Origin of the sequence: Oscillibacter sp. (genome assembly GCF_032018205.1) — a bacterium.
GTDB lineage: Bacteria > Bacillota > Clostridia > Oscillospirales > Oscillospiraceae > Oscillibacter.
In genome coordinates, this window is sequence record NZ_DALZOY010000015.1 from 1 (window position 1) to 55,976 (window position 55,976).

At 56.7% G+C, this 55,976-nt stretch carries 58 protein-coding genes, 1 tRNA gene, 1 pseudogene and 1 riboswitch (1 of these 61 running past the window's edge); of the genes and pseudogenes, 9 read left to right on the plus strand and 51 right to left on the minus strand.

The window, feature by feature from the left end; translation table 11 throughout:
• Nucleotides 1-34 precede the first annotated feature (34 nt).
• The 18 genes from grdB to larE form a co-directional block, all read right to left on the minus strand.
• A complete protein-coding gene (grdB, locus tag RTU96_RS11645; RefSeq protein ID WP_312636782.1) occupies nucleotides 35-1,339 on the minus strand; it encodes a glycine reductase complex selenoprotein B in 1,305 nt (434 codons plus the stop codon).
• A gap of 18 nt (nucleotides 1,340-1,357) precedes the next feature.
• Nucleotides 1,358-2,650 (minus strand): glycine/sarcosine/betaine reductase component B subunit, encoded by a 1,293-nt coding sequence (locus RTU96_RS11650; RefSeq protein WP_312636783.1) that lies wholly within the window; start codon nucleotides 2,648-2,650, stop codon nucleotides 1,358-1,360.
• Between the two features lie 25 nt (nucleotides 2,651-2,675).
• Entirely contained in the window at nucleotides 2,676-3,089 is a 414-nt protein-coding gene (locus RTU96_RS11655) for a GrdX family protein (RefSeq protein ID WP_312636784.1), read from the minus strand.
• Between the two features lie 53 nt (nucleotides 3,090-3,142).
• Nucleotides 3,143-3,228, minus strand: a riboswitch (glycine riboswitch).
• A 380-nt stretch (nucleotides 3,229-3,608) separates the two neighbouring features.
• Nucleotides 3,609-4,517: a selenium metabolism-associated LysR family transcriptional regulator gene (locus tag RTU96_RS11660; RefSeq protein WP_312636785.1), complete on the minus strand. Its 909-nt coding sequence runs from the start codon at nucleotides 4,515-4,517 to the stop codon at nucleotides 3,609-3,611.
• A gap of 143 nt (nucleotides 4,518-4,660) precedes the next feature.
• Nucleotides 4,661-4,757: transfer RNA gene (locus RTU96_RS11665), tRNA-Sec, on the minus strand.
• Nucleotides 4,758-4,953: 196 nt separating this feature from the next.
• On the minus strand, nucleotides 4,954-6,885 hold the full coding sequence (selB, locus tag RTU96_RS11670) for a selenocysteine-specific translation elongation factor (protein ID WP_312636786.1): 1,932 nt from the start codon (nucleotides 6,883-6,885) through the stop codon (nucleotides 4,954-4,956).
• On the minus strand, nucleotides 6,882-8,261 hold the full coding sequence (gene selA / locus RTU96_RS11675) for an L-seryl-tRNA(Sec) selenium transferase (protein ID WP_312636787.1): 1,380 nt from the start codon (nucleotides 8,259-8,261) through the stop codon (nucleotides 6,882-6,884). Before selA ends, selB begins: the two co-directional genes overlap by 4 nt.
• Before the next feature lie 75 nt (nucleotides 8,262-8,336).
• Nucleotides 8,337-9,377, minus strand: a complete 1,041-nt coding sequence (gene selD / locus RTU96_RS11680; protein ID WP_312636788.1) for a selenide, water dikinase SelD — start codon at nucleotides 9,375-9,377, stop codon at nucleotides 8,337-8,339.
• Between the two features lie 291 nt (nucleotides 9,378-9,668).
• Nucleotides 9,669-11,252: a peptide chain release factor 3 gene (locus tag RTU96_RS11685; protein WP_312636789.1), complete on the minus strand. Its 1,584-nt coding sequence runs from the start codon at nucleotides 11,250-11,252 to the stop codon at nucleotides 9,669-9,671.
• 387 nt (nucleotides 11,253-11,639) lie between these two features.
• Complete coding sequence (locus RTU96_RS11690) at nucleotides 11,640-12,413, minus strand: dipeptide/oligopeptide/nickel ABC transporter ATP-binding protein (RefSeq protein WP_312636790.1); 774 nt, start codon at nucleotides 12,411-12,413, stop codon at nucleotides 11,640-11,642.
• Entirely contained in the window at nucleotides 12,410-13,363 is a 954-nt protein-coding gene (locus RTU96_RS11695; protein ID WP_312636793.1) for an ABC transporter ATP-binding protein, read from the minus strand. Before RTU96_RS11695 ends, RTU96_RS11690 begins: the two co-directional genes overlap by 4 nt.
• A gap of 19 nt (nucleotides 13,364-13,382) precedes the next feature.
• Nucleotides 13,383-14,942 (minus strand): ABC transporter substrate-binding protein, encoded by a 1,560-nt coding sequence (locus RTU96_RS11700; protein ID WP_312636794.1) that lies wholly within the window; start codon nucleotides 14,940-14,942, stop codon nucleotides 13,383-13,385.
• The gene (locus RTU96_RS11705) at nucleotides 14,836-15,780 is read right to left on the minus strand and encodes an ABC transporter permease (RefSeq protein WP_312636795.1); all 945 of its coding nucleotides are present in this window, start codon (nucleotides 15,778-15,780) and stop codon (nucleotides 14,836-14,838) included. Before RTU96_RS11705 ends, RTU96_RS11700 begins: the two co-directional genes overlap by 107 nt.
• Nucleotide 15,781: 1 nt before the next feature.
• A complete protein-coding gene (locus RTU96_RS11710; protein WP_312636796.1) occupies nucleotides 15,782-16,750 on the minus strand; it encodes an ABC transporter permease in 969 nt (322 codons plus the stop codon).
• A 14-nt stretch (nucleotides 16,751-16,764) separates the two neighbouring features.
• Nucleotides 16,765-18,261 carry a methyltransferase domain-containing protein gene (locus RTU96_RS11715; protein ID WP_312636797.1) on the minus strand — a complete coding sequence of 499 codons (1,497 nt, stop codon included), beginning with the start codon at nucleotides 18,259-18,261 and terminating at the stop codon, nucleotides 16,765-16,767.
• Between the two features lie 150 nt (nucleotides 18,262-18,411).
• The gene (gene larC / locus RTU96_RS11720; protein WP_312636798.1) at nucleotides 18,412-19,671 is read right to left on the minus strand and encodes a nickel pincer cofactor biosynthesis protein LarC; all 1,260 of its coding nucleotides are present in this window, start codon (nucleotides 19,669-19,671) and stop codon (nucleotides 18,412-18,414) included.
• Nucleotides 19,668-20,429 carry a nickel pincer cofactor biosynthesis protein LarB gene (gene larB, locus RTU96_RS11725; protein WP_312636799.1) on the minus strand — a complete coding sequence of 254 codons (762 nt, stop codon included), beginning with the start codon at nucleotides 20,427-20,429 and terminating at the stop codon, nucleotides 19,668-19,670. Before larB ends, larC begins: the two co-directional genes overlap by 4 nt.
• A gap of 12 nt (nucleotides 20,430-20,441) precedes the next feature.
• Nucleotides 20,442-21,185 (minus strand): ATP-dependent sacrificial sulfur transferase LarE, encoded by a 744-nt coding sequence (larE, locus tag RTU96_RS11730; RefSeq protein WP_312636800.1) that lies wholly within the window; start codon nucleotides 21,183-21,185, stop codon nucleotides 20,442-20,444.
• 456 nt (nucleotides 21,186-21,641) lie between these two features.
• Between larE and RTU96_RS11735 the strand changes: the two genes are divergently transcribed.
• From RTU96_RS11735 to RTU96_RS11740, 3 genes and pseudogenes are all read left to right on the plus strand, one after another.
• Nucleotides 21,642-22,079, plus strand: a complete 438-nt coding sequence (locus tag RTU96_RS11735) for a DUF3842 family protein (RefSeq protein WP_312636801.1) — start codon at nucleotides 21,642-21,644, stop codon at nucleotides 22,077-22,079.
• A 574-nt stretch (nucleotides 22,080-22,653) separates the two neighbouring features.
• Nucleotides 22,654-22,875, plus strand: a pseudogene (locus RTU96_RS14800) (sigma 54-interacting transcriptional regulator); the annotation flags it as partial.
• Between the two features lie 42 nt (nucleotides 22,876-22,917).
• On the plus strand, nucleotides 22,918-23,709 hold the full coding sequence (locus RTU96_RS11740; protein WP_397356961.1) for an amidohydrolase family protein: 792 nt from the start codon (nucleotides 22,918-22,920) through the stop codon (nucleotides 23,707-23,709).
• Here the strand turns inward: RTU96_RS11740 and RTU96_RS11745 are convergent.
• From RTU96_RS11745 to RTU96_RS11820, 16 genes are all read right to left on the minus strand, one after another.
• A complete protein-coding gene (locus RTU96_RS11745; RefSeq protein ID WP_312636802.1) occupies nucleotides 23,669-24,832 on the minus strand; it encodes a UxaA family hydrolase in 1,164 nt (387 codons plus the stop codon). The genes RTU96_RS11740 and RTU96_RS11745 overlap by 41 nt on opposite strands.
• 15 nt (nucleotides 24,833-24,847) lie before the next feature.
• Nucleotides 24,848-25,132 (minus strand): UxaA family hydrolase, encoded by a 285-nt coding sequence (locus RTU96_RS11750; RefSeq protein WP_312636803.1) that lies wholly within the window; start codon nucleotides 25,130-25,132, stop codon nucleotides 24,848-24,850.
• Between the two features lie 96 nt (nucleotides 25,133-25,228).
• The gene (locus RTU96_RS11755; RefSeq protein WP_312636804.1) at nucleotides 25,229-26,512 is read right to left on the minus strand and encodes a lactate racemase domain-containing protein; all 1,284 of its coding nucleotides are present in this window, start codon (nucleotides 26,510-26,512) and stop codon (nucleotides 25,229-25,231) included.
• 260 nt (nucleotides 26,513-26,772) lie between these two features.
• Nucleotides 26,773-28,077: an MATE family efflux transporter gene (locus tag RTU96_RS11760; protein ID WP_312636805.1), complete on the minus strand. Its 1,305-nt coding sequence runs from the start codon at nucleotides 28,075-28,077 to the stop codon at nucleotides 26,773-26,775.
• Between the two features lie 85 nt (nucleotides 28,078-28,162).
• Nucleotides 28,163-30,091, minus strand: coding sequence for a sigma 54-interacting transcriptional regulator (locus RTU96_RS11765; protein ID WP_312636806.1), 1,929 nt, complete (start codon nucleotides 30,089-30,091; stop codon nucleotides 28,163-28,165).
• Nucleotides 30,092-30,184: 93 nt separating this feature from the next.
• Entirely contained in the window at nucleotides 30,185-31,231 is a 1,047-nt protein-coding gene (locus tag RTU96_RS11770; protein WP_312636808.1) for a tripartite tricarboxylate transporter substrate-binding protein, read from the minus strand.
• Between the two features lie 52 nt (nucleotides 31,232-31,283).
• Nucleotides 31,284-32,813: a tripartite tricarboxylate transporter permease gene (locus RTU96_RS11775; protein WP_312636810.1), complete on the minus strand. Its 1,530-nt coding sequence runs from the start codon at nucleotides 32,811-32,813 to the stop codon at nucleotides 31,284-31,286.
• A gap of 12 nt (nucleotides 32,814-32,825) precedes the next feature.
• Nucleotides 32,826-33,281: a tripartite tricarboxylate transporter TctB family protein gene (locus tag RTU96_RS11780; protein ID WP_312636812.1), complete on the minus strand. Its 456-nt coding sequence runs from the start codon at nucleotides 33,279-33,281 to the stop codon at nucleotides 32,826-32,828.
• 18 nt (nucleotides 33,282-33,299) lie between these two features.
• Nucleotides 33,300-34,307 carry a 4-hydroxythreonine-4-phosphate dehydrogenase PdxA gene (locus RTU96_RS11785; protein ID WP_312636814.1) on the minus strand — a complete coding sequence of 336 codons (1,008 nt, stop codon included), beginning with the start codon at nucleotides 34,305-34,307 and terminating at the stop codon, nucleotides 33,300-33,302.
• 706 nt (nucleotides 34,308-35,013) lie between these two features.
• Nucleotides 35,014-35,469, minus strand: coding sequence for a transcriptional regulator NrdR (gene nrdR, locus RTU96_RS11790; RefSeq protein WP_293008259.1), 456 nt, complete (start codon nucleotides 35,467-35,469; stop codon nucleotides 35,014-35,016).
• Nucleotides 35,470-35,650: 181 nt separating this feature from the next.
• A complete protein-coding gene (locus RTU96_RS11795) occupies nucleotides 35,651-36,166 on the minus strand; it encodes a hypothetical protein (protein ID WP_312636815.1) in 516 nt (171 codons plus the stop codon).
• Nucleotides 36,167-36,297: 131 nt separating this feature from the next.
• Complete coding sequence (locus tag RTU96_RS11800) at nucleotides 36,298-36,759, minus strand: hypothetical protein (protein ID WP_312636816.1); 462 nt, start codon at nucleotides 36,757-36,759, stop codon at nucleotides 36,298-36,300.
• Between the two features lie 93 nt (nucleotides 36,760-36,852).
• Nucleotides 36,853-37,224 carry a type II toxin-antitoxin system PemK/MazF family toxin gene (locus tag RTU96_RS11805; protein ID WP_293008253.1) on the minus strand — a complete coding sequence of 124 codons (372 nt, stop codon included), beginning with the start codon at nucleotides 37,222-37,224 and terminating at the stop codon, nucleotides 36,853-36,855.
• 206 nt (nucleotides 37,225-37,430) lie between these two features.
• Entirely contained in the window at nucleotides 37,431-38,603 is a 1,173-nt protein-coding gene (alr, locus tag RTU96_RS11810; protein ID WP_312636817.1) for an alanine racemase, read from the minus strand.
• Nucleotides 38,604-38,647: 44 nt separating this feature from the next.
• On the minus strand, nucleotides 38,648-39,232 hold the full coding sequence (locus RTU96_RS11815) for a hypothetical protein (RefSeq protein ID WP_312636818.1): 585 nt from the start codon (nucleotides 39,230-39,232) through the stop codon (nucleotides 38,648-38,650).
• Nucleotides 39,233-39,273: 41 nt separating this feature from the next.
• Nucleotides 39,274-40,146, minus strand: coding sequence for an NAD(P)H-hydrate dehydratase (locus RTU96_RS11820; protein WP_312636819.1), 873 nt, complete (start codon nucleotides 40,144-40,146; stop codon nucleotides 39,274-39,276).
• Nucleotides 40,147-40,382: 236 nt separating this feature from the next.
• Here RTU96_RS11820 and RTU96_RS11825 point away from each other — a divergent pair, with 236 nt between their 5' ends.
• The 4 genes from RTU96_RS11825 to RTU96_RS11840 all read left to right on the plus strand — a co-directional run bounded on the left by RTU96_RS11825 (nucleotide 40,383) and on the right by RTU96_RS11840 (nucleotide 46,331).
• Nucleotides 40,383-41,858 (plus strand): hypothetical protein, encoded by a 1,476-nt coding sequence (locus tag RTU96_RS11825; RefSeq protein ID WP_312636820.1) that lies wholly within the window; start codon nucleotides 40,383-40,385, stop codon nucleotides 41,856-41,858.
• 379 nt (nucleotides 41,859-42,237) lie between these two features.
• On the plus strand, nucleotides 42,238-43,263 hold the full coding sequence (gene pheS, locus RTU96_RS11830; RefSeq protein WP_312636821.1) for a phenylalanine--tRNA ligase subunit alpha: 1,026 nt from the start codon (nucleotides 42,238-42,240) through the stop codon (nucleotides 43,261-43,263).
• An 18-nt stretch (nucleotides 43,264-43,281) separates the two neighbouring features.
• Nucleotides 43,282-45,984 (plus strand): phenylalanine--tRNA ligase subunit beta, encoded by a 2,703-nt coding sequence (pheT, locus tag RTU96_RS11835; RefSeq protein WP_312636822.1) that lies wholly within the window; start codon nucleotides 43,282-43,284, stop codon nucleotides 45,982-45,984.
• 101 nt (nucleotides 45,985-46,085) lie between these two features.
• Nucleotides 46,086-46,331, plus strand: coding sequence for an IreB family regulatory phosphoprotein (locus RTU96_RS11840; RefSeq protein WP_294855565.1), 246 nt, complete (start codon nucleotides 46,086-46,088; stop codon nucleotides 46,329-46,331).
• A 72-nt stretch (nucleotides 46,332-46,403) separates the two neighbouring features.
• Here RTU96_RS11840 and RTU96_RS11845 read toward each other — a convergent pair whose 3' ends face one another.
• Entirely contained in the window at nucleotides 46,404-46,562 is a 159-nt protein-coding gene (locus RTU96_RS11845; RefSeq protein ID WP_294855566.1) for a hypothetical protein, read from the minus strand.
• Between the two features lie 170 nt (nucleotides 46,563-46,732).
• Here RTU96_RS11845 and RTU96_RS11850 point away from each other — a divergent pair, with 170 nt between their 5' ends.
• Nucleotides 46,733-47,374: a superoxide dismutase gene (locus RTU96_RS11850; protein WP_312636823.1), complete on the plus strand. Its 642-nt coding sequence runs from the start codon at nucleotides 46,733-46,735 to the stop codon at nucleotides 47,372-47,374.
• Nucleotides 47,375-47,483: 109 nt separating this feature from the next.
• A complete protein-coding gene (locus RTU96_RS11855; RefSeq protein WP_312636824.1) occupies nucleotides 47,484-47,774 on the plus strand; it encodes a helix-turn-helix transcriptional regulator in 291 nt (96 codons plus the stop codon).
• Between the two features lie 57 nt (nucleotides 47,775-47,831).
• On the opposite strand, the gene RTU96_RS11860 is transcribed toward RTU96_RS11855, so the two are convergent.
• The 16 genes in view from RTU96_RS11860 to RTU96_RS11935 are tightly spaced (at most 34 nt apart) and all read right to left on the minus strand, a layout consistent with a single transcriptional unit that may run on beyond the window.
• Nucleotides 47,832-48,527 carry a CHAP domain-containing protein gene (locus RTU96_RS11860; RefSeq protein ID WP_312636825.1) on the minus strand — a complete coding sequence of 232 codons (696 nt, stop codon included), beginning with the start codon at nucleotides 48,525-48,527 and terminating at the stop codon, nucleotides 47,832-47,834.
• Nucleotides 48,524-48,775, minus strand: coding sequence for a hypothetical protein (locus RTU96_RS11865; protein ID WP_312636826.1), 252 nt, complete (start codon nucleotides 48,773-48,775; stop codon nucleotides 48,524-48,526). The genes RTU96_RS11860 and RTU96_RS11865 overlap by 4 nt, the downstream gene beginning before the upstream one ends.
• Nucleotides 48,776-48,787: 12 nt before the next feature.
• Nucleotides 48,788-49,054: a hypothetical protein gene (locus RTU96_RS11870; RefSeq protein WP_294855569.1), complete on the minus strand. Its 267-nt coding sequence runs from the start codon at nucleotides 49,052-49,054 to the stop codon at nucleotides 48,788-48,790.
• Complete coding sequence (locus RTU96_RS11875) at nucleotides 49,051-49,347, minus strand: hypothetical protein (protein ID WP_312636827.1); 297 nt, start codon at nucleotides 49,345-49,347, stop codon at nucleotides 49,051-49,053. The genes RTU96_RS11870 and RTU96_RS11875 overlap by 4 nt, the downstream gene beginning before the upstream one ends.
• A 1-nt stretch (nucleotide 49,348) precedes the next feature.
• Nucleotides 49,349-49,915: a hypothetical protein gene (locus tag RTU96_RS11880; protein WP_312636828.1), complete on the minus strand. Its 567-nt coding sequence runs from the start codon at nucleotides 49,913-49,915 to the stop codon at nucleotides 49,349-49,351.
• A gap of 1 nt (nucleotide 49,916) precedes the next feature.
• Nucleotides 49,917-50,975 (minus strand): baseplate J/gp47 family protein, encoded by a 1,059-nt coding sequence (locus RTU96_RS11885; protein ID WP_312636829.1) that lies wholly within the window; start codon nucleotides 50,973-50,975, stop codon nucleotides 49,917-49,919.
• 11 nt (nucleotides 50,976-50,986) lie between these two features.
• Nucleotides 50,987-51,325, minus strand: coding sequence for a hypothetical protein (locus tag RTU96_RS11890; RefSeq protein ID WP_312636830.1), 339 nt, complete (start codon nucleotides 51,323-51,325; stop codon nucleotides 50,987-50,989).
• Nucleotides 51,322-51,744 (minus strand): hypothetical protein, encoded by a 423-nt coding sequence (locus RTU96_RS11895; RefSeq protein ID WP_312636831.1) that lies wholly within the window; start codon nucleotides 51,742-51,744, stop codon nucleotides 51,322-51,324. The genes RTU96_RS11890 and RTU96_RS11895 overlap by 4 nt, the downstream gene beginning before the upstream one ends.
• Before the next feature lie 25 nt (nucleotides 51,745-51,769).
• On the minus strand, nucleotides 51,770-52,678 hold the full coding sequence (locus tag RTU96_RS11900) for a hypothetical protein (RefSeq protein ID WP_312636832.1): 909 nt from the start codon (nucleotides 52,676-52,678) through the stop codon (nucleotides 51,770-51,772).
• Between the two features lie 29 nt (nucleotides 52,679-52,707).
• Nucleotides 52,708-53,283 carry a LysM peptidoglycan-binding domain-containing protein gene (locus RTU96_RS11905; RefSeq protein WP_312636833.1) on the minus strand — a complete coding sequence of 192 codons (576 nt, stop codon included), beginning with the start codon at nucleotides 53,281-53,283 and terminating at the stop codon, nucleotides 52,708-52,710.
• Nucleotides 53,284-53,303: 20 nt separating this feature from the next.
• The gene (locus tag RTU96_RS11910) at nucleotides 53,304-53,924 is read right to left on the minus strand and encodes a hypothetical protein (RefSeq protein WP_312636834.1); all 621 of its coding nucleotides are present in this window, start codon (nucleotides 53,922-53,924) and stop codon (nucleotides 53,304-53,306) included.
• Nucleotides 53,921-54,235: a hypothetical protein gene (locus RTU96_RS11915; protein ID WP_312636835.1), complete on the minus strand. Its 315-nt coding sequence runs from the start codon at nucleotides 54,233-54,235 to the stop codon at nucleotides 53,921-53,923. The genes RTU96_RS11910 and RTU96_RS11915 overlap by 4 nt, the downstream gene beginning before the upstream one ends.
• Complete coding sequence (locus RTU96_RS11920; RefSeq protein WP_294855579.1) at nucleotides 54,232-54,621, minus strand: hypothetical protein; 390 nt, start codon at nucleotides 54,619-54,621, stop codon at nucleotides 54,232-54,234. The genes RTU96_RS11915 and RTU96_RS11920 overlap by 4 nt, the downstream gene beginning before the upstream one ends.
• 34 nt (nucleotides 54,622-54,655) lie before the next feature.
• Nucleotides 54,656-55,339: a phage tail sheath C-terminal domain-containing protein gene (locus RTU96_RS11925; RefSeq protein ID WP_312636866.1), complete on the minus strand. Its 684-nt coding sequence runs from the start codon at nucleotides 55,337-55,339 to the stop codon at nucleotides 54,656-54,658.
• Nucleotides 55,236-55,709, minus strand: a complete 474-nt coding sequence (locus RTU96_RS11930; RefSeq protein WP_312636836.1) for a hypothetical protein — start codon at nucleotides 55,707-55,709, stop codon at nucleotides 55,236-55,238. Before RTU96_RS11930 ends, RTU96_RS11925 begins: the two co-directional genes overlap by 104 nt.
• Nucleotides 55,706-55,976, minus strand: the 3' portion of a protein-coding gene (locus tag RTU96_RS11935; RefSeq protein WP_312636837.1) for a hypothetical protein. It continues 218 nt past the right edge of the window; the window shows 271 of its 489 coding nt (coding positions 219-489); its start codon lies beyond the right edge, outside the window; it ends in the stop codon at nucleotides 55,706-55,708. Before RTU96_RS11935 ends, RTU96_RS11930 begins: the two co-directional genes overlap by 4 nt.

Below are 55,976 nucleotides of genomic sequence, written 5' to 3' on the forward strand. Positions count from 1 at the left end.
CTTTGCCGCCGCCGGAGGCGATGTTCAACTTTTGTTAGACCTCGAAAATGGTCTGGTCCTCAACCTCGGTGGTCAGGGCTTCCAGAGCGCGGGCCACCAGCTTTTTGCGCAGAGCGTATTCTTCCTCGTGGGCCAGCGCGGGGTTTCCAAGGGGATGGGGAATCGCAATGGTGGGAACGATTCTGTTTGCGCCCACCGTCATGGAGATCGGCGTGACCGTGCACATATGCACAACGGGAATACCCGCCCGCTCAATCTCTTTTACCATCGTTGCACCGCAACGCGTGCAGGTACCTCATGTGCTGGTCATAATGACCGCGCTTACATTGGCCTGAAGAAGCTTCTGCGCGTATTCGGCGGCAAATTTTTTGGACGAGGCCACGGCGGTACCGTTGCCCACGGTGGTGTAGAAGAAATCATGCAGCTTGCCGATTCTTCCCTCCCGCTCAAACTCCCGCAGCACATCCACGGGCAGCACGCGGTTGGGGTCCTGATTGGCGTAGACGGGGTCGTAGCCGCCGTGGGCGGTTTCGTATGTCTCTTCCGTCAGTTTCTCCACGCCCTGAATGTTATATTCCCCGTAATGTGAGGCGTTGGAGGACTCGATATGATCCGGATTCCCCTTGGGAACGATGCCGCCGGAGGTGCACAGCGCAACGATTGCGTGGCTCAAATCCTTCACGGCCTTGTTGGGGGCCACACGGTCAAAGGACGGCATGGGATACTCGGTGGTAAAGGGCTTCCCCGAAAGCTTTGCCACCAGCATATCCACGGCCCGCTTGGAGCCGCGCTCCTTGTCAAAGAAGTTGCGGCGGATGCCGTTGGGCAGATACCCATCCTCGCAGGAAGCGCCGATTTCCTCGCCGCGCATCAGCTTCATAGCAAGTGCAGCCATGGCGGGCGCGGCCTTGCGCATACCGGCGGCACTGTTGGTGGTTGCGACGATCAAAACCTTGGTGCGCAGGTCGGCGCCGGGGTTTTCCTCGTACATGCCGGTGAGAACGGGAATCCCCAGCTCGTCCTGAACGGCCTGACAGATGTTGGCGCAGGCATAGCCGTACCGTCCGGCGTTGAAGGCGGGACCGGCGATAAACAAGTCCGGCTTTGCCGCCTTGACCCATTCCAGCACCTGTGCCTTGGCGTCCTTCTCATGTTCGGCAAAATAGGAGTCGCCGCAGACGATGGTCTGCACCACCTCCGCCTCGCCCTTCCATGCCTGATTGAAGGCAAGGCCGGGGCCTACATGGCCTTCCCGCAGCTCGGGCGGCACATGGGCCATTTCCTCGCCGCCGATGTTGGCAAAGAACTGGTTGATATAGTGTACGACGCGATAACTCATGCTTTTCTCCTCCTCTCCTTATCTGGCGCTCAGGCGGTTAAAGCCCATTTCGTTGGTAGCGCCGGTAATGACCTGAAGCTCCGCCTCGATGGACCCGTCCGGCCGCAGGGACCCGACGTGCCCGCCCGCGATTTTGTCCACGTAATCCAGCATCCCGATGACCTTGTCAAGCTTGGGAAGGATCACCACCTGATTGGCGTTTCCGCCGGTGACCACCGCGTCGGCCAAGGCGTCTGCGTCCGCAAGGGACTGGGACTTGCCGTCCTGTCCGGCGTATTCGTCGGTAATCAAAACGGTGCGGATGCCCTTTTGCTCGGTCTTTTTGCAGTTCATAATCAGGTCGGTATCAGGATTGCCGAAGCCTTCCTCGGAGACGACCACGCCGTCCAGATCCAGCAGACGGGTAAGCTTCGAGGCCCAGTCGGAAGAGCGCTGCTTATCAGCCAGATACACGTTTTCATTGGTGATGATGTTGCACACGTAGTTAATGGTCTTACCGTGCTGCTCGAACAGATCCGCCACCACGGGGTTGTTCTGGTGGTGATAGGTGGTGTTCTTGTCGCAGGCGGACACGCAGTTGCCGGAAATGATGGCCCCGTCCATGGTTTCGGTGGGGTTCAGCAGGGTGGAGATAATCTTCTTCGCATCCACGCCGTAAACATAGGTGTCGTGGAGCAGGCCCTGACTCTGGAGCATGTGGACATAGCCCACACGGGGAAGGTCGGGGAGCTTTTCCATGCCCTCCTTCACGCCGTAGGTCTCAAACTCCTGCGTCTCGTCGGGGGTCACGTCGCGGCCAAGCTCGCCCACAAAGGTGGCGGCCCGCAGGCCCGCCATGCGGACGGCGTGCTCGTACTCGTGCTGATGGACGCTCTCCATTGGCTCGCACACCAGCACAAGATTCAAAAGCTTTGAGAACGGGGTATAGTCCGCGCCGGGGCCGGTCATGTCAATAATGCCCTCCTGAAAGCCCACGATCTTGCCCGCGGTGACAATGGCCATGCCCTTCAGCACATGGGTTTTTCCTGAGCCAACGGTATCCACCTTGGCGATGACGCCGGGAAATTCGCCGCCGGGGCCCTCCACCTTCACGCGGGGCTCGATCACGTCCTTCACCGGGGTAATGCGCACGCTCTCGCCGGGTCTTGCGATGTCAAATCTCGCCGACTTGATGCAGGCTTTCACGTCGTCGTCTTTGAAGATAAAATCCATGACTTCATCGGCATTGACGGAAAGCGTCCCGTTTTCTACCTTGCATTCCTTTGAAAATTGAATGTCCCGAATCTGGATAAAGCCCAATTCCAATTTCAAAGTGAGCACCTCCTTCTTTTCATTTTTATTTGCCTGCGTTACTAAGTCCTGCCGCAGCGTCAAAGCCCAGAGCGCCGGAGAGCAGGGTATAGTCGATCAGTTGGAAATCCTCCAGCACGCTCTGCGTAAGCGTGCGGCGGCGGGGCGTAAGCTTGTCGCATACCTCGATGCTGCCCGCAATCAGTCCCGCCTGCTCCGCCGAAAATTCCCCGGGGGTTTTGGACACCACCACGGATTTATAGGGCGTTTCGTTGGGCTTCACGCTGCCGGCCAGAGGGTGGGTATACAGAGTATGCCCGGCATACACCATATCCCGCGCCTTCACCAAAATTTCCCGAAGGGTCCGTTCCTCCGCAAGGAGAATTTCGTATCGCTCAGCCATACATGCTTTTACCAGGGGATTATTTGTAAGAATCAAATATTGCCGCTCGCTGATCACAGCCGTCTCCTCCTTTTCAAAGCAAAAACAGAATCGGACAGCACAAACCTATGCTGCCCGACTCTGTTGATTTACCTGAGAGATTCCCCGCAAAATGCGGGTTGCTCCTTCGGCGCTTTCGCTTTCCAGAGGGTTGTCGGGCTGCAGTCCTTTCGCCTGAGATGTTCATATCGCGCCGGCAAGCTAGCAATACTTATACCTTCGGCCCCGCCTCCAATGGGCAGATCTCCTGCAACCGTCATTCAAATCATTCAATTTTCCAAACCGGACACTTGCCCCGTCTTTATACCCATTGTAATCTCCCCATCTCTTGGGGCGCAAGAAAAAAAGGGCATTTATAAATTTCATCTATAAATTCAATTCAGCAAATTGACGGAGCCAACAATTTGAAATTTTTTGATTTTTCCCATCGGAATCTTTATACTTTGTTGATTTTTTCACAGTTTTCCAGTGTTTTTATCAGCAGATTGCAGTAGTCTTCATGAAATCATCTCATATTTTTCTACGTTTTGCACAATTTCAAGGCGTCAATTCCGGGCCAGGGAGGTAAAATCCCTCGGCAAAGCTGTAAAACACCTGCGCGGAAGGAGAGAGTACGCTGTTTTTCCGGCGGAGAAGGTAAAGCTTGCGCCGAATCCGGATACCGGGCAGCTCCAGCGTCAGAAGCTTTTCCCGTTCCTCCGCCGCGCTTTTGGAGAGAATGGCAACGCCGGTTCCCTCCTCCACCAGCCGTTCCACCTCCTCGTTGGAGGCGGCCTGTGCGGCAATATTCACGCTGGCGGGGTCCACGCCCATAGCCCGGAGAAACAGCTCCGTCTCCCGGCGGGTGCCGCTTCCCTCCTCCCGGATCACAAAAGGCTCCCGGGCGGCGCGGCGCAGGGAAACCCCCTCCTCCCGCCAGACCCGGTATTTGGGAAGATTGGGAGCCACCAGCACCAATTGATCGTTGGCAAACTCCCGGGCAACGTACTTACCGCCGGGAAGCGTGCCGCAAAAACCCAGCTCCGCCTCCCGCTCCGTCACCTGACGCACTGCCCCCGCACTGTCTGTGATGCGCAGATCGAATTTCACATCGGAGTGCTGTTTTTGAAACGCCGAGAGCAGACGGGGCAGAAAATACCGCCCCGGAATCGTGGACGCGGCAATGACCACCGTGCCGGACAAATCCGTTGCAAACCGGCGCAGGGCCTCGTCCGCCTGCCGCCGCAGGGACAGCATCTGCCCGGCATATTGAGACAGAAGCCGTCCCGCCTCCGTAGGGCCGGCTTCCCGTGTGGTGCGGGCAATGAGCGTCAGGCCCAGCTCCCGCTCCAGCGCCGTCACATGAGAGCTGACGGTGGGTTGGCTCACACCCAGCGCCTCCGCGGCCCGAGAAAAGCTGCCTGTTTCCACCACCCGGGAAAACGCCTCCAACTGCCGAAAATCCATGGATTCTCCTTTCGCGGGCGCGGTTCCCGCTACGCGTATCCGCAAAATTTGTTTGGGATAAAGTCATCAATCAATCTTCTTTTTAACCCAATTGTTCCAAAATATCCAAAAAAGGGGACGCCGCGCGTTGGCGCGGCGTCCCCTGGCGGGAATATGTGGGAATCGAACCCACCTGGGCAGCTCTTCACCACCCTCACCGGTTTTGAAGACCGGGGGGCACACCAGCACCCATCTACTCCCACGAAAATCGCCGCTTCCACGGTCGACGGCGCTATTGTAGCACGTCCTTTGTGAAATGGCAATACCCAACTCAAACGCGTTCCCCTCCGTCTTATGGACAGCTCGGAGCAGGCGTTTTGGTTGGAAAGCGCCTCTCAAAGTCCCGTAAAATCAGGCGTTTGCCCCCTGCGGGCATAAAAGCAGCGCAGCTTCCGCCTTACAGTCCGTCATCCGCCAAAAAGCTTTTATCCGCAAGACGGCGAAGGTCGCCCTCCTTTTTCGTCACGTGGAAGCGATCCAGATATTCAAGCACCGCCAGAGCGTATTTCCGGGAAGTCCCCAGCGCGTCCCGCAGCTCCGCCAGCGTGATCGTCTCCTGCACCGCGAGGTGGTCCCGGACCGCGCCCCGCGCCCGCAGCCACGCGTCCTTGTGATAGCAAATCTGCGGGGAAAGCATCACCAGCTCCCCGCCGGTAAGCACGCTGTCCAACACCTGCTTTGCGTCTGCGGCTTCTCCCTGTAAAAATTGGGCCAGCATCTCCTCGGTGGTCGGCGGCTCGATGCCCGCCTTGCGGTAACTCTCCAGCAGCCGTTCCCGGATGGCGCTCTGCTTTTTCGTGAACCGGACGGAAAACTCCGCCAGTGCGTACCGCTCCGCCGTCCGGCGGATGCTCCCTTCGGCGCAGAGCTGGCGTAAAAGTGCGTCCGCCCCGGTCTGGTCCATAGACTTGAACAGCTTTTGCCGCAGCTCGGCGGCCTTCATCCCGGCGTGAAGGGGATTTTTTCGGTGATAGTCCTCCAAAAGCCCCCGACAGGCATCCCGCACGCCGTCCATCACGCCGGACGATGCAAACCGGCCCGGCAGCGGCTCCACCAATCGCCCCGCCGATACCAGCTCCCTCAGCAATTCCTCCAACTCCTGCGAGTCCATTCCAAGCTTGGACGCCAGCTTGTCGGTTTGGGGCAGAGCCGTGCCGAACTCCGCCGCCACCTGCACCACCCGGTCGCCGCCGGAGCCGCTCTCCCGGATGCGCAGCGCCTCCAGCACAGCGGGGTCCCTCCGCTTATGCCGCTTGGGCGCGTCGTCTAAAATTGTGCCGCCGCCGATGGTTTCCAGCGGCGAGAGAAAGCGAACTACAAACCGATCCCCGTTTTTTGAGGCAATCGGCTCCGTCAGCCGGAGCTGGGCATAGCAGCTTTCACCGGGGACCAGCCCGTCCCTGTCCAGCAGCACTACCTTGGCAAGCAGCACCGACGCGCCATGGTACAGGTGAACCTGAGAGTCGTTTAAAATCACCCGCTGGGAAGCGCGCAGGTTCTGAAGCCGCACGTCCAGCATCAGCGAGATGCGCAGGCTTCCGGGCTTTGCCACCGCGTCGCCCCGCTGCACGTCCGTCCGCTTCAGGCCCGCCAGATTCACCGCCACCCGCTGGCCTGCGTAGGCGGTGTCCACGTCTTTCCCGTGAACCTGCAAATTCCGGATGCGGGTTTCCGCTCCGGAGGGGGCAAGCACCGCCGGATTTCCCTCGTGCATGGCCCCCTCAATGAGGGTGCCTGTCACCACGGTGCCGAAGCCGTCCACGGAAAACACCCGATCCACCGGCAGGCGAAACGCCACCCGCAGGTTTTTCTCCCGGGCATCCAGCACCAGCGTGTGAAGGGCTTCTTTCAGCTCCGGGATGCCCTGCCCAGTATAGGCAGAGACGGTGAGGACGGGCTTTCCCTCCAAAAAAGTACCTCTCACCTTTTGGGCGATCTCCTCCTGCATCATGTCCAGCCACTCCGGGTCCACCATGTCAGCCTTGGTCACGGCCACAAGGCCGTCCTTGATGCCCAGAAGCGTCAGAATGCCAAGGTGCTCTATGGTCTGGGGCATGAAGCCCTCGTCCGCGGCCACCACCAGCATGGCAAGGTCGATGCCCCCCGCCCCCGCCAGCATATTTTTAATAAATTTCTCATGGCCCGGCACATCTACAATGCCTGCCTGCGTCCCATCGTCAAAATCCAGATGGGCAAAGCCCAGCTCAATGGTGATGCCCCGCTTCTTCTCCTCCTGAAGCCGGTCGGTGTCGATCCCGGTGAGAGCCTTGATCAGCAACGTTTTTCCGTGGTCCACATGGCCCGCGGTGCCAATAATCACATGCTTCATTGCAAGCTCTCCCTCAGCGCGTCCACGATGCAGGAAAACTCATCCTCCCGCAGCGTCCGCGCGTCCAGCAGGTACCGGTCATGGGCCACTCGGCCAATAACCGGCTTCTCCCGCAATCGCATGGCGGCCTCCAGCGCGTCCACGCCGCCCCGCCCCGGCGTCACCGCCATGGCAAAGCTCGGCAGCGTTTGGGTGGGGACGCTGCCCCCGCCCACCTGATCCTCATCGGGGACCACCTCCGCGTCCACGCCCGCTTCCCGCGCCAGGGCGCACAGCCGCTGGGCGCGCATCCGCAGCATTTCCGGCGATGCCGCCAGCATGGCGAGGGTGGGCAGCTCTGTCTCCGCCGTTTCCTCCACATAGGCCCGCAGAGTGGCTTCCAGTGCCGCCAGGGTCATTTTATCCACACGCACCGCCCGGTAGAGGGGATGCTCCCGCAGGAGCGAGAGAGATTCCTCCCGCCCCACGATAATTCCCGCCTGAGGTCCGCCCAAAAGCTTGTCCCCGGAAAAGGAAACCACGTCCATTCCCGCCGCCACGGATTCCTGCACCGTAGGCTCGTCCCGCAGACCCAGCCGCGCCAGATTCACCAGCGATCCGCTGCCCAAGTCCTCGATGACCGGAAGGCCCCGGCTGCGACCAAGCGCCGCCAGCGCCGCCGGGGACACGGTCTCGGTAAAGCCCACCACCCGGAAATTGCTGGTGTGGACCTTCATCAGCGCCCGGGTGTCCGAGCCGATGGCTTTTTCGTAGTCCCCAAGACGGGTTTTGTTGGTGGTTCCCACCTCCCGCAGCCGCGCGCCGCAGGTTTCCATGATCTCCGGCACCCGGAAGGAGCCGCCGATTTCCACCAGCTCGCCCCGGGAGACGACCACCTCGCCTCCCTCCGCCATGGCGGAGAGAATCAGCAGAACGGCGGCTGCGTTGTTGTTCACCACAAGCGCACTTTCCGCGCCGGTAAGGCGGGTCAAAAGGCCCTCCACATGAGCGCAGCGATGCCCCCGGCAGCCGCCCTCCACATCGTATTCCAGCGTGTTATAGCTCCGGGCAACAGCTCTGGCGGCCTCCGCCGCCCGTTCCGACATACACGCCCGGCCCATATTTGTATGCAATACAACGCCGGTCCCGTTGATCACGCTGCGCAGGGACGGCTGCGCAGTATCCCGCGCAACCGCCTCCACCGCCGCGCACAGCGCCGCTTTGTCCGGCGGTGTGTCCCGCCCGCCAGACAGCAGCTCCCGCCGCAAATCCTCCAGCACGGCGCGAACCGCGTCCGTCGCCGTCCGGGCGGAGTATCTTTCCGCCAAAGCCTGCACGGACGGCTCCCGTAAAAGCTCGTCCACCTTGGGAATGGCCCGCAGGTATTCCTGATTCATGTCACGCGCCCCCTCCGCTCCCCGCCCTTTTGGGGGAGCGCACATTTTTTGCAAGTATGCCCCGTCAGACGGATTTCAGCGCAGTCTGATGCGCTTTTCCCCAGTATAGGGCTCGACAACGCCAATCCGCTGGGCACTGGGAACGCAGCCCTTTAGCTCTTCAAACAGCGCGTCCGCGTCTTCCTGCGCCACGGCAATCAGCAGCCCTCCGGCGGTCTGGGGGTCGAACAGCAGGTCCTGTTTGGCAAGCTCCGTGTCGCCCACGTCCACCCCCGGCTCGGCATAGGTGCGGTTGCGGTACATCCCGGCGGGGAGAATCCCCACTTTCGCCAGCTCCAGCGCCTCGGGAATCAGGTCGATGGTCCCCACGTCTATGGTCATGGTCACGTCGCTGCCCTGCGCCATCTCAAAGCCGTGGCCCAGCAGGCCAAAGCCGGTGTTATCGGTGCAGGCGTGAACGCGGTACTTCACCATGGCGTCCCGTGCGGAGCGGTTCAAGGTAGTCATCAGCCGGTACATCAGCTCCTCCCCCTCAGAGGAGAGCATCTCCGCTTTCTGCGCCGTGGACAGCACGCCGATGCCGATGGGCTTAGTCAAAAGCAGCACGTCTCCGGGCTTCGCCCCTGAATTGGTGAGCACCCTGTCGGGATGGACAAACCCTGTGACGCACAGGCCGTATTTCGGCTCGTCGTCCAAAATGCTGTGGCCCCCAGTGATGAGTGCCCCCGCCTCGTACACCTTGTCATACCCGCCCCGAAGCATTTGGTGCACCGCTTCTTTCGACATGGACTCCGGCACGGCCATGATGTTCAGACACAGCTTGGGTTCTCCGCCCATGGCGTACACGTCGGACAGGGCGTTGGTGGCCGCAATCTGGCCAAAGAGATAGGGGTCGTCCGCGATGGGCGGGAAAAAGTCCACCGTCTGCACAAGAGCCAGTTCGTCGCTGACCTTATAGACCGACGCGTCGTCGCTCTTGTCAAAGCCCACCAGCAGATTTGGGTCGCTGTGGACCCGGATGCCCTCCAGCAACTGGCTCAGCACCCCCGCGCCCACCTTCGCACCACACCCGGCGCACTTTGCCAGCTTTGTCAGCTTGACATTCTGTTCTTCCATGGATACGCTCCTTTCCCGGCTTCCAAAAAAAGCCGTCTTGTTTGCTCTCAACATACCATGCGCCCCGCCCGCTGTCAACGGATGACGGACGGGGCGCGGCGTAGAAAGCACAAGGAAAGACTGCGCAAAAAATGCGCGGGAGAAACATTTTTCAGTCTCTCCCGCGCATTTTATTCCAGAAAAATTAAATTTTATCAAATTAGACGTAAGCAGCTCCGCCGTTTCCCAGCAGGAGGTTTTCCCGCCTATCTAGAAAATCATTTCCGCGTAGCGCAATGCTTTTCGCCGTTCTTACACCGAAACGGATTCGGATAGCTCCAGTCCCGGGTTGTGCTTGAGCAAAAAGCCCACGGACCACTCGCCGCCAAAGGCGATGAGATGTCTGCCCCGGAAATCCTCCAGAACCTCCGCGCCCATGCACAGCGTCAATTCCTTCGGGTCCTCCACGGGGCTGGCCGAGATGCGGCGCAAGTGCTCGTAGGGCAGGCCGTACATATACAGCTCCACGCCGTATTCGTTTCTCATGCGATACTCGAATACGTCGAATTGCAGCGTGCCCACCACACCCACGATGACCTCCTCCATGCCCGCGCCGGGGACCTTGAAGATCTGGATGGCGCCTTCCTGCGCAATCTGCTCCGTGCCCTTGATGAACTGCTTGCGCTTCATGGTGTCCTTAGGGCTGACCCGCATGAAATGCTCCGGCTCAAAGGTGGGAATGCCAGAGAAATTAAACTTTTTTCCCGGCACGGTAATGGTGTCTCCGATGGAAAAAATGCCGGGGTCGAACACGCCGATGATGTCGCCCGCGTAGGCCTCCTCCACAATCTCCCGCTCAGCAGCCATCATGGTCTGGGGCTGGCTGAGGCGCATTTTCTTGCCGGTCTGCATGTGATAGACCTCCGCGTCCCGCTCGAACTTTCCGGAGCAGATGCGCATGAAGGCAAGCCGGTCCCGGTGGGCCTTGTTCATGTTGGCCTGAATCTTGAAGACAAAAGCGGAAAAATCAGGGGAAAACGCGTCCACCTCGCCGCAGTCCGCCGTGCGGCTCAGGGGCGGGGTGGTCATGCGCAAAAACTCCGCCAGAAAAGGCTCCACGCCAAAGTTGGTCAGCGCGGACCCGAAAAACACGGGGCTGAGCTTTCCGGCGCGGACGGCTTCCATATCAAATTCCCGGCCCGCGCCCAGCAGCTCCACCTCGTCCCGCAGGGTGCTCCAGCGTCTTTCGCCGATCAGCTCCCCTACCTTCGGGTCTTCCAAATCCACCTCGGTGGCCTCCGCCTTTTTCCCGTGGCCCTCGCCTTGAAAAAAGAGAATGCGGCTCCGCTCCCGGTCATAGACCCCGGCAAACTCTCTGCCGCAGCCGATGGGCCAGTTGACCGGATAGGTGTCGATGCCAAGTTCCCGCTCCACCTCCTCGCACAGAGCAAGAGGGTCCTTCGTCTCACGGTCCATTTTGTTGATGAACGTGAAAATGGGGATATTCCGCAGAGCGCAGACGCGGAAAAGCTTGCGGGTCTGCGGCTCCACGCCCTTGGCCCCGTCGATGACCATGACGGCGGAATCCGCCGCCATCAGCGTACGGTAGGTATCCTCGGAGAAATCCTGATGGCCCGGGGTATCCAGAATGTTGATGCAATAGCCCCCGTGCTGAAACTGCATCACCGACGAGGTGACGGAAATGCCGCGCTGGCGCTCAATCTCCATCCAGTCGGAGGTGGCGGCCTTGGCCCGCTTGCCCTTCACCTCGCCGGCCTGAGCAATGGCGCCGCCGTACAGCAGAAATTTTTCCGTAAGGGTGGTTTTACCGGCGTCGGGATGCGAAATAATTGCAAACGTGCGGCGCCGGGAGATTTCGTCTTTCAGGGCGGACATGGCGTTACTCCTTCGTTCTTATGAATCTGATGAACCTTTTTAATTTATCACATCGCCGGGTGCTTTGCAAGGGGACCTCTGATTAAATCGACATATGGAGAACATCCGGCGGACTTTTTGCCCTGCAAGGCAAAAATATTAACGAGCCTTGGACGGAAAATCAGCCGTCCAAGCGTGCATGCCGTTTTAATCAAGGGTTCCCAAGATATTATCCGCAATTCCGGCGGGAAAATCAGCCTTCAAAGTCGTGGATACATCCCGTTGTTATTACTGAACGCCACTGTACGCTATCCATAGCTTCTTATTCAGCATCTTGCTGCTTTCGTAGGGCTCCCCCTTTCTCCTGTCTTTTCGGGCAAAAGCAAGACCTCTATCCGTCGCTATTTTTCATTTGTCCATAGTCATCGCAGATGCGATAAGTCTGCGGGTATAATCGGACTGAGGTGCGTGGATGATCTGATTGGTTGCGCCATGCTCCACAATCTCACCGCCGTACATGACGTATACCCGCTGACAGATGCTGCTGACCAAAGCAAGGTCATGGGAAATAAACAAAAATGACATGCCGTTTTTTGTGCCAAGGCTGCGGAGCAACTGCAAAATCTGCGCCTGCACGGAAACATCCAGCGCACTGGTTGCTTCGTCGCAGAGCAGAAGCCGCGGCTTTGACGCAATTGCCCGTGCAATTGCCGCACGCTGGCATTCCCCACCGCTGACATCCCGTGGATATGCGCGCGTAAACCCGGCGTCCAGACCGACTTCCATCAAGAGACGTTCGGATTCTTCTGCGCGAGCTTGCGATGATGGAAGGATCGGCCTCAGCGCGTCCTGAATGCTCTCTCCCAGTGTCAGTCTGGGGTCAAAGGAAGAACGGGGTTCCTGAAAGATCATTTTCATATTGCGGTACGCTTGTTTGAGGGCCGTCCCCGTACTGCGTGTAATATCCGCGCCGCATAGTACGATGGAGCCGCTGTCCGGCGTATCCAGACGGGTAATCAGCCTTGCCAGTGTGGATTTTCCGCAGCCGCTTTCCCCAACCAAACCGACGCATTCGTGTTCACCGACTGTCAGCGAAACGCCCCGCACCGCCTGAACCGGCAATGAATTGGCCTGACGAAATGTTTTTGAGAGACGTGACACCTCCAATACAGGGATTTTCATGTTTTTTCCCCTTCCCGGCAAAGCGTCCAATGTTCTGCGTGCAGAGAAATTTGCTGCATCTCTTTTGAGATACATTCTTTTCGGGTATGAGGACATCGCGGTGCAAACGCGCAGCCTTGGGCGGGAAACGTCTCCGACATTTGCCCGGGAATCCCCTTAGGAAAAGTTCCGTCCAACCGGGGAATTGCCTCCATCAGCGCGCGGGTATATGGATGAGAGGGTGCGCGAAGCACACTTTCCCGATATCCGTATTCCACCACGCGTCCGGCATACATCACAGCTACCTTATCAGCCATTTTGGCAACGACGCCCATGTCGTGGGTGATCATCACGATACAGGTGCCAAATTCGTCTCTTAGGCGCATCAGCTCATTGATGATTTGCGCCTGCACTGTTACGTCCAATGCGCTGGTGGGCTCATCAGCCAGCAGAATGTCCGGCTTCAGCACCATGGCCAGCGCGGTGGCAACGCGCTGGTTCATTCCGCCGGAGAGCTGCGCGGGGCAGCTCTCCAGCACACGGCGGGGATCTTTGAACTCCATACGCCCCAGAATTTCTTCCGCTTTTTCCGTGGATGCTTTCCGGGAAATTCTCTCGTGGGCGCGCATGGCCTCATAGAACTGAACGCGGATTTTCCGAATAGGGTCCAAAGAAGCGCCCGGTTCCTGAAACACGACCCCCAGACCCGTGCCGCGGACCGAGCGCATCTCCCGTTCTGTAAGGCTCAGCAGGTTATGTCCCCGGTATATCACTTCCCCGGAGGAAATCCGGACCCGTTTTGGAAGCCGCAGCACCGCATTTAAAAGCGTGGACTTTCCGCAGCCGCTCTCGCCGATTACACAGACGATTTCCCCTTCGTGCATATGCAGAGAAACGTCCCGCAGAATTTCTTTGCCGCACGGATAGCGCACGCAGAGATGATGGATATCCAAAAGTCCGGTGTGTTCCATGAACGGATCCCCCCTGCCGCTATGCAGCGGCCGTTTTTGCGGTAATTTGATAGTAATCCACAGGGCTTTGCTTCATGCCGGTAACTCCGGCTTTCATGACCAGAAACATATTCAGATGGAACAAGTAGCAGTAAGAACTGTCGTTTGTCGCGGTCTGCTGAATCTGAAGCGCGTAGTCTGAGCGCTTTTTCATATCAAATTCCGTTGCCAGCTTTGTCAGCAGATCGTCAACCTGCGCATTGCTGTAATGACCGAAGTTGCTGCCATTTCCGGTCCCCATGGTATAGCTTAGGTAGGACAGCGGATCGCCGGTAGGCGTGGTGACATAGGCATAAACACAGATGTCGTAATTGTCGGCAGTCAGATAGGAGCTGACAGTCTCCACCTGTTCAAAGCTGATGTCCATGCCCAACTGAATCAAGGCAGACTGCAGGGCTTGAGCGGACTGGGGAAGCCCCGTGCGGCCATAGGTAATGAGACGCAAAGACACTTTTTGACCGTCCTTATCCAGAAAGCCATCGCCGTCCGTATCCACATAGCCGCTGCTTTTGAGCAAGGCTTTGGCGCCTTCAAGATCATAGACGGGAACATCCGTCATAAGATTGTCATCCCCATAGCTCAGATAGTCTGGGAATGCGGACTTGGTTGGGGTTCCGGCCCCGTTGAGCAGGACGGAGGCATAGGAATTTTTATCGACCGCCATACAGATCGCACGGCGGAAATTCTCGTCGCTCATGAACTTATGGGATTGATTAAAATAGAGCATGTAGACGCGGGTTGTGGCGGCCTGAGAGACCTGAAAAGCGGCATCGCCCTTAAATTGGCTAAGCGTGTCATAAGACAAACCGTAGGCCGCGTCGATCTCACCATTCTGCATCGCCAAAGACAGGGTATCCGTGTCGGAGATCGCTTTGATGGTTACGCTTTTGCTTGCCGGCGTTCCGCCCCAATACTGATCAAAAGGCTCCAAATAGGCCGAGGAGTCTTCCACATACTGTTTCACTACATAAGGGCCTGTGCAGACCGGATACTCTTCAAAATCTCCAGAACCGCCGTCCGCCGCAGCATCCACAATGCAGGCGTATGGGTCGCATAGGGCGTTGAGCAGTATTGGATTGGGCTCTGTGGTGGTAATCGCCACCGTATTTCCGTCGGCAGAAATGGAATCAATCATCAGATCGGAAGCGGCGCGGTCATTTGTTGCCACCAGCCGTTCCAAGCTGCTTTTAACCGCCGCGCCGTCCATCGCGTCGCCATTATGAAACAGCACGCCTCCCCGCAGAGTCAGTGTCCATGTCAAGTTGTCGTCTGACAGGGAGTAGTCTGTTACCAGATTCTCTTGGACGTTAAGGCTGTCGTCCAGCGTAAACAGCGTCTCGCCGATTCCATAGCGAACAGTTGCCCAGCCGTTATAATCATCAGCCGGATCCAGCTTTGTAAAAGCATAGGTCCCAAATACAAAATCAGTCCGGCTATCTCCGCCGGTCGGCGCGCTTGAAGCTGGGGGCGCACCGCCGCAGGCGCTCAGAGATTCGACCGCCAGCAGCAATGCGAGTAAAAATGCCTTTTCCTTTTTCATATTTTTCTCCATGGTAAATATTTGAGTTTTGCACCGGGTCCAGCACGTCCCGCACACTGTCTCCCAGCAGGTTAAAAAGGATGGAGGTCAGACAGATCGCCGCTCCGGGATACAGCACAAGCCAAGGGGCTTGTCCCATCAGTCCTCTGCCGTCGGAAATCGCGCTTCCCCAGTCGGCGGAGGAAGCGCCCAGCCCCAAAAAGCTGAGGCCCGACAGCGCGAGAATCGTGCCGCCGACGTTCAGCGACGCGGTGACGATTACCGGTCTCATGGCGTTAGGCAGAATATGACGGAACAGAATGCCGGCGCTGGTCTGCCCGTTCAGCCGGGCCGCCAGAACAAAGTTTTCCTGCCGGAGGGAGATCACATAGCTGCGGGAGAGCCTTGCGTACTGCGGCCAGCCGGTGGCGGCCAGAGCAATGACCACGTTTTGCAGACCTGCGCCCAGCATTCCGGCAACCGCCAACGCAAGGATCATGCCCGGAAAAGCCATAAAAACATCCACGAACCGCATCAAAACAGCATCCACCGCCCCACCGAAGTATCCGCACATCATCCCAACGGCACATCCTAGCACCACGGTCAGCGCCACGATTGCCAGCGCGGAGAAAACAGAGAGCGGCGCACCCGCCAAAATTCTTGAATAGACGCACCGGCCCAACCAATCCGTGCCAAAGGGATACTCCGCACAGGGAGATAGTTTCACCTGAGCCAAATCCGCGAAATCGGGATCATTTGGCATCATACTCCGGGAAAGCACGCAGAAGACACATAGAGCGACGGCCGCAGCCAAGAGAAAATACATTCGTATACGGGCGGATCGGTTTGCAGCATTCATCTTATGACACCTCCAGTCCGCGGCGTATGCGCGGGTCCAGAAAATAGTATGACAGATCAGTCAGCAAGTTGATGACAACGTAAATCACGGACATACAAACCACAAACGCCTGAATGACTGGGTAGTCCCGTTTCAGTATCGCATCCATCACCAGATAGCCCATACCGCGCCAGACAAGAATCCGCTCCACCGCCGCGCTGCCGCCCAGCAGGGTACCAATCGACATGGATATGAGTGTGATAATGGTCACCATCGCATTGCGCAGGACATCATGAAACAGCACCGTCCGCAGCCTGATCCCGCGGGAAATCGCGCCGTCCACATAGCTGCGTCCAAGCTGTTCCAGAACCGCTGCACGTACCTGCCGGATGTATTTTCCCGTCATGGGAATTGCCAGCGCCAGTGTCGGCAGAATCAATCCTTCAGCGGTTTCTGATGCAAGGACAGGAAGAAGCTTCAATCTGATGGCAAAGAGTTGCAGCAATAGCAGCGACACCAAAAAATTTGGAAGAGAGTTTCCAAGGAAACTCAAAAAACGCAGAAGATAGTCTATAAAAAGGCCCTGACGAACCGCAGTCAGGATACCCAGCGGAACGGACAAGGCAACGGTCATCAGCACGGAGGTCAGCGTCAGGGCAAGCGTTCTTGGCAGCGCAAGGCACAGTTGCGCCGCCACGGATCGCCCATCCACCAGTGAAGTCCCCATATCTCCCCGCACAAAGCGCCACAGCCAATCAAGGTACTGGGCCAAAAACGGCCTGTCCAGACCGGCCTTATGCCGCATGGCTTCCATGACGGTTTCCGACACCGGAATCCCCTGCGCCTGCAGCAGCATCTCCACCGGGTCGGACGGAGAGAGATACATCAGGCCGTAGGCAAGAAAGGTGACTCCCAGCAAAACCGGCGCCAAGGCCAGAAGGCGGCGCAGCGTATAGAACAGCAGAGGATGTCGGCTTAATCGTTGGGCCACCTTGTCGTACTCCTTCACTTGACGGCGCGGATCATGAACATTGGCGTCGCACCGTATAATAGTTTTTCTTTGCTGCTCCAGAGCCTGTCTGTAATATCCCGCTGAACGGATATATCGCGATAACCCGCAGCCTTCAACAGCGGTAAATCCCAGTCCGGCCGGATGCATTTGCCAAGGCGATGCGCTTGAATCTGGTCTGGATCTTCCACCTCACGGCGGTGGTCGGCGCTGAAATTCGAGCCATAGGTCTGAAAGCACAGCGTCTCTCGTCTGGCGAACTCCCGGCGGATTTCCGGATCGGTCTGCATCAGATGCCAGTTTGCGTCAAAAATCAGAAGGACGCCGCTGGACCGCAGGACGCGAAACCATTCGCAATAGGCTTTTTCCTGCTCTCGCAAAGTATGCGTCACATTCCGGCTGATCACAAGGTCGAAGGAGCCGTCAGCAAACGGAAGACGATGACAGTCTCCCTGCAAAAACAACGGACGCACCCCCGCTTCGGCGGCATTTTGAGATGCCTGCGCCAGCATTCCAACCGCGCCATCCAACCCCACTGTCCTATGTCCCGTCCGGGAAAGCAGAATGGTAAAAAACGCGGGTCCACAGCCCACGTCCAGAATATCCAGAGGAGTATGCGCGGGTGCACTTTCCAGAATCAGTTTTGACCATGCGTCGGCGCGGAAGCTTTGCAGTTCTTCTCGGACGATTCGGCTGTAATTCTCCGCCGCCCCCGACCAGTGATCGTCAATTTCCCGCTGAGTTTGCGTGATTGCTTCGGCGCTGCCCGGCTTTTCCGCGCAAATCAGGAAGTCGCTGATTACGTTTTTCACCTCGCCGCTTTCGGAGTCACGGAAAGTCAGGGGATAGGTCTCCGTTTGGAGTTTCCCCACACCCAAGTCAATCAGGGTGCGGAGATCCCACTCCGGCCGTCTTTTGTGGGACAGGGGCAGGTTTCGGGCAATTTCATTGATCGGCGTGGGATCCACGCCGTAACAGGAGCTGTGCGTTCCATCCCTTGACTGATTTGCTTTGCGGTACAAATCGTCATAATAATATAGATAGTGGTTTCCATCCATGACCAGCAGACGACCGCCGGGTCGCAGAATCCGCAGCCACTCCCGGTATGCCTGTTCGGGCTCCTCCAGATTCCACACCAGATTTCGGGATACGATATAGTCAAAGCTCTCGTTTTCAAAAGGGAGCTGCTGCGCGTCGCACCGCACGGTTTTTACAACGACGCCTTCCTCGGCAAAGTTGGATTCTGCCTGTTCCAACATTTTTTCAGAATAGTCTGTGGCAGTGACGCGGTGCTGCTCCTGCGCCAGCAGAATGGAAAAAAAGCCGGGGCCGCAGCCGACATCCAAACAGTCCAGACAGTTACCTTCCGGTGCGAAGGTCCGCAGCTTATCTCGGAAAAAAGCCGCCCGGTCATCCTTTAGCTGTTCATGAATGGTTTTTGAATACCCATCCGCACGGATGTCCCAGTAGGCGGAAATCTTGCTTAAATACATATAGCCCCTCCACTGGCGTCAAATTTCACCGGTTCCGGTCGAGTCGGAATGACTTACGAATCTGTCCTTGACAATTAAAAGCCATTTGAGCCTCAGTCCGGTTCTTGGCAGCACGCTCCGGGGGGCGAATCTGCCAAACGCGTATCCGGCTTACAACTGCCGGACGATGTCGTTCCAGACTTGCTGGAAGGGAAGGCCGCTCTCCTTCGCAGCGGAGGCGACATCTTCGTATTCCGGCTTCTCCCGATGGATTCCCATGCCGTCGGCACACTTGATGCGGATGGGTCCATAGGTTGTCTGTGCGGTCCGCAAGCTGGGAACCAAAATATATTTGGCGCAGCGCCGGGCCCGAACGCCGTTGGAGGTGGTTTCCTCTAAAACAGCCTGCGCCATCCGCTCTTCGTCCGCAGTCCTGCACAAAATGGTGAGGGAGACTCCGGGGCGGCCCTTCTTCATGGCTAGAGGCGCCGCAGAGACGTCCAAAGCCCCCCGGGACATGAGCCGGTCGGAGGCAAAGGACAACGCCTCTGCCGTCATGTCGTCGATATGACAGCACAGCTCCACGATGCCTGCCTGCTCAGGATCGCCGGATTGGCCCAGAAATGCGCGAACGCAGTTGGCTGCGGGAAATTCTTTCTTTCCAACACCGTAGCCCACCTTTTCCGGAATCATGACGGGCATAGGACCGAACTGTTCTCCAAAGTGCGCCAACAACGATGCCCCGGTGGGGGTGCAGAGCTCTCCGTTGATCTCCCCGGAATAACAGGGAATTCCCTTGAGAAGAAAGGCGGTGGCCGGAGTGGGCACGGGCATGACGCCATGCGCGCACCGAACATGTCCGGATCCCAGATGGACCGGCGAGACATGAACAGAGTCCGGGTGAAGAAGCTCCATTGCAAGGCATCCGCCCGTCACATCAATGATGGCATCCAACGCGCCGACCTCATGAAAGTGCACCTGCGTGACAGGGACGCCGTGTGCCAGCGATTCTGCTTCGGCAATTCGGTGATAGACAGCCTGAGCATTCCGGCGAACTTTTTCCGGCACATTGAGATGTTCCAAAATTTCTGCGATGTCAGACGGGGCGGTGTGATGATGCGCGTGCGTGTGCTCATGCTCGTGCTCGTGCTCGTGCTCATGCTCATGCTCATGCTCGTGCTCGTGAATGAGGCTCTTAAGGCAGCCGTCGGCAAGGTCGCAGCTATCCTCCTGAAGGCCACGAATATCCACTTCCATATGTGTTCCCGCAATGCCGCAGGTGTTGACTCTCCGTGCGGTCACACGCACGCCGGGGATCAGATGATTCATCATCTCCATAAAGGTCGCCTGGTCGGGAAGCAGTTCATAGAGCGCGGCCATAAGCATGTCGCCCGCCGCGCCCATTTTGCATTCAAGGTAAAGCGTTTTCATTCGGAAACTCCTTCCATCTGGTTGATGCGGTTGGCGAGGAAGCCCGCGCCGAAGCCGTTGTCGATATTCACAACGCTCACGCCGCTGGAGCAGGAATTCAGCATGGACAGCAGCGCCGATACCCCGCCGAATGAAGCGCCGTATCCAACGCTGGTTGGGACAGCGATGACCGGGCAGTCAACCAGACCGCCAATCACACTGGCAAGCGCTCCTTCCATTCCAGCCGCGACGATAACCACCCGGGCGGTCATCAGCGGCTCAAGATTGGAGAGCAGACGGTGCAGTCCCGCCACACCCACGTCATACAACCTCGTCACCCGGCTGCCAAGGACCTCGGCGGTGATGGCGGCCTCCTCGGCAACGCCCATGTCGCTGGTGCCGCCAGTAGCTACCACTACGGAGCCGCGGCCCGGCGTTTCGGCTGGGAGAGCCACTGCAAGACGCGCCAGCGAATCGTAACGCAGCGGAAAGGACCTGGCCAGCGTGTCCGCCACCTCCTGAGAGATGCGGGTGACGAGAATGTTGGAGCAGCCCTGCCTCTGCATGGAGGACAGTATTCCAAGAATCTGTTCGGTGGTCTTTGACTGCCCGTAAATCACCTCGGGAACGCCTTGACGGATGGCCCGGTGATAGTCCACCTTGGCATAGCCCAGATCCTCAAACGGAGCGAGCTTCAGCCGCAGCAACGCATCGTCCGGAGAAAGTGCGCCGCTTTGTACTTCTTTCAAAACTGTTATGATATCATGACCGGAACTCATACTGAATCCTCCTTACCGCGTGCGCAGGTCCAACGAGACAGTGGAAAAAAGCGTGGAGAGCCGTTCCAGCAACTGCTGCCTTTTTTCCACCGCGTAGGAAAACTGACTGGCGGGAATCTGGAGCAGCGCGGCGTCGCCGCGAAGCCGAATGCGAAAGTCCTGAAATCCCATGGAAAAAAGGACATTCTCCCCTGCCTCCACGGTTTTCAACGCTTCTGCCGTGATGGCTGTCCCGCTTGGGATGCGCGTTGCGAGACAGGCGTAAGAGGGCTTGTTCCACGTAAACAGATCCGCCTCCCGGCTCATTGCCCGCACGTCGCTTTTGGTCAGCCCACACTCCCGCAGGGGCGAAAGAACCTCCATCTCCTGAAGCGCGCGCATTCCCGGACGGTCAGAAGCGTCGTCGGAGGCGTTTGTGCCGTCGATTACCAGTTTGTATCCCGCCGTGGCGGCCTGACGCAAGATCATGCCGAAAACGACACGTTTGCAGTAGTAGCAGCGATTTTCCGGATTGGCGACCACAGTGTCATCCGCCAGAATGTCTCCTTCGATGACTGTCAGGGGAATGTGGCACTGTTCCGCAATCTTTTGGGCGTCGGCCAGCTCAAACGATGGCTGGAACGCCGAGTTGACGTAATAGGCGTGCCAGTCCTTGCCGTACTGCATGGCCGCCCATGCCAATAGCGAAGAGTCGGTGCCGCCCGAAAAGGCCAGTGCGCCAGACGGGTGCTGTGCAAAAAAGTCCTGTAAATTCATTGTGACCTCCAAATCTGTCGTGCGGGGCAAATTAGCCCTGTCCGCTGCAACTGTGTTTTGCGAACAGCCGCTACACCAAACAACTTGCCTTTTCCAACGAACGCAAAATAAAAGAAGGCATACCCATGTTAGGTATGCCTTCTGGCAAAACACAAACTTTCCATATAAGCCGTCTGTACAAAAGATTTGCGTCAGCAAGCCATTGGAAAGAGAACGGAATTCTATCCGCCTGACATGGCCTTCAGACCATATATGTAAGCATAGCAAGCCTGCATAAATCTGTCAATGGGGAAAATGCAAATATTTTAGCAATAAAATTTATAATTTGGGGATATGTTGTTCCATACTAATATTTATATGATAATATATAATATGGATTGATTTGCTGAGAGCAGTGTAAATTTCAACAAATACAAATACCGGCACTCTAACGTATCCGGAGAATGGACTAGCTTTATGAAACAGGAAAACATTAAAATAGCCGTCATTGACGGACAAGGAGGCGGCCTTGGAGGCGCTTTGATTCAGCAACTCAAAAAGGCAAATCCAGACATTCCAATTCGTGCCTTAGGGACAAATGCCGCCGCCACCGCTACCATGTTCAAAGGCGGCGCGGACGACGGTGCGACTGGCGAGAATGCCATCGTATACAACGCCTCGCGTATGCATATTCTGCTGGGTCCCATAGGGGTTTTGGTTGCAAACGGACTTTTGGGTGAAGTCACGCCTGCCATGGCGGCGGCAATCGGTTCAGCAGATGCGGTAAAGATTCTTTTACCGTCTTTAAAATGCAATATTCGTTTGGCGGTCGGAGCGCAGGAATCAATGCAGACTTATTTAAACGACGCGGTACGCCTTTGCAGCGAAGAGATTGCCCACCTTGTAGACCAATAAGAAGGCGGCACATTCCTCCAAGGTTGTAAAAATAGCCGAATAGATAATCAATACCCCTGCCGAGCGGCGGAGAAAGGCCATCCAATGATTCATCTGGTATTTCTCGCGCCGTATGAGGAACTACGCGGAAAAATTGAACAAGTATTTCAAGAGCGTTATGATTGGGATGAAATCTCCTGTGAGATCATGACCGATCAGTTTAATAATAATCTGGCTGCGGCCCTACATGAAGACGCCATATTCCATCGGTGCTGATCGAATCCGGGAAAGAAGCAATCAACTCCACGATTGACGATGCGCTTCAAACGGTCCAGATCACGCGGCCGAGCGGCTGAAAAGCAGCCAAATTGCCAACATCATGAATTACTCTTTTCCGGGGGTCGTCTCCACCGATCACGAGGGAATGTTCACCCTTGCCAACAATTATTGCTATAACCTGCTGGGAGTGACTGAGCAGGAGCTATTGGGTCAACAGCTCTGCGCATGGTTTCCGGACACCCATTATCAGGAGGTGGTGGAACGAGGAATCAAAATTCTTTCGGAAATTCACCGGGTGGCGCAAAGTTGCAGCAGCTCCAATTCCAGCCTTCTGATTTTAGGAGAGACCGGCGTAGAAAAGGAGCTGTTTGCCCAGTCGGTACACAACGCCAGTAGTCGACGGAACGAGCCCTTTGTTGCCATCAACTGCGCATCTTTGCCGGAAGATCTGCTGGAGTCGGAACTGTTCGGGTATGTGGAGGGCGCTTTCACAGGAGCGGCCAAGAACGGCAAAATGGGCCTTTTTGAGCTTGCCCACAACCGCTTAATCGGACCGAATCAGCTATGCGCGGGTATTGGCATGAGGTGCATCCACGGTCACGGCTTTGTGGGGGTGCCTCACAGCGGGGCTGAGGAATTCCGGCGTACCGCCCGGGAGAATATGCTCCAAGGGGCTGACTTATTAAAAACTTTTGCAACACCGGGAATGCCTCCCATAAACGGGTCCTTTATCCCCCACTTCCTCACCCGCGAAGAAATCCGCACTGTTGTAGAGGAAGCTGCTGGCAAAAATCTGCCTGTTGTCTCTCACTGCATTGGCGGTCAGGGTCTGGTGGACTGCGTTGAAGAAGGCGTGGACGTAATTGAGCACGCCTACTGCATTGATGACGCAGGGCTTGAGCTGGTGACCAAGTATGGCTGCCGGCTGGATCTGACTTCCGGCATCCTTCTGGACCCCAGCGGGGAGGAGTTTCTCTCTCCGGCAAGTGTGGACTGCTGCCGCCGGATGCGGGATGCCGCCTTTTCCTGCATGGAGAAGGTCATGAAAAGCGGCGTCAAGTTCGCTTTGGGTACCGATGCTTATCACGGTCTTCTTTATAGGGAAGTGAAATACGCAGTCCAATGCGGCGCCAGCAGCCTTAACACAATGAAAGACGTGACGGTAAACGCCGCAAAAAACGCCTCCTGTCGTAGAATAAAAGCTACGATAGGAGGTCTTTTGTATGCCAATAAAAAGGGAGCTGCCGGGATGTTCCCGGCAGCTCCAAACTGCGTTATAAAAAACTCTGTTTTTATCTGTTTCACTCAAAAATCAATTTCAATGAAACGTCTTATACGTAGTTGCAAGCACGGGCAATTGCCATTTCGGTAAAGCCCAGCGCTTCCGCCTTGGTCTGATTTCCACAGGCGACTTCTCTGACCATTTGATAGAGCTCGTCACCCAACTCCTCCAGTGTCTTGGTCCCATAAATAAGCGGGGAGGCATCCAAATCCAAGTTGTCTTTCATCTTGGAAAAGGTCAGCTTGTTGCCGGTAATCTTGATGACCGGCACGATGGGATTTCCCGTGGGGCTGCCACGGCCTGAGGAGAAAACCACTACCTGCGCGCCGCCAGCCGCCATCGCTGCAACAGAGGCGGGATCGTTACCCGGGGTATCCATAATCACCAGGCCCTCTTTTGTCGCAACTTGCTTGGCATAGTCATAGACGGCGCTGACAGGTGCGTGCCCGCCTTTATGTATACAGCCCAGAGACTTTTCCTCCAAAGTCGTGATGCCGCCCGCCTTGTTGCCCGGGGAAGGATTTCCTTCTCTTACTTCTTCCCCAATCAACTGCAGCGCTTTTTCATAGCGGTGTACAATTTCTAAAATACGGTCGTGAACCTCGGGAGTTTTGGCGCGCTTTGCCAAAATATGCTCGGCGCCAATGAACTCCGTTGTCTCGCTGAGAATGGAGGTCCCCCCGTCTGCCACCAGCAGATCGCTCAGACGCCCAATGACGGGATTCGCCGCAAGACCACTGGTGGGATCGGAGCCGCCGCATTCCGTGCCGAGAATCAGCTCGGACATGGGAAACTCCTGCTTTTGAAGCATTGACGCCTCCTGAACCAGCTCTCTTGCGTACCGGACACCCTGTTCCACGGCCTTAAGCGTTCCGCCAATCTCCTGAATGATGATTTGACGCAGGGGCTTGTTAGTGCGCTCTTCAATGGCCTTGACCACCAAATCCATCTGACAGTTTTCACAGCCCAAGGATACAACCACGGTTCCGTAGATATTGGGGTTCGCGGCGTAACCGGCCATCACGTCCATTGTAAGCTGCTGATCGGGGGCAACCTGAGAACAGCCCTGCTGATTGTTGAAGGTTACGGCTCCGTTAACCTGATTGGCAATAATTCGTGTAGTATCGGATGCACAGACACTGGCCGGCAGAATCAGCACATGATTGCGAATGCCCACCCGCCCGTCCGGACGCTGATATCCAAAAAAATTCATTGATATCTCCTCTTGTCAGCCGTCGAGATTTTCCCGGCGGCTGGTGACGTTATGAACATGGATATGCTCACCTTTTTTAATATCGCAGGCGGCGATGCCGATATGCTGTCCGTACTTGGAGACGGACTTGCCCTCGGGAATGTTCTGGCAGGCCGCCTTATGGTAAATTGTAATATCCTCCAGAGCCGGAAAGCGCAGTGTTTCACCGTTGCAGACATAGATGATATCATCGTCCTTCTGAATTGCCTCAATGGCGATTACCACATTGTCTTTGGAATCAATGATCATTGCGTTGTGCATAAATGCACGCCTCCTTTTAGTATGCCTGTGCCGTTAAGCCCATCAGTCCAACGGCGGCGGGAAAGGGATGGCCCGCGATCCGCGGGCATCCCCTCATTAAAACAGATTGCCCTGTGTGTCAAATATCAGTTCATAGGGTTCAGAGAGAATTTCAATATTCGGGTTTGCCTTGGCCAGTGGCAGCAGACCCTCGGAAATCTCAATATACTCAATGTGGGCCGTATTGTGAATGCGGATCATCTTCATGTTGTTCTGATCTTCGGCATCCGGGCAGCAGCAAAGCGCCAACTGCAATGCCTCACGGTCATTGTCCATGATCATGGGAATCTTCATCAAATGCAAAAACGTATTGGTAACACCGGTTGGATACGTCATCTCCAGCTTCATCTTTTCATAAAGCCGCCGGGTCGTCACTTCCGCCAGCCCGATGCCCTGCGCATTGCCGTGGGTTTCGTCCGTAAGGTCAAGAACAACCACCTTTTCCGCATCGATCCCCCCCGAACAGTATTTGGGCTGGACAAAGCGCCCTGTTACATTGGGGTCCATCCCGTCTCCGCTGATATTTTTGCCGATCTGGTCCACAACCAGCACGTCGCATTTATCAAAAAGCAGACGGGCAATGGTCTTATAGGAGAGGTCCTTGAGCTTCGGCTCCTCATCAATAATCTCCTGAGGAGTCAACGCCTTAACAAGATAGGTATCATCATAAGCGTTTTCGATCACTGCAATTCCACCGATAATCGGTGCGTTTTTCAGAATCGTAAGGCCGTATTCCTCTACCAGCTCGTGCATAATCGCTGGACTTTGGCTGTGCAGATCATGGGCACCCTTTTGCTTACCAAGGCCGATGGCCATCATTTTCATCAGGCCGCTTTCATACTTGCCGCGGAAAGACGTATGGGGCTTAATCCGGTTTAAGAGAATAATCCCGTCGGCCTCCGCCGCGTTTTTGTCAATCTGAACGGACTGATGCCGTTTTTCGGAAATACCGATCTGAACTGTATCCATGCAGCTTTTCACCGCGCAGCCCATCGTTTGCTCTGTGATGCCATAGTCGGCAAGAATTTGGCTCTGGCCTTCCGCGGTAGCTCCTCCGTGGCTTCCCATGGCCACCACAATGAAGGGTTCCGCACCCCGGGACTTTACGAAATCCACAATGGCTTTGGTCATGATTGCATAGTGGTTAATGCCGCGGCTTCCGCAGGTAATGGCAATCTTCATTCCGGGCTGTATTTTCTCCGCAATCACCTCTCTGGAAAGCTCGGAGGTAACCGTTGCCGCAATTTTTTCCTCTGGAATATTGGTGGAATCGTAAAGCTCCCGTATCCGCACCATTTTGGGAATGGGAACATCTTTTATCAGGTTGGTAATTGTTTTCATATACTGTCCTCCTAGTCCGCGCCTAGATGTCTATTCTTAAAACATAAATTTCAAATGCAAGCTGGACGCCCCGTCGCAGAAAATTATAACCTTAATCATGGCTGGATCTGAAGGTCTCGCCATGACTGCGGTCGCCAGACCTATGCCAGTTCATCGCTTAGAGCAGGCAGGCTCATTACGAAGAAGCTTCAAAAAAGCTCATGCCAGACTCCGATTTATTTGTGGAAGAGAGCTTTTAAAAGGCGGTCCCCGCCTTCCGCTCAGAGCTTCTTTTTCACCATCCACAGCATTGTTGCAAAACAGGCGCCTCCACCGATTAAATTGGAAATTGGCTCCGACCAGAACACACCAGATACCCCCATATAGCGAGGAAGCAGCCAGATCAGAGGAATCACCAGTACAACCTTGCGGAACAAGGAGAAGAAAATGGCATACTTGGCCTTTCCCAGCGCGGTGAAGGTGGCCTGTCCGGAAAACTGAAGTGCCATTAGACAAAAGCCCCAAAAATAGATGTGCAGCATATCCACACCGACTTCCAACAGCTTTGGATCATCTGTAAACAGCAGGATCGCCGCCTGCGGGAACAAAAACAACACACCCCAGACCACCGCGGTATACACAATGCACACACCGGTTGTGAAGGCAATCCCCTTTTTTACCCGGTCAAGTTTTTGAGCCCCATAATTATAGCCAAGAACCGGCTGTGACCCGGCTGTGATACCATGCACGGGCATGATCACCATCTCCCGCACGGAGGAGATCACCGTCATGGCGCCCACAAACACATCGCCGCCCAGATTCATCAGCGCGCGGTTATAAGCGAATTGCGTGATTCCATTTGTAAACGCCATAACAAAATTTGCAAAGCCCATCTGCACGGTCTGCAACAGCACGGCAGGCTGCCAGCGAATATGTTCCTTGCGCAGCAGGAGCAGCGCTCTCCGCCCCGTCAAAAAATGCAGCACCCAAACCGCAGAGACTAGCTGGGCCACAACCGTGGCAATGGCAGCGCCTCTCACTCCCAAATCAAGCACAAAGATCAACAGCGGGTCGAGAATCACATTGATCACCGCGCCTGCGGCAATAGAAACCATTCCCACCTTTCCAAAGCCTTGGCAATTGATAAAATTATTCATCCCCAGCCCAATGACAGCCGCCGCTGTTCCCCAAATATACACAGAGAAATATTCCTTTGCGTATGGAAAGGTTTCGGAACTGGCTCCGAAAAGCCGCAGCAGCGGGTTTTGAAATACAACGCCTATAAAGGTCAGAATCAGCGCGGTAATGACCAGCATAAAAAATGAAGATCCGATAATTCGCTCTGCCGCCTCATCATCCTTTCGCCCACGCGCAATTGAACAAAGAGGCGCCCCGCCCATGCCGAAGAGATTTGTAAACGCAGTAATGATATTTATGATTGGAAAAACAATACCGACGCCGGTCAGACTCAAGGATTGTCCGCCGCCGATACGCCCGATAAAAAAACGGTCTGTTATGTTGTAAAGGACATTGATCAACTGTGCAATGATCATTGGAACAGCCATGTCGGTGATATTCCTTGCCATACTTCCTTGACTGAAATCATGATCGCGCTGCAAATAGTTACCTTCTTTCTCTAGATAGAGTTTACCGCCTTGCCCCGTGGCAGGCTCACTTTTCGGAATCAGCGGATTTGTTTTTCTCTTCCTGCCGCTTGATCATCCGCCAGAGTGTGGTCCGGCTGACGCCCAATTCCCGGGCAAGCTCCTTCTTTTTCACAGGGATCGGCAAATACAGCGAAGGCGGCGTTGGAGCTGTAGGGACGGCAGACGGAGCCTGCCCTGAAGTTTCCAAGCCCCCCGACCTCTGTCCATCAGCAAAAAGCAAATTCAGTTCTTCCAACGTGTCCGTACTGATAGCCTGTGCGTCATTGAGTACCACCAGCCGTTCACAGACATTTCTGAGTTCACGCACATTGCCCGGCCAGGAATACTGGCGCAAAATCTCCTGCACGCGCAATGTCAGCCGAGGCGGAATCTTGCCCTGCTCGGCGGCAAAAATGCAAAGCTGATGCTCCATTAGCGGCAAAATATCGTCCGGCCGCTCCCTCAGCGGCGGAATATAAATTTCCAGAGCGTTCAGACGAAACAGAAGGTCGCTCCGAAACTTGCCCTGCGCGATCTGCTCTTGAATATTGACATTGGTTGCAGCGATCACCCGCACGTCAATCGGGATGACCGCAGTACTACCAATCCTTCGGATTTCCCGCTCCTGAAGCACCCGCAGCAGCTTTGCCTGCAAAGCAACCGGAATTTCACCGATCTCGTCTAAAAAAATAGTTCCGTGATGGGCCTGCTCGAAAAGGCCCGTTTTTCCCATGCGGGAAGCGCCGGAAAAAGAACCCGGCTCATAGCCAAACAGTTCGCTTTCCAGCAGGCTTTCCGGAAGTGTGGCGCAATTGATGGCCACGAAGGGTTGATCAGCCCGATTGCTGGCCGTATGAATACTGTGCGCAAACAGCTCCTTGCCAGTTCCGGTTTCTCCGGTAATCAGCACATTGGAGCTGGCTGTGCTGAATTTTTTGGCGATTTCAACGCGTTTGCGCATGGCAGGACTGAAGGCAATTAAATCACGAAACGAGTATTTCGCGGTCAGGCCCTTGAACGTGAGATCCTTGCGTAGCTGGCGTTCTTCCTGCATGATCTTGGAAGCGGCACTGGTGGTGATCAGCGTGCCCACGCCGGAGGCCTCTCCACAGATCAGCTTGTATTTCACGTAGTATTTCTGCCCGTTCAGGTTCAAAATGCCCTCGTCCCCGTCTCGGCACGGATTGCTGGAGGAGCCGATAAAGGTCAGTTGGGAATTGATTTCGCTGACTAACCGCCCTTGCCAGCCAGACGCAAAATCCAAGTGATAAAGCTGATATGCCTTTGTATTCGCTTCCAGAATACAGCCGGTTTCATCCACGGCAAGCACCGCGTCTTCGCTGTTGTCCAGAATCATACGGATGATATTGCTTTTTGTTCGCTCGGTATTGATGCTGCGGGCCGCTTTCATTGCCTCTGACACAGCGCGGTCCAGCGTTTCGGGCTGAATATGGATATAGGTACACGGAATTCCGCGCTCCCGACAGATATTGCTGACAGTTCCGCCGCTGACAATGGCGTCCACGCCATCCCTCTGGCAGGCGTCCACAGCCGCGTACGCGCTATCTTCATCCAGAACATCGTATAGCCGCACGTCCGCCCGACACAGTTCATTTAAGCCGGGCAATATCTTTTTAAGCTCGCCGCGTTTCAGGCATAACCCGATGACGGAAGGGTGAAAGCTGTCCCGGCAGAGCATCAGCGCCTCCAGAATATCCGTCCCATCGAAATCCAGACAGGTCACATGCTTTCCCGAATAGATCTCGCAAATTTTGCGATAGGTGATGCCCCGCGCCACGATTACATCATAGCCCCCCAGTTGATTGAGAATCTCCGGGGTGCCGAAACGATGAACCACGTCAATATGCAATTCACTGCTGCGGATCTTTTCCACCTTTGCTTCCATCTGCTCAATTAAATCCGGGGACGGCACAAAAATGATAATTCTGACCATACGACACCCTACCTCCCACAGCAATTGCCACAATCATTTGATTAAGCGGACCTGCAAAAAGCAGACCCGCTTAATCATACTATAAATTGAAAGTTAGCTCAAGCCGTTATCCGCCATATAAACGGTTTCGTAAGCGGTGACATACCGAGTTGCCTCGTCAGTGTTCATGTACTGATCAATCAGCTGATTGGTTTCCAAATACTCATTCTTCCATGCCTCGGTCTTGGACACCTGTCCCAGAGCGTCAGACCAATAAGTAGCAGCCGCGTCGCTCATAGCAATCGGAGCTGCAACACCACGCCACACGGGAACTTCCACGTTCTCGTAGTCACCGATTTCGGACAGGGTGGGAGCATCCGCCAGGTTACCGGAGTAACGCTCTTCAGCCAGCGCCAAAACGGGATCCAGATCGCCGGATTCCACATACTGAGAAGCTGCTGCGGGCTTGGAGATCACGAAGTCCACATTGCCGCCCAATGCCGCAGTGATTGCGTCAGAGGTGGAGTCATAAGTGATGTAACCCATCTGCTGTTCGGTGAGGCCCACTTCCTTGATCAGCTTGTTATAGGTCTCAATATCATCGCCCTTGGAACCGCCGATGACCACAAACGTGCCGTTCTTGGCAGCTTCAATGGCAGCGGCAAAATCCGACTGGTCCCCGCCGTTTTTGGCATAGTCAGTCTTGGAGTCGGAAGCAGGGCAGGAGAACAGCAGCTGCTTATCAACTGCCATGATGGCAAGGATGCGGAAGTTGCTGGAACGGTTATTCGTGTTTTTAACCATGGGTGTCAGATCGCCGGAGTTGAAGGTCAGCAGGGTGTAATCTGCATCGTTCGTCATGGTCGCAACCTTATTGCGGCCAACCTCGCCCGAGCCGTCTGTCTCGTTGGAGACGATGATGGTCTGTCCGTTGGCCAGATTTTCGTTGGTCATGATCTCCCCGATTTTTCTGGTGAAGATATCGGAGCCGCCGCCAGCGGAAGATGTGCATACCCATGTGACGCTTTTTGTGGGGACGAAGCCCTCGGGCTGGGCGCTGCCGGAACCAGCGGAACCGGAAGATGCAGATGAAGCGTCGCCACAGGCGGCCAGCGACATCACCATCAGGGATGCAAGAGCGAATGCAAGAACCTTTTTCATGATAGTTTCTCCTTATGTTAATTTTTCTGGGGTAACAGGGTAATATCGAAGATCAGGCGTGAACCTGAGACTTCTTTGCTTTGAGCTTGCGCAGGATATTTTTCGCCATAGGCGTCAAAACCAGCACCAGGAAAACTGCAAGCAGCACCAGCTTCAGGGGAGAGTCCGCAAATACTTTTAGCCCACCCTGAGACGCAATGAACGCCTTGCGCATGTTCTTCTCCAGCATAGGAGCCAACACGAAAGCCAGCAGCATGGGCGCGGTGGGGAATCCGTTCTTTTCCAGCAGATATCCAACAATACCGGAAATGAACATGACAATCACGCCAAACATGGAATTGGAGGTGGAATATGCGCCCACAATGCACACGCAGGTGATAATGGGGATCATATACTTCACGGGAACACTCAAAATTTTGATCAGGAACGGAATGACTAAAATCGCCACCAGCAGAGTAAAGAGGTTCGCCAGATACAAAGAGGAAATCAAACCCCAGCAAAATTCGGGGTTTGTATCAAACAGCAGCGGGCCGGGATTCAGGCCCCACATCATCAGTCCGCCCAGCAGCACCGCGCCGGTGCCAGAGCCGGGAATGCCCAGAGCCAGCAGCGGGGCGAACGCACCGGCGGCAGCCGCATTGTTGGCAGCCTCGGAAGCGGCAATGCCCTCAATTGCGCCGGTACCCATGGGCTGCTCGCTCTTGAACTTCTTTTGCATGGCATAGCCGACCATGGACCCGGTGGTAGCGCCGGAGCCGGGCAGGACACCGATGAAGGTTCCCATGATGCCGGACCGCAGCGCCGGAGGAAGTATACGCTTTAGGTCGTGCTTTGTGAGCATACTGTCTTTAATGGACAGCTTCACCGCGCGCTCCTGGCTACCGCGCTTGGCGTCGTCGGCTTCCCGCTCGTTGATCAGCTTAATGACTTGGGCAAATCCCACGCAGCCGATGACAAACGAGGTGAAAGGAATCCCGCCCAGCAGATACATGCTGCCAAAGTTATAGCGGGGTGCTCCAGACAGTGTATCCATGCCCATACTGGCAATCAGAATGCCGAACATTGTAATGACGATGCCCTTCATGGGATTTTCGCCAATCAGCCAGCTGATAGAGGTCATAGCGATGAGCAACACCAGCGTCATCTCCGCATAGCCAAACTTCAGACCCAGATTGGCAAGCCCGGAGGCGGTGCAGGTCAGAATCAGAATACCGATGGTGCCGCCGATGAAGCTGGAGAGGTTGGCGGTGACCAGCGCGGGGCCGGGGCGGCCGTTCTTGGCCATGGGATAGCCGTCCAGCGCAGTGGTAATCGCCGGAGAATCTCCGGGAATGTTCAATAGAATGGCACTGAAAGAACCGCCGTACATATTGGAATAATACAGAGCGCCCAGCATGATAATGGCGGTGGTGGGATTAAACTTATAGGTCAGCGGCAGCAGCAGCGCAACGCCAGCCAGCGAACCGATCCCCGGCATGGCGCCCACGATGAGGCCCAGAATCGCGCCCAGCATGCACACTCCGATATTTTCGGGAGTCATCAGTGTGTGGAAGCCCGACAGTAATGATGTAAAATTCTCCATAATCAGGTCTCCTTACAGAATATACTGGAACAAGCCCATCGGAAAGCGGACCTGCAGCCATGATACAAATACGCCCAGAATAATCGCGGCCAGAATGATTTCAACAATGACCACAGTTTTCCAGGAGGCGCGTTCAACAAACTTCAGCCAGATGAACAGATAGATCAAGCAGCTGGCGATCAGACCCACCACATAGGTTCCAATGATAATACCGGCTCCGCCAAGAATGACCATCAGCTCATTTTTGTTGTACCTTGTGGAGGACTGATCTTTACTGTTTGCTATTTGAATGATCGAGGCAATACTCGATGCCAACAAAATCACTGCAATGATGACCGGGAAAAAGCCGGGCATAGGCTGATTGTTCCAAAATCCATACTGTTTAATGCCGAGAAAAATAAATACAGCGGCAAAAACAGCAGTGACAATTGGAACCAAAGCCTGCGTATTAAACTTTTTCTTTTCCACAATTCCTTGCTCCTTCAATTATTTTGTGCGTTTGGCCAACGCCATTTTAGAAGCCGCCTTAACTGCTCTTTCAAAAGAGGTGGTAGTGGCGCTCCCGGTCCCCACCTTGTCAAAGGCAGTGCCGTGTGCGCAGGTAGCAACGGGATAGGGCTGACCGCCCGCAACGGTGATGCAACGCTCAAATCCGACGAGTTTCAGTGCGATCTGTCCCTGATCATGAAACAGCGTCACCACAACATCGAATTCCCCGTGATTCAGCGCACGGATAAACAGCGTATCCGCAGAGTAGGGACCAGTGAGATCCCAGCCGGTCTCGGCAACGACCTTTTCCACTGTGGGTGCCAGTATATCCACTTCTTCGCGGCCACACAAACCAAACTCACCGCAGTGAGGATTCAACGCGGCAACCGCTATGCGAGGCCGAATACCAAAGCTCTCACCGGTGATCTCGCCCAACGTAATGGCTTCACGCAGAGTCTCTTCCGTCAGATTTTCGCTGACCTCTTTCAGCGGAATGTGACTGGTAACACGAACGGTCATCAGATCGTCCATCATATTGATCTCGCCAAAGGGACTTGTCACACCGAATTTGTCTGCCAGATAAGTGTGCTCACTCTCCACATGCATTCCGGCCATCTTCATAGCGCCCTTGTGGAATGGGCCAAACACAAACCCCTCAATTTTTCCGGCTTTACACAATTCGATTGCAGTATCCATCTGATCGAGATCGCTTTTTCCGCAATATTGAACGGCCTCGCCAAAAGGAACCAGCGAGGGGTCTTGGTTCTTCAAATCCAAAACAGGGTAGCCGCGCTCCCAGTCACACTCGCTCAAATCATTGATTGGGTAGTAAGGAACGTCACCGCCGATAACCTGCAAACCACGTTCAAACATTCGCAGATCTCCGATAATAACAGGGCGGCAATAGGCTTTATATATGTCCTGCACAGCCAACTTTGCAACCAGCTCCGGGCCTACTCCGGCAGAGTTTCCGAGCAGGACCCCGAGGATGGGTCTATTGTTCATAATAATACCTCCGTCAAATCAATCGCTGTTTTCGTCGGGCCGACATAGCGGCCCTGGCGTAAACACTGTTTCGTTTTCATGTAGCAAAAGGTGTACCAGCATTTTGTTCCGTCTGCACAACATTCTAAAAATATGTCCAATTTGTGAAGTACATAAATTTTTAGTTAAATTTTTAGCAATTATGCATATTGCATTTTGCTTATCCACTGTTTCTATCCAGCACATCCTGTCCTTATTTCAAAAATTAGCATCGGTACAATTTTAAGCGAAACACGTTTGAACCAAAACGTTCCCATTACGTTTCATTTAGTTTCAATTTGTAAGAGGTGCGAAACGCGGCAATCACTTTGCCATCGCAGATTCTTTTATCAAGCGCGTAGCAGGGCTAAATACGTGTTTCTTAAACGCAAACACACTCCAAGCAAGTGTTATCGGAATAATAAGCACAGGTAGTATATAATTTCAATAAATAGATAAGGGCTGATAGATAAAGGATACCAATTCCATCAGCAATAAAAAGGCCTGAGGATACACGTAAAAAACGTGTATCCTCAGGCTTGTTGCAATTAAATTGGGGTAAAAATGGATCGCAAGTCATATCCAAGATGCCACATATCCATGCAGGTCGGGCTTCCACCGTCTATCAATGTCCGGCTGTCCGTGGGCATATCATGGTTTGGCTGTTATCCATGGCATGGTGCCAGGCTTATTGCTCTGCCAAAAGCTTGTTCAACTCCGACATGAAGGTATCAATGTCCTTAAACTGGCGATAGACAGAGGCAAAGCGGACATAGGCCACCTGATCCAGCTTACGAAGCTTTTCCATCACCAGCTCGCCGATGTGCTCCGTGGTGATTTCCCGGTCCAGTCCGTTTTGCAGCTCCTGCTCCACCTCGTCGGCAATGCGCTCCAGCTCTGCCAACGGCACGGGCCGCTTTTCACAGGCGCGGATCATGCCGCCCAGAACCTTGCTGCGGTCAAAGCTCTGGCGGCTGCCGTCCTTTTTCACCGCCACCATGGGCAGGCTTTCCACCGTCTCATAGGTGGTAAACCGGTTATTGCACGACAGGCACTCCCGCCTGCGGCGGATGCTGGCTCCGTCGTCAGTGGGGCGGGAATCCACAACCTTGCTCTCTGCGAACCCGCAATAGGGGCATTTCATCGGGCGTTCTCCTTCCTCCTGGCGGGACCTGTACATTCCGGCCCGGGGCCGGAAGCAAAACTGGCAGGCCCCGCCGCTAATAATTCTTTAAAGTACAGTATACCACAACGCAAAGCGTTGTGGTATACGTCAATTGTTATTTATAAAAATTTTTTGCAGGGCATCCTTATGAATCAACGGCTCAGGGCATGACCGGTCGCTCCTGCGAATCGAAGGCATAGACGACATGCAGCGCCCCCTCAATCCGGCAGATCTTTGCAAAGCAGAACAGCGGAGCCAGCGGAAAGGGCTTTGCCGGATCATAGGGGATTGCCACCAGCAGCCGCTTCTCCCCTTGTTGGGTCAGCACGCCGGGAACGCCTTGCAGCATATGGGAAAGCCACTGGGATTTCAGCAGCCGCTCAGGTGCGGGAACCCGTTCCCATGCCCGCTCTCCCTCTCGCCGCGCATCGCACCGCAGAAGCTTTCCAAGGTCCGCCGTCTCCCGGCGGCTCAGCCTGCGGCGGATGGAATAGGCCCCCCCCTCCGGCGCAAGAACCCCCAAAAGCATTTCGCCCTGCTCCCCCACAAGATATGCCCGCAAAAATGCCGGGCCGGGAATGCGGCACGCGGCGCGGTAGTCGGCGTACATTCCGGCTTCGGTCACGCTCAGCTCCCCGGCAGCTCTGCCGTCCAGATACAGCGGATACTTGTCCATGGCGGCTTCCTCTCCCTTCGGGCGGCGCGGGACCGGCCCACGAAGGGCACAAAAAAACCGCCGCCTGCGCTATCCTATGCGCGGGCGGCGGGCTTTTATGTATGCTTGTTTTTAATTGTCAACCTGCGCCGTCAGCTTACGGAGTAGCTTCCCCGCACCAGCAGCTTCACCCCGTCGGACCCGGCTTTTACCGTCCGCCCTTCCACGGTTGCCATGTACAGATGGTTTTTCACCAGCGCGCCGCCGTTTTCAAGAACCTCAGCGGTGGTTTCATCCACGAGGCCCGGAGAGGACGCCGCACCGCAAGAAGCCGTTCCCGCTCGGAGCAGCACCTCCGCTCCCACGGAGAGACTCAGGCTCCCACCCTTGGACAAATCCACCACGGTAAAGCTTGTCCCGACGCTTCCTGTTCCCTTTCCCTGCACTTGTGAAAGAATTTTGGGCAAAAACGTCTCGTTTAGATAGCTCAGCGTCACCAGCGGATCCCCCTGAGACCCCGCCTCTGCCGCCGCAGAAAATGTAATCATCGCCGCCATGGAGGCCAACATCAGCGCCCCGGCCCGCAGGTACCATCTGTTTTTCTTTTGTTTCATCAAGCCCTCCCGTCACAGGCGGCGCCAGGGAAAAGAATACCGTTATGTATTCTTTTCTCCGGCATTCCGCCAGCTTGAAGTTAAAATACCCGCCTAGACCAGTTGGTCATGCTGCAGGCCGAAGCTCACCGCAATTGCGGTGTCAATCTTTTCCATCACCTGTTCATCCACATGGCCCATGTGTTCTCTCAGCCGCCGCTTATCCAGCGTCCGCACCTGTTCCAGCAGAACCACGGAATCTTTGGAAAGGCCCCGGCTATCCGACATAGGAAGGTCTATGTGGGTAGGCAGACGGGCTTTCCCCGTCTGAGAGGTAATCGCCGCTGCGATGACGGTGGGACTGTATCTGTTGCCGGTGTCGTTCTGAATAATCAGCACAGGCCGGACGCCTCCCTGCTCGCTACCCACCACCGGGCTAAGGTCGGCGTAATAAATGTCGCCGCGTTTCACAACACTCGTATCCACAAAGTTCACACTCCGCCGAAAATAGTACCCGCCGCTGAAAACACTTTTTCAGCGTGGCCACTATCATTCTCCCACGCAGCCGGAAAATTTATACGCCGTTTTTCCGGTTCGACCGGCCCCGGTTTATTCTATGCGGCCGGGCGGGCCGGGGTGCGCTTTGGAGCGGTGGAGCGGGGCTTCGCGGGTGCCTGAATCGACAGGGCTGCTCAGAGCAAAAGCTGCAAATGGCGGTCGGTCATCTCTCCGTTTTCGAGATAGACGCGGGGCACCCGCTTGGAAACGTCGCACGTCAGCTCATAAGTAATGGTGCCCGCAGCCTCCGCCATTTTTTCCACGAGGTTGTTGGGGCCGAAGACCTCCACCTCGTCGCCGGTATGCACATCCGGCAAATCCGTCAGATCCACCATGCACATATCCATGCACACGCGGCCCCGGATTTTGGCGGGGCCCTTGGGCGTCAGCATCTCCCACCTGTTGGAAAGGCAGCGCTGAAGCCCGTCGGCATAGCCAATAGGCAGCACGCCGATGCGCTGCTCCCCTTCGGTGAAATACGTCCTGCCGTAGCTGACGGAGGTTTCCGGTGCATAGTCCTTCACCGGGCCAACGGTGGTTTTCAGCGTCATCACCGGCTTCAGGCCCATCGTGCGGCTCATCGGCTCCGTCCCAAACAGAATCACGCCGGGGCGGCACATATCCCACGCATACTCAGGGTAAAACGCCACACCGCCGGAGTTGCAGCAGTGGTGGATGGAAAATTGCATCCCGGCGCGGCTCTCCACCTCGTTCACCATATGCGAAAAACGGTCATACTGCGCTCGAGTAAAGGCCCGGCTCTCCTCCTTGTCCGGCTCGTCAGACACACAGAAGTGCATAAAGACCCCTTCCCAGACGAGGTTTGGCAGCTTCAGCGCCTCCAAAATTTCTTCAAGGCTCTTCTCAAAATAAGCCTCATCACACCGGAAGCCCAACCGGCCCATTCCGGTGTCCAGCTTCAAATGGACCGTCAGGGTTTTGCCGCAGGCGGCAGCCGCGGCGGAATAGGCCCGCGCCATTTCAAGGGAGGGAACGTCCTGCGTTACGCGGCTGTGGATGAGCGCCTCCGTCATATCGGCGGGGGTGTATCCCAGCAGAAGGATGGGCAGCGTAAGTCCGTTGTGGCGCAGCTCCTGCGCCTCCTCCAGATTGGATACGCCCAGATACTCCGCGCCAAGGCGCTCCAGCTTCTTCGCAACCCACACGGCCCCGTGGCCATAGGCATCCGCCTTCACCACGCCCAGATACTTCGACTTGGGCCCCATCCTTTCCCGAATGGTGCGGTAGTTGTGCGCCAGCGCATCCAGGTCGATTTCCGCCCAGGTCCTTTTCAGGAACTTTTCCATACGCTCACCTTCAAATTTTCATTTGTCGGGGTCTTCTGCCGCAGTTATTCTCCGGCCCCTCCGTTATCCTCCAGTATAGCACCGAATTGAAAGTCCGTAAACTCCGCCTGCAAAATTATTTTTTCATCCACGGCGATTTCTCCCCGGACAGGGACATGGTCCTCCTCCCGCAGCCACAAGGTCGAGACAATCCTGCCCCCCTCCGCTCCGGTCTGCTCCAGCGCAAGGCGTAAGCAGGCATCCTCGCCCCAGTCCTCTTCATTTTCCTCCAGCAGCCAGCCATCCCGCAGGGCGCTCATCAGCCGGGGCATACAGGACGCGGGACTGAGTTCCTCTCCGCTTAAGGGGCCTGCCGGAAGGCAGTCGTCCTCATAGAGCAGCGTCAGCCCGTCGCCATCCATGCGGGCCTTCACTCCCGCCGCCGTCTCCGGAGCCAGCACCTCCACGGTGGACGTCTCCGGGGCGTAGTCGCATCGCAGGGTGAAGGCGCTCACCTCGTCGCCGTAAAATGCAGTGACCTCTGCGGTCATCTGGGCGCTTTCCATCTCCTGATAGGGCGCCCGCGCGGCCTGAGCCGTCTGTTTTTCTCCCCCGCCGCAAGCACATAGCAGCAGGCAGAGCGTTATCATCGGTACACAAGCCGTCGGTTTGCGCACCCGGATATCCCTCCTTAATGTTGTTCCGTTAAAACTGTTTGAAACGCGCTGGGAATCGCCTCCGCCGTGTCCCGGGGCGTCATGCCGTATTCCGTCAGCCACCCGGCGGCGAGATCCCCGGCAAGCCCATGGAGATAGACCCCGCAGGCTGCCGCCCGCAAAGGCGTTGCCCCCTGCGCCAAAAGCGAGGCGATCATTCCGGTGAGTACGTCCCCGCTGCCGCCTTTGGCAAGGCCGGAATTTCCGGTGGGATTTTGAAGCACCGTGCCTTCAGGCGTTGCGATAAGCGTGCGGTGGCCCTTGCGCACCAGAATGCAGCCGTGGGCCTTGGCAAAGTCCCGGGCGGCTTCAGCCCGGTCTCCCGTCAGGTCCCCGCCCAGACGGGCAAACTCCCCGTCGTGGGGCGTGAGAATCGTAACGCGGCCCCGCCGCGCGTCCAGACTATCCATATGCCCGGAAAGAACGTTTATGCCGTCGGCGTCCAGCACCACGGGCTTTTCCGTTTCCAGCAGACCCAGAACCAGCTTCTGCGTGTCCGTTGAGCGGCCGAGGCCCGGGCCGAGAGCCAGCACGCCGCACTCTTCCAGCTTTTCCCGCAGGGGCCTGAGCGCCTTCTCACAGAGCATTCCGTTTTTGTCCGGCGCGGGAAAAGGCATGGAGGAGACGCATCTGCCCGCCTCCGCCTGCCAGATACACTCCGGTACGCCCAGATATACCAGTCCGCAGCCACAGCGCTCGGCCCCCAGCGCCGCAAGATAGGGTGCGCCGGTGTATCCCACCGCGCCGCCCACGATGAGCAGCTTTCCAAAGTCGCCCTTATGGCCGTCGGTTTTCCGGGGCGGCAGCGCCTCCCGGACAAATTCCATGGTAAGCTCTTGCGTTTTCATGGGGTTCTCCTCTCCGGGCGCAACGCCCAACCCTTGTCTCCCGCTTTCTAATCCCACGGCGGGAGATGCATTTCCGTTGATCTTAATTATAGTGTCCCCCCGCCGAATTGCAAGGGGTTTGGGCTGACCGAAAAATTTCAGCGTCTCTTTTACAAATGCCTGCAACTTTTCCGCTCTCTCCAGCGTCTTTTAATGGAAGTGTCTTACTCAATTGAACAAGACAGGAGGCTCTCTTGATGAGAAAACGTGCCTTGACGCTGATTTTATTCGCCGCGCTGGCACTGTCCGTGTCCGCCTGCGGAAAAGTTGCCGGAGGAACTTCCTCCGCATCCTCTATTCATGAGGAAGCCGCTCCGTCCGAGCTGACGGAGGCGGACGTACTGGCGGCCTATGAACAGGCGGCGGAGGTTTACGATTGGTTTGATCTATGCTCCCTCCCCACCTCGGGCGACCCGGTGGCGGAGGACGGCAAGCCCTACGACCCCAAGCAGGAGGGGCTTTCCTACCGTGCGGTGGCGTATGAAAGTCTGAAAACCTACGCCGATCTGGACGTTTGTGTGCGCAGTTGCTTCACCCAAGAGCTGGCGGACAAACTGATGGGGGGCGGCACGGGCTATCGGGACATCGGCGGACGGCTTTACGCCGCCGACGCTGCCAGAGGCAGCAATCTTTATCTGCTGGGCAAAGCCGCGAGCGCGGAGCGGGTGGAGCCCGACCGCTGGGCCGTGACCGTAACCTTTTACATCGACAGCTATGAGTATCCCTTTGCCACCGTGGGATATTCTCAGAAGACGCTGGACTACATCAAAACGCCGGACGGCTGGCGCTTTTCCACCTTCTGCTCCTCCGATGCACTGGACGAGACGGCGGAGACGGTGTTCCGCTTCTCCTATGGCTATCCGTCCACGATGGAACAGGAAGATATGGCAGACTGGCCGGCTCTCAAATTGGCCTGCTGGCTGCTCCATGCCGACGGGGCGTTTTCCGATGCGCCGGGCGACTATTTTGCCCTCCGGCTCTTAAACCATCCGGACGAATGGTTTGCAGCTCTGTCCGTATTCCCGGACAGTCCGTGGGAATATCGGGATTCCGTGATAGCCGATCCCGCCTGGAGCATTTACAGCTGGCATCCGGCGCAGGAAGATGAGCGGCTTGAGGCGCTTCTGAACGCCTATCAGCCCAAAACCAGCGCGGAGACTGTCTTGCTGGATGCTCTGAAAACCGCGTGGCTGCAAGCAACCCAGCTTGGTCAGGATGGCGCGACCGCAGCGTTTTGTCTGGTGGCAAACGAGCAATGTCTCACTCTGGGGAAAAAGAGCGGCACATACCCGTGGCTCTACAAGGATTTTCCGGAGAAGCCTACATCCGTTGGAACCGGCGACAACGGCGAAAAAATTTATGCATTTTCCTACGGCGGCGTGGATGTGAAATATATCACCTATTCCGACGAAGGCGGCGAAGCAAGCTTTGTCAGCCGCATGGAAACGACCTCCCCAACTGTAAAAACATGGTGGGGCGTGTCCGTGGGCGATCAAAAATCCGATATTTTGGCCGTCTATCGGGAAGCGGACTATACCGACAAAATCCGCGCCGAGGACGGGGACGGCGCGTGGGTCTGGCCCGGGGACAGGGAACTGCTGGGAAGCCACATTACGTTTTATATGAAAAACGGCGCGGTATCCGAGATTCTGATGGAAAACCTTTCAGACTGATAAACTCCCCCGTTTGGCGCAAAATACGCCGGGCGGGGGATTTCCCTCTTGCATTTCCTTGGGTTTCATGCTATAAGTGGTAGTTGAAAACAGCGTTGAACGGGAAAATAACGATTCTCCGCCGCCAAGAGAGGGCTGGTCACCGGCTGCAAGCCGGCCCGCGGCGCGTCGTTTGGTTCGCCCGGGAGCCGCCATGGAGACATGGCCGGAGGCCCACCGTTACAGGGGTTCAAGCGCGCGCGGCACTCCGCGCGAATTTGGGTGGTACCGCGGGAGCTGAGCCTTTCGTCCCAATCTGGGGACGAGGGGCGTTTTTTTATGCCGTCCGCCCTCTGAAATACGTGATTTCTGCAATATAAAGGGTAAAGGAGCATCAAGTATGAAGGAACAACTGGAAGCCATCCGCAAAGCCGCGCTGGAAGCCGTGTCCGGTCCGCAGGCAACCGCGGACTTAGAAGCGCTGCGGGTGAAGTATCTGGGCAAAAAGGGTGAGCTGACGGCTCTTCTCAAGCAGATGGGCGGTCTGTCCGCTGAGCTGCGCCCGGTGATGGGCCAGCTTGCCAACGAGGTGCGCGCCGAGCTGGAAACTGCCATTGAGAAGCAGGCAGGTCTTTTGGAGCGCAAGGCCATGGAAGCCCGCCTTGAAAACGAGGCCCTGGACGTGACAATCCCCGGCAAAAAGCTGCGCATGGGTCACAAGCACCCCATGTACAGCGTGCTGGACGAAATCAAAGACATCTTCATCGCCCTTGGCTTTGAAATTCTGGACGGGCCGGAGGTGGAGCTGGCGGACTATAACTTCACCAAGCTGAACACCCCCGCCGACCACCCTGCACGGGAATGGTCCGACACGTTTTATCTCACGGAGGACTCCAATGTCTTGCTGCGCACCCAGACCTCCAACATGCAGATTCGCGCCATGGAATCCCGGGAGCTGCCCATTCGGGTGCTGTCCCCCGGGCGGGTGTACCGCAAGGACGAGGTGGACGCCACCCACTCCCCCATGTTCCATCAGATCGAGGGCATCGTGGTGGACAAGGGCGTTACCATGGGCGATTTGAAGGGCACGCTGAACGCCGTCATCCGCAGGATTTACGGCGAGAACACCGTCACCCGCTTCCGTCCCCACCACTTCCCCTTTACGGAGCCGAGCTGCGAAATGGACATTCAGTGCCACAAGTGCGGCGGCGTGGGCTGCCCCACCTGCAAGAGCGAAGGCTGGATCGAGGTACTGGGCGCGGGAATGGTCCATCCCAAGGTGCTGCAAAACTGCGGCATCGACCCGGAGGTTTATTCGGGCTTTGCCTTCGGCATGGGACTGGAACGGCTGGCCCTCGGCCAGTATAAAATCAGCGATATGCGCCTGATTTTTGAGAACGACGTGCGGTTCCTGGAACAATTCTGAGAAGAGGAGAGGGATACGATGTTACTGTCCAGAAAATGGCTGAATGAATTTGTGGAGGTGGACGCCTCCGACCGGGAATTTGCTGAGGCGATGACCCTCTCCGGCTCCAAGCAGGAGGTCACGACCGACCTTGGTGCGGAAATAAAAAACGTGGTCGTGGGCAAAATTACAGAGATGAAGCGCCACCCGGACTCCGACCATATGTGGGTTTTACAGGTGGACACGGGCGATGAAGCAGTCCAGATTGTCACCGGCGCGTGGAACATCCATGTGGGCGATCTTGTCCCCGTGGCAAAGGACGGGGCGCTGCTTCCCGGCGGCGTGAAAATTGAAAGCGGCAAGCTTCGGGGCATAGAGTCTCAGGGAATGCTGTGTTCTTTGAAGGAACTGAACCTCACCGCCGAGCACGACTACCCCTACGCGGTGATTAAACCCGCGGCGATTTTAGGAGATTATACCCCCCTAAAAGGGCAGGAGCCCTCCATTCCGGCGGATATTCAGCCGGGACATAAGCTGTTCGGGTCCGTTTGCGCGGCGAAGGTTCTGGAGTGCGCCCCCCAGCCGGACGGCCTGTATCACACCGTTTTGGACCTTGGCGGCAGCACCGCCATGCTGGACGACGACTGCCAAAACCTCCACGAGGGGGATATGGTAGCTTACGATGCAACGGCGGAAAAAATTTGCACGCCCGACGACCTTCACGCCCAGCCATCCGAGTTCCCCCACTGCATCACCGACGGCATCTGGATTCTCCGGGAGGAGAATGTGCAGCCCGGCGACGACGTGGCAAAGCTGATTGGCTGCGACGACCATGTGGTGGAGTTTGAAATCACGCCCAACCGGCCCGATTGCCTAAGCATCATCGGCCTTGCGCGGGAGGCCGCCGCCACCTTCCGAAAGCCACTAAAGCTCCACACTCCGGAGATCAAGGGCTGCGGCGGCAGCATCGCGGAGCTGGCGGACATCGACATCGAGGATGGCGACCTGTGCCCCCGGTACACCGCCCGGATGGTGAAAAACGTGAAAATCAAGCCGTCCCCCGCATGGATGCGGGAGCGGCTGCGCAACTCCGGCGTGCGGCCCATCAACAACATCGTGGACATCACCAACTATGTCATGCTGGAATACGGCCAGCCCATGCACGCCTTCGACTTCTCCTGCGTGGAGGGCGGAAGAATTATCGTCCGCACTGCCCGGGAGGGGGAGACGATTCAGACGCTGGACGGAAACGTCCGGAAGCTGACCCCCAGTATGCTGTGCATCTGCGACGAGCAAAAGCCCGTGTGCGTGGCAGGCGTGATGGGCGGAGCAAACAGCGAAATTGTGGGCGACACCGCGCAGGTCCTGTTTGAATCCGCAAACTTCAACGGCGCATCCGTCCGCCGCACGGCCGTGGCGCTGAACATGCGCTCGGAGGCCTCCGCCCGCTATGAAAAGGGTTTGGACGCCATGAACACCATGAAGGCGGTGCAGCGTGCCTGCGAGCTGGTGGAACTGCTGGGCGCGGGCGAAGTGGTGGACGGCGTTATGGACGTGATTGCCAGGGATTCCGCCCCCACGGTTTTAAAACTGGAGCCGGAGCGGATCAACGCTTTGCTTGGCACAGACGTTGCTGAAAGCGAAATGCGGACCATTCTGGAGACGCTGGACTTTGAACTGAACGGCGACGAAGTCACCGTTCCCTCCTGGCGCAGCGACGTGGAGGGTATGGCCGATCTTGCCGAGGAAGTAGCCCGGTTCCACGGGTATAACAACATTCCCGTCACACTGTCCGGCGGCGCGTCCGCCCACGGCGGGGGCTATACCCCCGTCCAGTTGGCGGAACGAAGCGTCGGCGCACTGTGCCGGTCCTTGGGGTACGATGAGATTATCACCTACTCCTTCATCAGCCCATCCTATTATGATAAAATCAAGCTCCCCGCAGACTCCCCTCTGCGCAGCTCTCTGAAAATACTGAATCCGCTGGGAGAGGACACCTCTATCATGCGCACCACCACACTTCCCTCCATGCTGGAAATTCTGGCCCGGAACTACAACTTCCGCAACAAGGCCGCGTACCTCTACGAGTTGGGCCGCACCTATTTCCCCAAGAAAACCGGCCCGGATGAAAGCGGCGTGGCGGAGGAGCCGAAGATTCTGTCTCTTGGCTCCTTTGGTCCCGAGGTAGATTTCTTCTCCGTGAAGGGCGCGGTGGAAACCGTATTGGAGGGCCTGCGCATTGACGGCGCGGTGTTTGAGGCCGAAAACAGCAACCCCTCCTACCATCCCGGCCGCTGCGCCAAAGTTCTGCTGAACGGGGAAACTCTTGGCATTCTGGGCCAGATTCACCCGGATGTTGCGGTAAACTATGGTGTGGACTGCGATCTGTACGCCGCCGAGCTGCGATTTGACGCACTCTATGCCGCCATGGGGGCCCAGCCCGTGTACAAATCCCTGCCCCGCTTCCCCGCCGTGGCGCGAGACATCGCGGTGGTGTGCGCCAAGGCCGTCACTGTGGGCGCGCTGGAGGAGTGCATCCGCAGAGGCTCCAAGGGCCTTTTGAAGGAGATTTCTCTGTTTGACGTATACACCGGCGTGGGAATCGCCCCGGGCAAAAAGAGCGTGGCCTTTAACCTTGCCTTCCGGGCGGAGGACCGCAGTCTCACCGCCGCCGAGGCGGACGCGGAGGTAACCGGAATTCTGGCCCTGCTGAAGAGCGAGCTGGACGCGGCGCTGCGCTGAGACGGGACCGCAAAATCTCCGTCAAAGTTTTTCTTTGCTCTTTACAGCCCGGAAAAAGTCGAGTATAATAAAACACGTATAAGGGGAAAGGTGGTGTCTTCATGGACGATTTCACCAGAAAATTTAATCTTGCGATGGAAAAGGACGAGGAGATCCGCCATGTCCTGTCAACGGTCTATCAGGCATTGGAGGAAAAGGGCTATAACCCCATCAATCAGATTGTGGGCTATATTCTCTCCGAGGACCCCACCTATATCACCAACCACAACAACGCCCGGACGCTGATCCGCAAAATTGACAGGGACGAACTGCTGCAGGTTCTGGTTCGGAAATACTTGGGGCAGTAGGCGTTTAGCACCGAAAAATTAAAAGCGTTCCCGGGAAGTGAAACTTTCCGGGAACGCTTTTTTCATCCATTGTCATTTTATGCCCTGATCTCGCTCGCACAGCTCTTGCGCCCGTCTGAGAACCCGCATCATAATTGCCCGGGCCGCCGTGGCATTTCCTTCATCCAGCAGCTCCACGGCGTCTGCCAGCGGGCCGCACAGAATGCAGAAATCCAATTCGTCGTCCGTCATAAAATCATCTTCTCCCACTTGATATGTTGCCTAGCAGAATACCCTATTTTTCTTGTCGAAGTCCCGAAATTTTTGCCGAGGCGTCATTTTTCCAGCCGCCGGTCTGCACATAATTTCGACTTCTCCGGCGTATACTGCTCTGATGAACACATGTGGAAAGGATGACGCCCATGGAAGAAAAGCACTATCCCTTTGTCCTGCCTCCGCTGCCCTATCCTTACGACGCGCTGGAGCCGGAGCTTGACGCCAAGCTTCTGTGTTTTCACCACGACAAGCATTTTGCGGCCTATGTGGACAATCTGAACAAGCTGCTGGAACCCTACCCCGCCTATCAGGATTGGTCCCTGATACAGCTTTGCGAACATTGGATGGATCTGCCTGCGCAGATTCGTCAGGGTGTGCGTAATAACGCCGGCGGCGTATTTAACCACGACATCTATTTCCGCACGCTTCACGCCCTGCCCCCCTCGTCCCCCCAGCCGCCGCTGGGAGACGCCATCCGTCTTGTTTTTGGCAGCACCGACGGCCTCAGGATTGCTCTGAAAAGTACCGCGCTCTCCGTTTTCGGCTCCGGCTGGACCTGCCTGTGCGCCGATGCAAACGGAATCCTATCTCTTCAGAACGTGGCCAATCAGGATACCGTCCTGCCTCTTGTGCCCCTATTGTGCTGCGATGTGTGGGAACACGCGTACTACCTGCAATACCAAAATCGCCGTGCCGACTATCTGGACGCATGGTGGCGGATCATTGACTGGCCCCTTCTTTCCGAACAGTACGCACAGATTGTGCAAAATCGCCCGTCTATGGCGTAAAATAACATAATTTTCTCATATATCCAATATTACAATACTTTTATATTTTCATTTTGTCAAGTTGAATTTTACAATGATATTGTAATTTTGGATTCAGGAGGAACTCCCGATGTTGTGCGACGAAATTCACCGGCTGAGGCTGGCAAGCGGAATCACTCAAGCGCGTCTGGCCGAAAGGCTGGGCGTTTCCAAGCAGAGCGTCTCCAACTGGGAAAACAACAACATTCAGCCCTCCGTGGAGCTACTTGAGCGACTGGCGGATTTTTTTGCCGTCTCTACCGATGCGCTTCTGGGGCGGCAGCCTGATGCGGTCATCGATGTCTCCGGTCTCACCGACGCGCAGATTGCCCACATCCGTCAGTTGATTCAGGACCTCCGCGATGCCAAAAGACGCGTTTAAGCGCGTTATAAAAGCGCCCGCCGCCCATATGGGCGGCGGGCGCTTTTTGTGAAAAGCTCACTGTTTAAGCGTCTCCAAAAACCTCTGCAAAAACACCAGCATCTGCTCTCTGGTGCACCAGCTTTTATACTGATAGGTCCCGTCGCCAGCGCCTCGTACAATCCCGTTTTTCTCCGCCCATGCACGGGCCTCCTCCGAGAAATCGCCGGGAGGCAGTTCCCCTCGTTTTTGCAGCCATACGTTCATCATCGTGTCAAAATCGCTTTGGGTCATTTTTTCCTCCTCATACTCGGGGCGAAGCGCCCCCACCGCATATCGCGCAGCCCGTGTCCTCCGCTGCACCTCTCCGCCGTTGGCGTCGCTGAGTGTCCCGGTATTTCCCTCAATCGTCACAAGACTTCCGTCGGTGTTTATCCGTTCCACCACGCCCATGTGCTCAATAACGGTTCCACTGAATTGAAAAAACACCACATCTCCGGGCCGATAGTTTTTTTCCGCAAACAGCCCTCTTTTTCGGGCCCAATTTGCCAGAGCGCCGCTGGAGGCGGTTTTGCCGCCGCCATAGAACAGCCCGCTCAGCCCCGCCTCTCGGAAGCACCACCAAAGAAATACACAGCACCACGGATAGCTGTCTCCGGACGTTTCCCTTCCGTAGTAGGCCGTGTTGTATTTCACCTGGTTGCTTCCAGCCGGGGATTCCTTCGTTCCCAGCTCGCGTCGCGCAACGGTCAGCAGTTTTTCCGCCCCAGTCATGTTTTGTCCGCGCTCTTCAACGCGTCCGCGGCGTTCCGGGCTGCGTCTACTGCCCGCTTAACACTTTCAGCGTCCACCTTGCCCTCGGTAACGATATACGTCGTTACCGAGGCAATTGCCACCACTGCTCCCGCTACCGTGGAAATCACATTTTCATCCAGCCCAAATACCATGGCAAGGCCTGTGACGATTCCGGCCACAGCCGCCCATAGCTTTCGCGAGCTGAGCTTTCTCAGCAACTCTCTCATAAAATTCTCCTCTCAGAAATCCTCGTCCATTCCCATCGCCGCGTCATAAATAATACCGCCCCGGGTGTTTTCCGCCTTGCTTTTTCCAAAATACGCCGCCAGTACCACCGCCGTGGACGCTTGCAGCGCTCCAATCAGCGTGGTAAGATACGGCAGCGTCCCGGTAAACTGGCTGCGGATTGCCAGATAGCAAAAATACAGCACCACGCAAGTGCAAATCGCGTCCAGACCCAAAATTCCCAGCGCAATGATTTTTGATGCCGTCAATTTTCCCTTCATATAGTGCCTCCCCTCGTCAGCAGGAAGGTGACAAATACCCCTGCCAAAATCAGAAGGACTTTGTCCACCAGTCCATCCCACCGTTTTCCCGGCCGCCGCTCCAGCGCATCCATTTTCTCTCCCAGCCGCGCCACACTGTCGGCCACCGTCTCCTGCTTTGTCGCCAGCACCTCCACCGCCGTGGCCAGCCGCCGCAGCGTCTCCTGACTCTGCTCCAGCGCGCCGATCCGTCGAATGTTGGAAGATACACGCTCTTCCAGTGCCGTGATTCGTCCGCTCCACTCCTGTTCCATATTACACCGCCAATTCAAAGCTGTGCCACGTGTGTGCCGCTGTCTCCACCGCACTCCATGTCCACCCATAGTCCTCACATTCCGACCAGAGCATATAGCGGAAGTAAAACTCCGTCTCCAGATGACAGGGAATGATGTCCAGCACAATTTTTTGAATCTGCGTAAATTCTTCCGGAATTCCCCCCACCTCCGGGAAAATCACCCGGATGTGGCCTCCCCCCATCTCCTGTGCCAGCGCCTTGATCCCGCAGCCGCTGATGGTAAGGTTGATTGCGTCCAGTGAAAAGCTGTCCGCGTCAATCTGCATCAGTGCCGCGATGGCGCTCCGCCGGAGGGCAACGGTGTTTGCCGCAGGCCGCCTTGCAAACAGTTCTTCCCGGCGAAGCAGTCCTTCGCCCTCCGCCGTTCCGGTCAGCGCCTCCCGCTCGATATATTCAAGACGGTCCGAACACTCATCCAGACCCGCGCCCTGGGCAAACAGTTCACTTTCGCTCAGCGTCCCGTCCCGAAGATCATATATGCCTAAAGGCGCCAGCAGGTTTTTCAAATGCGACTCATAGCCCGCCATGTCACGCCCCCATTTCCGTCACGCGCAGCTCTCCGAGGATGTACAAGGTCGTGGCACTTCCCTGCCTGTCCGAGGAAGGAGACAGAATATGATAGTTTTTCACGCCGCCCACGGCGTAGATCAGCCGGCCAAGCTCTGCCAGCAGAATGGGCTTTCCCAGCAGCTTTCCCGTGAGCCATCCGGCAATTGCCTGTTCCGCCGCGCTTTTTACCGCCGCAAAGTTCCCATTCTCACCCACGTCCAGTTCTACCGTGACATTTAAGCGGCTCTCCTCCGGGGCCAGCACACGTACATCCACGGCAATCTCCCTCTTTGCCTGCAAATCAGCTTCCACTGCTCGCAGCAGCGCCGCGTCCGGCGCCCCCGAAGATTTTGCGATGTACACATTCACCGTGCCGATACCTCTCGCCCGGCCCACCGCCACCGCCGCGGCTACGCCCTGATGCCGCAATGCCTGTTCCTCGTAAAAGGCGGCGTTGGCCCCGTTTGGCAGCCGCTCAAAGCTGTCCAGCACCCTTGCGCGAAGAGCCTCGTCGCTCTCTGCGTCGGCCCCGCCGGAAAACGCCGCCGGATTTGTGCACCCGGTAATTCCCATGGGACATACCGCCAGCACCGTTATGCTCCACGCCGCGGCATTGCCGCCGCTTCCAGATTCCAGCGCTTCTGCGGGCACGTCCGCCGTCAGCGTCCCCGCCGCCAGCACTGCCGCCCGGGTGGTCTGAAATCGCATCCCGCCCTCCGTCATGCACACGCTACCCATGGGGATGCTCAAATCCTGTGTCGGCGCTTCCTCCACAGAAAACCGCAATGTCCCCGCCGCCCGCGTCGCCGCCTGACGGGCAATCCCCCGCATGGCCGCGTGGTCTTCCAGATAAGCACCTTGGGCGGTCTGTGGAAAGCTTTGATTCAGCACCCAGTCCGCCTGACATTCCAGCGCCTGCACCTGCGCCGCCACCGCATACAGCCGTACTGCCAGATCGCAGGCGTCCTCCGCGCCGTAGCCAGACCGCTCCCGAAACGCCGAGAGCAGCTCCTGATAAATTTCATCCGTTGTTCTCATGTTTTTTTCTGTCACCGCACCGTAAGCTGCAGATTCAGTTCCTCCCCCTCATAGTTCATCCGCACCGCCAGATGATCGCCCTCCAGCCCCACCTGCTCCACACGCAGATTTTTTTCCTCCGCCAGCGCCTGTGCCACCGCCGCTTCCGCGGCGCTTTGCCTGTGAGAAGGGGCTTCGCCTCCCAGCGCATACAATGTGCTGCCCAAATCCTCCAAAAACGGAAACCCGCCCCGCCTTGCCGTCAGCCTGAACAGCACTCTTTGCAGCAGCGCGTCCCGGCCCTTCACCCGAACCGTTCCGCCCACGCCGTCGGCCACATAGTCTCCGTCTTTGATTTTCAGCTCCGTCATTCCGATTCTCCTCCGCATGTGCAGGGCTTGTAAATCTCACCGTTCACACGCAGCCCTCCGGTTACCTCCACCTGTCCCGTCAGAACAATTCTGCCCCGCAGCTCCACCGTCCCGTCGTTTTTGAGATATACGCTTCCGCCATCTGCGTGGATGTATACCTCGCCGGGTCGAAGCCCGGCGGGTGCAACTGTCTGCTTCGCACCCGCCACGCAGGACTCCTCCCCTCCGGTTCCGCCCTTGATGACCAGCACCGTCTCTCCCGCAGCGGGCCGCCACGCATATCCTCCCGGCCCGTAAACTGGGAGCGCCCGCACCTCGCCTCTGGTGACTACGCCCGCACTTTCTCCCGAAATACTCGTCACGCCCAGATCAGCCCCAGACGCGGATACCCCCGGCTTTGTCTGTTTTGATAACCACATCGCTTTTTGCTCCTCTCCCTCCGGGTCATTTCTCACGCAATGTCAGTGTAACGGATTCTCCGCCGCCGTCGGCCCGGGTTCTGGCTTCCACCACGCGATAGGTCCCCGTCAGCCCCATCCGCGCCAGCTTTAAAACCGCCAAGTCGCCGGGAAACGCCAGAAATCCCCCCGCCAGCGTCACCTCCACGGAAATCTCGTCCTCTTTAGACTTCGCAATCTGATACTCCCCCGTATACCGCATTTTGGCCCAGGTGCTCTGCCCCGGCGTGTACAAAACTCGGCGGCACTGCCCTCCCCGGGCAATCCACTCCTCGTTTCGCACGCTGTACGTCTGGTTTCTCGTCTTGTCGATTACCAGTATTTCCGACAGCACTCCGTAGTGATCCTCTCGTTTCACAAGTGACAAAACGTCTGTCAAATCCGTAATTTCAAACGTCTTTCCGGTTTTTTCCTTGTCTGCCCACAGTCGTCCAAACCGGTCAAAGCTTGGTGTAAAGTTGCCATAGGTCCTGCAAAAGTCCTCCAGCGCTTTCCACTGGCTGCTTCCCGCCGCCACAGTGTACATTTCCCCGCCGCTGCTGAGGCTTGCCGTTTTATCACAGGGAATCCCGTAGGGCGTCACATGGTTTCTGACGATTTCCTCAAGCGTCGCCCCCTGATATGCGGCGGCCCGTGCCTCGTTGTCCAGCAAACGGGCGGCATAGCCCCGTCCCGCAACCAGCGCGCTGAGGCCCTCCTCCGTCTGGCGAATCTCGTATTCATCCACAATGCCCCGCAGCAGCACGGCTTCCCCGTCCATCAGCGTAAACCCCGCCGCCTGCCGCAGCACCGGCTCCATTTCCGCCGTGTAAAGACACGTCACTGTAAAGCTGTCGCAGGGCACAGTCCCCGTATAGCATACGTCCCAGGTCAACAGCGCAGGTAAATCAAACATTCCGTGGTTGCACGTCGTAATTCTTCCCCTCATTTCACCCGCACCTGATTTCCCGCGTAGATGAGATTTGGATTTTTAATCTGGGGATTTGCCGCAATCAGGCTCTGAAGCGTCACACCGTACCGCTTTGAAATCCCCCACAGCGTGTCTCCCTTTTTCACCGTGTACCATACGGCGGAGTCCGCGCTCTTTCCCGTCTCCCCCGCGCCGGTACTCTCCGCAGCGGTCACCGCCGCCGTGAGAGATACGTTCTGTCGGCAATCCTCCCAAAACTCAAATGCATATCCCACAAAATCCGGCTGCGGCTCCTCCGTCAGCTGCAAAGACACAAAATATGCCTCCGCCGCCTGCCAGACGGGATGCACCAGCAGCCCCGGACCATCCCGCTCAAATACCGCCGCCAGCTTTTGAAATTCCTGATAGGCGTTCGCTCCCATGAACGCTCCCTGCCCCCGCATCACCCGGTGCCCCGGTCCCAACTCCTGCATGCAGTACCGTCCAAAGGGCACCTTATGCACCGCAATTTTTCTCTGCCATGTGACGGAATATGTCTCCGGATTGTGGGGCCATACATAGTCCTTATACCGCATCGGCGTCAGTTCCACACCATCTCACCTCTCCTGTCTCAATACAGCGGATACCCGCCGTCATACCGCCTTGCGTCCCGCTGAAACGCCCGGGACAGCTCTCCGGCGGACATTCCGCCTTCCACTACAAGCATGGTCCCGGCAGACACTCCACCGTCCGCCACCGGAGCGGTCCCCGCAGTTCCAGCATGCGTCCCCCCGTTTCCGAAGGACTCCTCCGGGAAAATCATTTCAGCTCCGCCAACCCCTTGTCCCGCGCCGATGCTGTTTCTCTTCCGAACCGCATTCTTTTCAGCGTTCAGCCGCGCAGTCTCTGCCAGTCCACTTCCCATAAATGGGCTCTCCGCTCCCATGCTCCCCGCTGTGGGAATTTCCGCAACTGTCATCTCCCGCATCCCCGCCGCCTGATGAAGCCGCCCTTCCCCGCGTCGTGCCAGCCGCCGATTCCATGCCGCCATCTCTCCCGGAAAGCCCTCTCTCTCTTCCGGCTCCTCGTCGAAGGAGCGGAACCGGAGAGCGCCGTCTCCGCCGCTCTCCACCGCTGTCTCCCCGTTTCTCCCGGCCTGTTTCTCCTCGTCTTCCTTTCGCCGCTGCCCGCCGCCCAGCAAAAGGGCAAATATTGCCGCCTGCCGCCGTAGCGCGTCTTCTATGTAATTCATGCCCGCTCACCCCGCATTGCCCGAAACCGTTCCGGGTCAAACCCGGCGTTTATTCCGGCGGGCATAGCGGTTTCCTCCCCCGCCAGCCGCCGCACAAGCGTCTCCATCTCTCCTGCCGTCATATCCGCCAGAACCGCCTCCGCGCTTTCAAACAGCCGCTCTTCTCCAAGAAAGCAGCTTTCCGCCAATACATGGGCGTTGCACAAAAGCCCTCGTACTGTCTCGTTTTCTTCCTGTGCGGCCACATCCCGCCAAATGCCCAGCAGCCGTCCCGCCGAAAGCGGCGTCAGTCTGTCCGGCGCCGTTTTCATGCCGTCGTCTCAATACGCCGGGAAGCCACCACGGTAATTTTTTCCGCCACCATGGCGTCCAGCTCGCCCTGTTCGGAGATCGTGCTCCACTGACAGCCCGAGTAAATGATCTTCCGGTCCGGCTTGCAAATTACCAGCGAAAAATCGCTGAGCTCGTAAAAATTGATTCCGTCGGAAATCGCGTCGTCGGTGGCGTACAGGCGGGTCAGCTCCAAAGTATACTTGCTTTGTCCCCCGATAGTCCCCACCGGCTCCCGCTCTCCAAATGCCTCCACGTTTTTGCTGGTCTTGCTGGCCTTGGCGGTGTAGCTCTGCACCACCGCCACCTTTTTTCCGTTCAGCTCCAGATAAATGTCCGCGCTGGTGGGAAATCCCATAACCTCCATGGCTTTTGCTCCTTTTCAGATATTTGTTTTCCGCTCACACCGTGATGTGGGCCGTCAGATAAATCTGGTTCAGCCCGTGGGCCACGGCAAAGCTGAATTCCACCAGACACACGGTGGGCTCGTCCGCCGATACGCTCACCCGTACCTCGCCGTAGCTGTCAATGATCTCCGCCGCCAGCTTTTTTTCCAGCTCCACGATTACCTGCGAACGGATGGCCCCCCGATTCTGCGCCGTGTTTTTGGTGCGGGAAAACTTGCTGCGCAGCGAAGAACGTACCGCCGGAATCACATCGTCCACAATCCGGATGGTGCTCAGCTCCCGCCAGGTGGCGTCCGCCGCTCCGTCCGTGGTGGTTCTGGTGGTCACGCACCGCACCGGGGAAATCACTCCCGCCACGCTTTCCAGCGGCGTCACACCACCCCGCACCAACACATCAATGTCGTTATCTCCGTAAGCCGCGCTCAGTCCGCTCAAACCGTACAGTGCCGCCCCGTTTAGGGGGGCCGCCGGGTCGCTTCCCCCGGCCATGGCGCCTGCCATCGCCGCCGCACACAGCACACCCGAGGGCACACCCTCACCAGCCATTCCCTCTGGCCCGGTCAGCACCACACGCTCACTGTTCAGCTCCGCCGCGTGGGCCGTCAGCTCCGCTGCCGTCGCTCCGCCGGCTCCCACCACCGCGATTCGCTCTCTGCGTCCCCCAGACGAGGTTTCCACCGCCGTGCGCAGCGCCTGATGAACCTCTGCGTCCGTGCTGTCGCATACCATGATGCGCACCGCCCAGCGCTTCAAACCCCGCCGTATAGTCCGAAACCGTGCCACCGTCCGCCACCCGGACCGCCGCCACCTTGGAAACGCCATTTAAAAACAGCAGCCGCAGAATTGCGCTCATTCCCGCTGTGCCCGTGTCTTCACCGAATGCCCCGACGCCCTCAGAATATCCCGTCAGCGTCACCACCGCGCCCTCGTCGCCCTTGGCCGCTCTCGCGGCCACGCCCACGGTCTTGGTCCCGCCACCGGCGGATACCACGGAGGACGCGTCATAAGAGGAATACACCCCCGGCCGCTCATGCTTTGTCATGTTCATTTTTTGATCGTCCCTTTCAGTATAAAGTCCAGCAAAGTTCCCGTGTCGCCGGAGTCCTCCGCCAGGAACACAGCCCTGCAAGCCGCGCTCCCCTTCCGTAAAAACATTCCGGTTGCTTTGTCCCACGCAATGCCGTTCCAGCTCATTTTCTCCAGCTTAAGTCCTGCGGGCAGCTTTTCCATCAGCGCACCGGCGGCAATTTCCATGGCCGTTTCGCAGTCCCTCGCCTCCGCCGCGCGCACGCCGAGGGAGATCGTCACGTCCATC

Coding starts and splice junctions, on each gene's coding strand:
- RTU96_RS11660 (WP_312636785.1), bottom strand. CDS start 4,517: ATGGATTTTCGGCAGTTGGAGGCGTTTTCCCGGGTGGTGGAAACAGGC.
- selB (WP_312636786.1), bottom strand. CDS start 6,885: ATGAAGCATGTGATTATTGGCACCGCGGGCCATGTGGACCACGGAAAA.
- selA (WP_312636787.1), bottom strand. CDS start 8,261: ATGAATCAGGAATACCTGCGGGCCATTCCCAAGGTGGACGAGCTTTTA.
- selD (WP_312636788.1), bottom strand. CDS start 9,377: ATGGAAGAACAGAATGTCAAGCTGACAAAGCTGGCAAAGTGCGCCGGG.
- RTU96_RS11685 (WP_312636789.1), bottom strand. CDS start 11,252: ATGTCCGCCCTGAAAGACGAAATCTCCCGGCGCCGCACGTTTGCAATT.
- RTU96_RS11690 (WP_312636790.1), bottom strand. CDS start 12,413: ATGAAAATCCCTGTATTGGAGGTGTCACGTCTCTCAAAAACATTTCGT.
- RTU96_RS11695 (WP_312636793.1), bottom strand. CDS start 13,363: ATGGAACACACCGGACTTTTGGATATCCATCATCTCTGCGTGCGCTAT.
- RTU96_RS11700 (WP_312636794.1), bottom strand. CDS start 14,942: ATGAAAAAGGAAAAGGCATTTTTACTCGCATTGCTGCTGGCGGTCGAA.
- RTU96_RS11705 (WP_312636795.1), bottom strand. CDS start 15,780: ATGAATGCTGCAAACCGATCCGCCCGTATACGAATGTATTTTCTCTTG.
- RTU96_RS11715 (WP_312636797.1), bottom strand. CDS start 18,261: ATGTATTTAAGCAAGATTTCCGCCTACTGGGACATCCGTGCGGATGGG.
- larC (WP_312636798.1), bottom strand. CDS start 19,671: ATGAAAACGCTTTACCTTGAATGCAAAATGGGCGCGGCGGGCGACATG.
- larB (WP_312636799.1), bottom strand. CDS start 20,429: ATGAGTTCCGGTCATGATATCATAACAGTTTTGAAAGAAGTACAAAGC.
- larE (WP_312636800.1), bottom strand. CDS start 21,185: ATGAATTTACAGGACTTTTTTGCACAGCACCCGTCTGGCGCACTGGCC.
- RTU96_RS11735 (WP_312636801.1), top strand. CDS start 21,642: ATGAAACAGGAAAACATTAAAATAGCCGTCATTGACGGACAAGGAGGC.
- RTU96_RS11740 (WP_397356961.1), top strand. CDS start 22,918: ATGAGGTGCATCCACGGTCACGGCTTTGTGGGGGTGCCTCACAGCGGG.
- RTU96_RS11745 (WP_312636802.1), bottom strand. CDS start 24,832: ATGAATTTTTTTGGATATCAGCGTCCGGACGGGCGGGTGGGCATTCGC.
- RTU96_RS11750 (WP_312636803.1), bottom strand. CDS start 25,132: ATGCACAACGCAATGATCATTGATTCCAAAGACAATGTGGTAATCGCC.
- RTU96_RS11755 (WP_312636804.1), bottom strand. CDS start 26,512: ATGAAAACAATTACCAACCTGATAAAAGATGTTCCCATTCCCAAAATG.
- RTU96_RS11760 (WP_312636805.1), bottom strand. CDS start 28,077: ATGGCAAGGAATATCACCGACATGGCTGTTCCAATGATCATTGCACAG.
- RTU96_RS11765 (WP_312636806.1), bottom strand. CDS start 30,091: ATGGTCAGAATTATCATTTTTGTGCCGTCCCCGGATTTAATTGAGCAG.
- RTU96_RS11770 (WP_312636808.1), bottom strand. CDS start 31,231: ATGAAAAAGGTTCTTGCATTCGCTCTTGCATCCCTGATGGTGATGTCG.
- RTU96_RS11775 (WP_312636810.1), bottom strand. CDS start 32,813: ATGGAGAATTTTACATCATTACTGTCGGGCTTCCACACACTGATGACT.
- RTU96_RS11785 (WP_312636814.1), bottom strand. CDS start 34,307: ATGAACAATAGACCCATCCTCGGGGTCCTGCTCGGAAACTCTGCCGGA.
- nrdR (WP_293008259.1), bottom strand. CDS start 35,469: ATGAAATGCCCCTATTGCGGGTTCGCAGAGAGCAAGGTTGTGGATTCC.
- RTU96_RS11795 (WP_312636815.1), bottom strand. CDS start 36,166: ATGGACAAGTATCCGCTGTATCTGGACGGCAGAGCTGCCGGGGAGCTG.
- RTU96_RS11800 (WP_312636816.1), bottom strand. CDS start 36,759: ATGAAACAAAAGAAAAACAGATGGTACCTGCGGGCCGGGGCGCTGATG.
- alr (WP_312636817.1), bottom strand. CDS start 38,603: ATGGAAAAGTTCCTGAAAAGGACCTGGGCGGAAATCGACCTGGATGCG.
- RTU96_RS11815 (WP_312636818.1), bottom strand. CDS start 39,232: ATGATAACGCTCTGCCTGCTGCTATGTGCTTGCGGCGGGGGAGAAAAA.
- RTU96_RS11820 (WP_312636819.1), bottom strand. CDS start 40,146: ATGAAAACGCAAGAGCTTACCATGGAATTTGTCCGGGAGGCGCTGCCG.
- RTU96_RS11825 (WP_312636820.1), top strand. CDS start 40,383: ATGAGAAAACGTGCCTTGACGCTGATTTTATTCGCCGCGCTGGCACTG.
- pheS (WP_312636821.1), top strand. CDS start 42,238: ATGAAGGAACAACTGGAAGCCATCCGCAAAGCCGCGCTGGAAGCCGTG.
- pheT (WP_312636822.1), top strand. CDS start 43,282: ATGTTACTGTCCAGAAAATGGCTGAATGAATTTGTGGAGGTGGACGCC.
- RTU96_RS11840 (WP_294855565.1), top strand. CDS start 46,086: ATGGACGATTTCACCAGAAAATTTAATCTTGCGATGGAAAAGGACGAG.
- RTU96_RS11845 (WP_294855566.1), bottom strand. CDS start 46,562: ATGACGGACGACGAATTGGATTTCTGCATTCTGTGCGGCCCGCTGGCA.
- RTU96_RS11850 (WP_312636823.1), top strand. CDS start 46,733: ATGGAAGAAAAGCACTATCCCTTTGTCCTGCCTCCGCTGCCCTATCCT.
- RTU96_RS11855 (WP_312636824.1), top strand. CDS start 47,484: ATGTTGTGCGACGAAATTCACCGGCTGAGGCTGGCAAGCGGAATCACT.
- RTU96_RS11860 (WP_312636825.1), bottom strand. CDS start 48,527: ATGACTGGGGCGGAAAAACTGCTGACCGTTGCGCGACGCGAGCTGGGA.
- RTU96_RS11865 (WP_312636826.1), bottom strand. CDS start 48,775: ATGAGAGAGTTGCTGAGAAAGCTCAGCTCGCGAAAGCTATGGGCGGCT.
- RTU96_RS11870 (WP_294855569.1), bottom strand. CDS start 49,054: ATGAAGGGAAAATTGACGGCATCAAAAATCATTGCGCTGGGAATTTTG.
- RTU96_RS11875 (WP_312636827.1), bottom strand. CDS start 49,347: ATGGAACAGGAGTGGAGCGGACGAATCACGGCACTGGAAGAGCGTGTA.
- RTU96_RS11880 (WP_312636828.1), bottom strand. CDS start 49,915: ATGGCGGGCTATGAGTCGCATTTGAAAAACCTGCTGGCGCCTTTAGGC.
- RTU96_RS11885 (WP_312636829.1), bottom strand. CDS start 50,975: ATGAGAACAACGGATGAAATTTATCAGGAGCTGCTCTCGGCGTTTCGG.
- RTU96_RS11890 (WP_312636830.1), bottom strand. CDS start 51,325: ATGACGGAGCTGAAAATCAAAGACGGAGACTATGTGGCCGACGGCGTG.
- RTU96_RS11895 (WP_312636831.1), bottom strand. CDS start 51,744: ATGTGGTTATCAAAACAGACAAAGCCGGGGGTATCCGCGTCTGGGGCT.
- RTU96_RS11900 (WP_312636832.1), bottom strand. CDS start 52,678: ATGTTTGATTTACCTGCGCTGTTGACCTGGGACGTATGCTATACGGGG.
- RTU96_RS11910 (WP_312636834.1), bottom strand. CDS start 53,924: ATGAATTACATAGAAGACGCGCTACGGCGGCAGGCGGCAATATTTGCC.
- RTU96_RS11915 (WP_312636835.1), bottom strand. CDS start 54,235: ATGAAAACGGCGCCGGACAGACTGACGCCGCTTTCGGCGGGACGGCTG.
- RTU96_RS11920 (WP_294855579.1), bottom strand. CDS start 54,621: ATGGAGGTTATGGGATTTCCCACCAGCGCGGACATTTATCTGGAGCTG.
- RTU96_RS11930 (WP_312636836.1), bottom strand. CDS start 55,709: ATGAACATGACAAAGCATGAGCGGCCGGGGGTGTATTCCTCTTATGAC.